Source organism: Variovorax sucrosi (genome assembly GCF_051216635.1).
In the GTDB taxonomy this organism is placed as follows: domain Bacteria; phylum Pseudomonadota; class Gammaproteobacteria; order Burkholderiales; family Burkholderiaceae_C; genus Variovorax.
Window position 1 is genome coordinate 110,510 of sequence record NZ_JBPJZU010000005.1, and the last position, 57,042, is coordinate 167,551.

At 69.0% G+C, this 57,042-nt stretch carries 44 protein-coding genes (1 of these 44 running past the window's edge); 15 read left to right on the top strand and 29 right to left on the bottom strand.

Going from position 1 to position 57,042, the window contains the following annotated elements:
* The first annotated feature begins 25 nt into the window (after positions 1-25).
* The 3 genes from ACSFBE_RS11340 to ACSFBE_RS11350 are packed head-to-tail and all read left to right on the top strand — an operon-like array spanning position 26 to position 4,161.
* Positions 26-1,696 (top strand): PglL family O-oligosaccharyltransferase, encoded by a 1,671-nt coding sequence (locus ACSFBE_RS11340; protein ID WP_435490494.1) that lies wholly within the window; start codon positions 26-28, stop codon positions 1,694-1,696.
* A 60-nt stretch (positions 1,697-1,756) separates the two neighbouring features.
* On the top strand, positions 1,757-2,959 hold the full coding sequence (locus tag ACSFBE_RS11345) for a glycosyltransferase (RefSeq protein WP_435490495.1): 1,203 nt from the start codon (positions 1,757-1,759) through the stop codon (positions 2,957-2,959).
* On the top strand, positions 2,956-4,161 hold the full coding sequence (locus ACSFBE_RS11350; protein ID WP_435490496.1) for a glycosyltransferase: 1,206 nt from the start codon (positions 2,956-2,958) through the stop codon (positions 4,159-4,161). The genes ACSFBE_RS11345 and ACSFBE_RS11350 overlap by 4 nt, the downstream gene beginning before the upstream one ends.
* Here the strand turns inward: ACSFBE_RS11350 and moaC are convergent.
* Positions 4,146-4,625, bottom strand: coding sequence for a cyclic pyranopterin monophosphate synthase MoaC (gene moaC, locus ACSFBE_RS11355; RefSeq protein ID WP_435490497.1), 480 nt, complete (start codon positions 4,623-4,625; stop codon positions 4,146-4,148). The genes ACSFBE_RS11350 and moaC overlap by 16 nt on opposite strands.
* 87 nt (positions 4,626-4,712) lie before the next feature.
* Here moaC and ACSFBE_RS11360 point away from each other — a divergent pair, with 87 nt between their 5' ends.
* Positions 4,713-6,353 carry a M48 family metalloprotease gene (locus ACSFBE_RS11360; protein ID WP_435490498.1) on the top strand — a complete coding sequence of 547 codons (1,641 nt, stop codon included), beginning with the start codon at positions 4,713-4,715 and terminating at the stop codon, positions 6,351-6,353.
* Positions 6,354-6,471: 118 nt separating this feature from the next.
* The gene (locus tag ACSFBE_RS11365; protein WP_435490499.1) at positions 6,472-11,757 is read left to right on the top strand and encodes an amino acid adenylation domain-containing protein; all 5,286 of its coding nucleotides are present in this window, start codon (positions 6,472-6,474) and stop codon (positions 11,755-11,757) included.
* Here ACSFBE_RS11365 and ACSFBE_RS11370 read toward each other — a convergent pair.
* The 3 genes from ACSFBE_RS11370 to ACSFBE_RS11380 form a co-directional block, all read right to left on the bottom strand.
* The gene (locus ACSFBE_RS11370) at positions 11,744-12,097 is read right to left on the bottom strand and encodes a phage holin family protein (protein WP_435490500.1); all 354 of its coding nucleotides are present in this window, start codon (positions 12,095-12,097) and stop codon (positions 11,744-11,746) included. The genes ACSFBE_RS11365 and ACSFBE_RS11370 overlap by 14 nt on opposite strands.
* A gap of 89 nt (positions 12,098-12,186) precedes the next feature.
* A complete protein-coding gene (locus tag ACSFBE_RS11375) occupies positions 12,187-12,651 on the bottom strand; it encodes a hypothetical protein (protein ID WP_435490501.1) in 465 nt (154 codons plus the stop codon).
* Positions 12,652-12,699: 48 nt separating this feature from the next.
* The gene (locus ACSFBE_RS11380; protein ID WP_435490502.1) at positions 12,700-13,437 is read right to left on the bottom strand and encodes a TerC family protein; all 738 of its coding nucleotides are present in this window, start codon (positions 13,435-13,437) and stop codon (positions 12,700-12,702) included.
* Positions 13,438-13,857: 420 nt separating this feature from the next.
* Between ACSFBE_RS11380 and ACSFBE_RS11385 the strand changes: the two genes are divergently transcribed.
* Both ACSFBE_RS11385 and ACSFBE_RS11390 read left to right on the top strand, forming a co-directional pair.
* Positions 13,858-14,304: a DUF3717 domain-containing protein gene (locus tag ACSFBE_RS11385; RefSeq protein WP_435490503.1), complete on the top strand. Its 447-nt coding sequence runs from the start codon at positions 13,858-13,860 to the stop codon at positions 14,302-14,304.
* Positions 14,305-14,311: 7 nt separating this feature from the next.
* On the top strand, positions 14,312-14,617 hold the full coding sequence (locus tag ACSFBE_RS11390; RefSeq protein ID WP_435490504.1) for a putative signal transducing protein: 306 nt from the start codon (positions 14,312-14,314) through the stop codon (positions 14,615-14,617).
* Between the two features lie 9 nt (positions 14,618-14,626).
* On the opposite strand, the gene ACSFBE_RS11395 is transcribed toward ACSFBE_RS11390, so the two are convergent.
* From ACSFBE_RS11395 to ACSFBE_RS11410, 4 genes are read right to left on the bottom strand one after another with little or no spacing between them, the layout of a single operon-like run.
* On the bottom strand, positions 14,627-15,187 hold the full coding sequence (locus ACSFBE_RS11395) for a YaeQ family protein (RefSeq protein WP_435490505.1): 561 nt from the start codon (positions 15,185-15,187) through the stop codon (positions 14,627-14,629).
* A complete protein-coding gene (purB, locus tag ACSFBE_RS11400) occupies positions 15,187-16,566 on the bottom strand; it encodes an adenylosuccinate lyase (protein WP_435490506.1) in 1,380 nt (459 codons plus the stop codon). The genes ACSFBE_RS11395 and purB overlap by 1 nt, the downstream gene beginning before the upstream one ends.
* 32 nt (positions 16,567-16,598) lie before the next feature.
* The gene (locus ACSFBE_RS11405; RefSeq protein ID WP_435490507.1) at positions 16,599-17,672 is read right to left on the bottom strand and encodes a M48 family metallopeptidase; all 1,074 of its coding nucleotides are present in this window, start codon (positions 17,670-17,672) and stop codon (positions 16,599-16,601) included.
* Positions 17,669-18,838, bottom strand: a complete 1,170-nt coding sequence (locus tag ACSFBE_RS11410; protein WP_435490508.1) for a YjgN family protein — start codon at positions 18,836-18,838, stop codon at positions 17,669-17,671. Before ACSFBE_RS11410 ends, ACSFBE_RS11405 begins: the two co-directional genes overlap by 4 nt.
* Before the next feature lie 142 nt (positions 18,839-18,980).
* On the opposite strand from ACSFBE_RS11410, the gene ACSFBE_RS11415 reads away from it, so the two are divergent.
* Complete coding sequence (locus ACSFBE_RS11415) at positions 18,981-19,592, top strand: glutathione S-transferase N-terminal domain-containing protein (protein ID WP_435490509.1); 612 nt, start codon at positions 18,981-18,983, stop codon at positions 19,590-19,592.
* Positions 19,593-19,661: 69 nt separating this feature from the next.
* On the opposite strand, the gene ACSFBE_RS11420 is transcribed toward ACSFBE_RS11415, so the two are convergent.
* The gene (locus tag ACSFBE_RS11420; RefSeq protein WP_435490510.1) at positions 19,662-23,267 is read right to left on the bottom strand and encodes an indolepyruvate ferredoxin oxidoreductase family protein; all 3,606 of its coding nucleotides are present in this window, start codon (positions 23,265-23,267) and stop codon (positions 19,662-19,664) included.
* A gap of 179 nt (positions 23,268-23,446) precedes the next feature.
* Here ACSFBE_RS11420 and ACSFBE_RS11425 point away from each other — a divergent pair, with 179 nt between their 5' ends.
* Positions 23,447-23,926, top strand: coding sequence for an Lrp/AsnC family transcriptional regulator (locus tag ACSFBE_RS11425; protein ID WP_435490511.1), 480 nt, complete (start codon positions 23,447-23,449; stop codon positions 23,924-23,926).
* A gap of 65 nt (positions 23,927-23,991) precedes the next feature.
* Here the strand turns inward: ACSFBE_RS11425 and ACSFBE_RS11430 are convergent, their stop codons facing one another.
* Both ACSFBE_RS11430 and ACSFBE_RS11435 read right to left on the bottom strand, forming a co-directional pair.
* Complete coding sequence (locus ACSFBE_RS11430) at positions 23,992-24,540, bottom strand: flavin reductase family protein (RefSeq protein ID WP_435490512.1); 549 nt, start codon at positions 24,538-24,540, stop codon at positions 23,992-23,994.
* Between the two features lie 15 nt (positions 24,541-24,555).
* On the bottom strand, positions 24,556-25,824 hold the full coding sequence (locus ACSFBE_RS11435) for an acyl-CoA dehydrogenase family protein (protein WP_435490513.1): 1,269 nt from the start codon (positions 25,822-25,824) through the stop codon (positions 24,556-24,558).
* A gap of 154 nt (positions 25,825-25,978) precedes the next feature.
* Between ACSFBE_RS11435 and ACSFBE_RS11440 the strand changes: the two genes are divergently transcribed.
* Positions 25,979-26,515, top strand: a complete 537-nt coding sequence (locus ACSFBE_RS11440; protein ID WP_435490514.1) for a MarR family winged helix-turn-helix transcriptional regulator — start codon at positions 25,979-25,981, stop codon at positions 26,513-26,515.
* Positions 26,516-26,592: 77 nt separating this feature from the next.
* Positions 26,593-27,564 (top strand): LysR family transcriptional regulator, encoded by a 972-nt coding sequence (locus tag ACSFBE_RS11445; protein WP_435490515.1) that lies wholly within the window; start codon positions 26,593-26,595, stop codon positions 27,562-27,564.
* Here the strand turns inward: ACSFBE_RS11445 and ACSFBE_RS11450 are convergent.
* Genes ACSFBE_RS11450 through ACSFBE_RS11460 form a run of 3 tightly spaced genes read right to left on the bottom strand, consistent with a single transcriptional unit; the run spans position 27,537 to position 30,528 of the window.
* A complete protein-coding gene (locus ACSFBE_RS11450) occupies positions 27,537-28,598 on the bottom strand; it encodes a maleylacetate reductase (protein ID WP_435490516.1) in 1,062 nt (353 codons plus the stop codon). The genes ACSFBE_RS11445 and ACSFBE_RS11450 overlap by 28 nt on opposite strands.
* Positions 28,598-29,512 (bottom strand): intradiol ring-cleavage dioxygenase, encoded by a 915-nt coding sequence (locus ACSFBE_RS11455; protein ID WP_435490517.1) that lies wholly within the window; start codon positions 29,510-29,512, stop codon positions 28,598-28,600. The genes ACSFBE_RS11450 and ACSFBE_RS11455 overlap by 1 nt, the downstream gene beginning before the upstream one ends.
* A 32-nt stretch (positions 29,513-29,544) precedes the next feature.
* Positions 29,545-30,528, bottom strand: a complete 984-nt coding sequence (locus ACSFBE_RS11460; RefSeq protein WP_435490518.1) for an amidohydrolase family protein — start codon at positions 30,526-30,528, stop codon at positions 29,545-29,547.
* Positions 30,529-30,890: 362 nt separating this feature from the next.
* Here ACSFBE_RS11460 and ACSFBE_RS11465 point away from each other — a divergent pair, with 362 nt between their 5' ends.
* On the top strand, positions 30,891-32,246 hold the full coding sequence (locus tag ACSFBE_RS11465) for an MFS transporter (protein WP_435490519.1): 1,356 nt from the start codon (positions 30,891-30,893) through the stop codon (positions 32,244-32,246).
* A 141-nt stretch (positions 32,247-32,387) separates the two neighbouring features.
* The gene (locus tag ACSFBE_RS11470; RefSeq protein WP_435490520.1) at positions 32,388-34,010 is read left to right on the top strand and encodes an MFS transporter; all 1,623 of its coding nucleotides are present in this window, start codon (positions 32,388-32,390) and stop codon (positions 34,008-34,010) included.
* On the opposite strand, the gene otnI is transcribed toward ACSFBE_RS11470, so the two are convergent.
* The 11 genes from otnI to mltA all read right to left on the bottom strand — a co-directional run bounded on the left by otnI (position 34,000) and on the right by mltA (position 48,654).
* On the bottom strand, positions 34,000-34,821 hold the full coding sequence (gene otnI, locus ACSFBE_RS11475; protein ID WP_435490521.1) for a 2-oxo-tetronate isomerase: 822 nt from the start codon (positions 34,819-34,821) through the stop codon (positions 34,000-34,002). The two genes, ACSFBE_RS11470 and otnI, sit on opposite strands and share 11 nt — an antisense overlap.
* A 23-nt stretch (positions 34,822-34,844) precedes the next feature.
* Positions 34,845-35,507, bottom strand: a complete 663-nt coding sequence (locus tag ACSFBE_RS11480) for a class II aldolase/adducin family protein (RefSeq protein WP_435490522.1) — start codon at positions 35,505-35,507, stop codon at positions 34,845-34,847.
* Positions 35,504-36,775 (bottom strand): 3-oxo-tetronate kinase, encoded by a 1,272-nt coding sequence (gene otnK, locus ACSFBE_RS11485; RefSeq protein WP_435490523.1) that lies wholly within the window; start codon positions 36,773-36,775, stop codon positions 35,504-35,506. Before otnK ends, ACSFBE_RS11480 begins: the two co-directional genes overlap by 4 nt.
* The gene (ltnD, locus tag ACSFBE_RS11490; protein WP_435490524.1) at positions 36,772-37,665 is read right to left on the bottom strand and encodes an L-threonate dehydrogenase; all 894 of its coding nucleotides are present in this window, start codon (positions 37,663-37,665) and stop codon (positions 36,772-36,774) included. Before ltnD ends, otnK begins: the two co-directional genes overlap by 4 nt.
* A 99-nt stretch (positions 37,666-37,764) precedes the next feature.
* On the bottom strand, positions 37,765-40,413 hold the full coding sequence (mdeB, locus tag ACSFBE_RS11495) for an alpha-ketoglutarate dehydrogenase (RefSeq protein ID WP_435490525.1): 2,649 nt from the start codon (positions 40,411-40,413) through the stop codon (positions 37,765-37,767).
* Positions 40,414-40,528: 115 nt separating this feature from the next.
* Positions 40,529-42,766 (bottom strand): PhoX family protein, encoded by a 2,238-nt coding sequence (locus tag ACSFBE_RS11500; RefSeq protein ID WP_435490526.1) that lies wholly within the window; start codon positions 42,764-42,766, stop codon positions 40,529-40,531.
* 80 nt (positions 42,767-42,846) lie between these two features.
* On the bottom strand, positions 42,847-44,316 hold the full coding sequence (locus ACSFBE_RS11505; protein ID WP_435490527.1) for a glycosyltransferase family 87 protein: 1,470 nt from the start codon (positions 44,314-44,316) through the stop codon (positions 42,847-42,849).
* Between the two features lie 23 nt (positions 44,317-44,339).
* The gene (locus tag ACSFBE_RS11510) at positions 44,340-45,569 is read right to left on the bottom strand and encodes a hypothetical protein (protein WP_435490528.1); all 1,230 of its coding nucleotides are present in this window, start codon (positions 45,567-45,569) and stop codon (positions 44,340-44,342) included.
* Complete coding sequence (locus ACSFBE_RS11515; RefSeq protein WP_435490529.1) at positions 45,566-46,987, bottom strand: UbiA family prenyltransferase; 1,422 nt, start codon at positions 46,985-46,987, stop codon at positions 45,566-45,568. The genes ACSFBE_RS11510 and ACSFBE_RS11515 overlap by 4 nt, the downstream gene beginning before the upstream one ends.
* 44 nt (positions 46,988-47,031) lie before the next feature.
* Complete coding sequence (locus tag ACSFBE_RS11520; RefSeq protein WP_435490530.1) at positions 47,032-47,475, bottom strand: DMT family transporter; 444 nt, start codon at positions 47,473-47,475, stop codon at positions 47,032-47,034.
* A gap of 33 nt (positions 47,476-47,508) precedes the next feature.
* Positions 47,509-48,654, bottom strand: a complete 1,146-nt coding sequence (mltA, locus tag ACSFBE_RS11525) for a murein transglycosylase A (RefSeq protein WP_435490531.1) — start codon at positions 48,652-48,654, stop codon at positions 47,509-47,511.
* On the opposite strand from mltA, the gene ACSFBE_RS11530 reads away from it, so the two are divergent.
* Both ACSFBE_RS11530 and ACSFBE_RS11535 read left to right on the top strand, forming a co-directional pair.
* Entirely contained in the window at positions 48,653-48,808 is a 156-nt protein-coding gene (locus ACSFBE_RS11530) for a hypothetical protein (RefSeq protein ID WP_435490532.1), read from the top strand. The two genes, mltA and ACSFBE_RS11530, sit on opposite strands and share 2 nt — an antisense overlap.
* 108 nt (positions 48,809-48,916) lie before the next feature.
* Positions 48,917-49,564, top strand: a complete 648-nt coding sequence (locus tag ACSFBE_RS11535; protein ID WP_435490533.1) for a YiaD family glycine zipper/OmpA-like lipoprotein — start codon at positions 48,917-48,919, stop codon at positions 49,562-49,564.
* On the opposite strand, the gene ACSFBE_RS11540 is transcribed toward ACSFBE_RS11535, so the two are convergent.
* The 4 genes in view from ACSFBE_RS11540 to ACSFBE_RS11555 are tightly spaced (at most 52 nt apart) and all read right to left on the bottom strand, a layout consistent with a single transcriptional unit that may run on beyond the window.
* Complete coding sequence (locus ACSFBE_RS11540; RefSeq protein WP_435490534.1) at positions 49,565-50,191, bottom strand: response regulator transcription factor; 627 nt, start codon at positions 50,189-50,191, stop codon at positions 49,565-49,567. It abuts the gene before it with no gap.
* A 7-nt stretch (positions 50,192-50,198) separates the two neighbouring features.
* Complete coding sequence (locus ACSFBE_RS11545) at positions 50,199-52,244, bottom strand: two-component system sensor histidine kinase NtrB (RefSeq protein WP_435490732.1); 2,046 nt, start codon at positions 52,242-52,244, stop codon at positions 50,199-50,201.
* A gap of 52 nt (positions 52,245-52,296) precedes the next feature.
* Positions 52,297-53,112 carry a carbon-nitrogen hydrolase family protein gene (locus ACSFBE_RS11550; protein WP_435490535.1) on the bottom strand — a complete coding sequence of 272 codons (816 nt, stop codon included), beginning with the start codon at positions 53,110-53,112 and terminating at the stop codon, positions 52,297-52,299.
* Positions 53,109-57,042, bottom strand: partial view of a YhdP family protein gene (locus tag ACSFBE_RS11555; RefSeq protein ID WP_435490536.1) — the 3' portion only. It continues 137 nt past the right edge of the window; the window shows 3,934 of its 4,071 coding nt (coding positions 138-4,071); its start codon lies off the right edge, out of view; the stop codon is at positions 53,109-53,111. Before ACSFBE_RS11555 ends, ACSFBE_RS11550 begins: the two co-directional genes overlap by 4 nt.

Sequence of the window (57,042 nt, forward strand, 5' to 3'; positions counted from 1 at the left end):
TTGATGAGTCGGCAACAATGTGCGCATGAGTTCTCCTGCCGCCTCGCCCGCCTTCACCTCGGCCGGCGCTCCAGGCTTCGCCCCCGCAGCCCTCATCGCACTCCCCTTCCTCTCCCCCTTCGTCGCCGGCCCCTCCGCCAACGTCTGGCAACTGCTCGTCACCTGGGCCTGCGCGACCGCACTGTGGGCGATCGGCCCGCGCGCGCGGCCGTCGCTCGGCGTGCTGGCCCTGCTGGCAGTGCTGGGGGCAGCCATCGCGCTTGGACATGGCGCGGATCTCTCCCAAAGCCTGGGCGCTTGCACCGCACTGGCGATGGCCGGCATCGCCGCGTCGGTCGGTGCCGCCTGGGCGCGTGCGCCGGGTGAGGCGGTGGCACCCCTGGCCCTCGGTCTGTTCGCCGCGGGCGTGGTCAGCGCGGTGCTCGGGCTGTTCCAGTACTACGGCGCCGCCGCCTGGCTCGCGCCCTTCACGACCGCGCCCGATGTCGGCCAGGCCTACGGCAACCTGCGCCAGCGCAATCAGTTCGCGACGCTCGTCTCGATGGCGCTGGTGGCCGGGCTGTGGCTGCATGCCGGCTGGGGGCGAGGGGCCCGGCTGGGTTTGTGGGGTGGGGTCGCGCTGCTGACGCTCGCCGCCGCCGCCTCGACCTCGCGCACCGGCCTGTTGCAGTGGCTGGCCGTCAGCGCGCTCGGCGGCGGCCTGGCGTGGGCCGAGCGCCGCGGCCGGCCCGGCGGGCCGCATCGCTTGCCGCATCCGCTGCTGCTGCTCGGCCTGATCCCGGCCTATTTCATCGCCGCCGGCCTGCTTCCCCTGCTGGCCGGCCCGGAGGTCGAAGACATGCTGCGCCGGCTGCGCGAAGGTGCGCCAGAAGGCCACAGCCGCCTGCTGCTGTGGCACAACGTGATGGACCTGATCCGCGAGCGCCCCTGGGGCGGCTGGGGCTGGGGCGAACTGAGCTATGCGCACTTCATGCACCTGTACGGCGGCCCGCGCTTCGTCGAGATCCTGGACAACGCGCACAACCTGCCGCTTCACCTGGCGGTCGAGCTGGGCCTTCCCGCGGCGCTGGCGGTCTGCGGCGGCTTCGCGGCGCTGGTGCTGGCCGCCCGGCCGTGGCGCGAGCGCGATCCCGCGCGGCTGATGGCCTGGGGCGTCCTCGGGGCGATGGTGCTGCACAGCCTGCTCGAATATCCGCTCTGGTACGGGCCGTTCCAACTGGTGTTCGGGCTCTGCCTCGGCCTGCTCTGGCCCGGCGCCGACGCGCGCGTGCGGCAGGGCCACCGCCGGGCCGTTTCGGCCGTCACCGCGTTGCTGGTCGCCGTCACCGCCTATGCCGGCTGGGACTACCTGCGCATCAGCCAGATCTACCTGCCCCGGGCCGAGCGGCTGCCGCCCTGGCGCGACGACACGATGGCGAAGCTGAAGGCCTCGTGGCTGTTCGCCGAGCAGGTGCGATTCGCCGAGTTGTCGCTGACGCCGGTCGTGCGCGCCACGGCGCCGGAGGTCCATGCGCTTGGCCAACGAGTGCTGCACTTTTCGCCGGAGCCGAAGGTGGTCGCCAAGCTGGTCGAAAGCGCCACGCTGCTGGGCCGGGACGACGAAGCCCTGGCCCTGGCCGCGCGCTTCAAGATCGCCTATCCCGTGGAATATGCCCGCTGGATCCGGGGCGAGGCGCCCGATGCGCCGGCCGATTGAGCCCTTTGGTCACAAAGTAAGCCAAAATGTAAACTTTTGACTGCCTGTCTGTTCGAGCGCATGAAGATCCTGAGCGTCATTTCCAGCATGGACCCGGTCAAGGGCGGGCTTTCGCAGGGCATCCGGAACCTGGTGCCGGCGCTGTCGGCGCTGGGCGTCCAGAGCGAGGTCCTGAGCTTCGACCCGCCCGATGCCGACTTTCTCGGGCAGGACGACTTCCCCGTCCATGCGATCGGCCCGGGCAAAGGCCCCTACGCCTACTGCGCCGCGTTGCGTCCGTGGCTGGACGAAAACGCCGGCCGCTTCGACGCGGTCATCGCCCAGGGGCTCTGGCTGCACAACAACGCGGGCACCTGGCGCGCGCTGCAGCGGCTGCGGCGCACCGGCGCTTGGGCCGGCCGGCCCGGGCCGCGCTTCTATGTGATGCCGCACGGCATGCTCGACCCGTATTTCCAGCGCGCGCCGGAGCGCCGCTGGAAGGCGCTGCGCAACACGCTGATCTGGAAGCTGTTCGAGGGCGATGCGGTCAACGGCGCCGACGGCGTGCTCTTCACCTGCGCCCAGGAACTGCTGCTGGCACGCGAACCCTTTTCGCCCTACCGGCCGCAGCGCGAGCTCGACGTCGGCTTCGGCATCCAGGCGCCGCCGCCGCTCCATGCCGCCATGGCGCCGGCCTTCGCCGCCCGCTGCCCGGGCCTGGGGGACAAGCCCTACCTGCTGTTCCTCGGCCGCGTGCACGAGAAGAAGGGCACCGACCTGCTGCTCCGCGCCTACCTGGCGCTGTGCCGCACGCAGCCCGACATGCCGGCGCTGGTCATCGCCGGCCCGGGGCTCGAGAGCGAGCACGGCCGCGGCCTGCTGGCCTTGGCCGGCGGCCATCCCGACGTGCACTTTCCCGGCATGCTGCGCGGCAACGAGAAGTGGGGCGCGCTCTACCATTGCGAGGCCTTCGTGCTGCCCAGCCACCAGGAGAACTTCGGCATCGCCGTGGTCGAGGCCATGGCCTGCGGCAAGCCGGTGCTGATCAGCCCGCAGGTCAACATCTGGCGCGAGTGCGCGCCCGGTGGGCTGGTCGATGAAGACAACGCGGCCGGCGTGGAGCGCCTGCTGACGCGTTGGCTCGCGCTCGCGCCGGCCGAGCGCAGCGCACGCGGCACCGCGGCCTTCGCGGCCTACCGACGCCACTTCGCCGCCGGCGAGGCGGCCCAGCGATTGCTCCGCGCCTTGCGCATGGTGCAGAACGAACCCTTGGCCACGGCATGAACATCGTCCTCTTCGCGCACCCGACCTTCCTCGGCTCGGCCAGCATGCCGCGCTACACGCAGTGGCTGGCCGACGGCATGGCCGCACGCGGCCACACGGTGCGCGTCTGGGCGCCGCAGCCCGGCTTCTACGGGCTGCCGGTGCCGCCGCGCCTGAAAAAGTGGATGGGCTACCTCGACCAGTTCGGCGTCTTCCCGCGCTGGGTGCGCCGGCAGATGGCGGCCCAGCCGGCCGACACGCTCTATGTCTTCAGCGACCATTCGCTCGGCCCCTGGGTGCCGCTGGCGGCCTCGCAACCGCACGTCATCCACTGCCACGACCTGCTGGCGCAGCATTCGGCGCTCGGCCGCGTGCCGCTCAACCGGCCGGGTCTCAGCGGGCGCCTCTACCAGCGCTACATCCGTCAGGGCTTCGCGCAGGGGCGCCGCTTCATCGCGATCTCGAAGAAGACCGAGCAGGACCTGCGCGGCTTCGTCGGCCCGGCACCGGTGGTCGAGGTGGTCTACAACGGCGTCAATCCGCAGTTCGGTCCGGCCCGGGACATTCCGGCCCAGCGCCTGGCGCTCAGCCGGCGGCTGGGTATCGACCTGTCGCGTGGCTTCCTGCTGCATGTCGGCGTCAACGTCTGGTACAAGAACCGCGCCGGCGTGCTCGCCATGGTCGACCGCTGGCGCCGCAGCACGCCCGAGGGCCTGCCGCTGCTGATGGTGGGTCCGCCGCCGCCGGACACGCTGGCCAGCCAGCGGCTGGCAATGCATGCACCCAGCGAGGTCCACTTTCTCTCGAAGGTCGACGACGACGTGCTGATCGGGCTCTACGGCACTGCCACCGCCTTCCTGTTCCCGTCGATCGCCGAGGGTTTCGGTTGGCCGATCGCCGAGGCGATGGCCTCGGGCTGCCCCGTCATCACCACCGATGCTGCGCCGATGAACGAAGTCGGCGGTGACGCGGCCTTCTATGTGCCGCCGGCCGATGTGGCCGCGCCCGCCGATGCGGCGTGGACCGCGGCGGGCTCCGCCGTCATCGCGCAGGTGCTGGCGCTCTCGCCGGAGGCGCGGCAGGCGGCCGTCGCGCGGGGTCTGGCGCAGGTGCGCCATTTCGATTCCGAAGCCGCGCTCGACCGCATCGAAGCCCTCTATCGCCAGGCCCTGGCCGCGCCGGCGGCCGTGCCACCGGGCGTCGCGCGTCAGTCGGCCACGTAGCTCCCCGACTTGCCGCCGTGCTTCTCCAGCACGCGGACATCGGTGATCGTCATGCTGCGGTCGACCGCCTTGCACATGTCGTAGATGGTGAGCAGGGCGACCTGCACGGCGGTCAGCGCTTCCATCTCGACGCCGGTCGGGCCGACGGTCTCGACGGTGGCGGTGCAGACCACCTCCGGCACGCCGCCCTCGGTCATCGCGAAGGCCACGGCCACCCGCGTGAGCGCCAGCGGGTGGCACAGCGGAATCAGGTCGCTGGTTTTCTTGGCCGCCTGGATGCCGGCGATGCGCGCGATGCCCAGCACGTCGCCCTTCTTGGCGGTGCCCGACTCGATCAGCGCCAGCGTGTGCGCCTGCATCTCGATGCGGCCGGTGGCGACGGCCACCCGGTGCGTGGCGGGCTTGGCGGCCACATCCACCATGTGGGCCTGGCCTTGTGCGTCGAAGTGGGTGAGTTGGCTCATGATGAACGTTCCCGAAGGGTGTGCATCATACGAGGCCATCGTTGATTCCAGATGCCCTGCCTCATTCCCCGTCTCCTTCCTTGTCTCATGCCGCGTTCGACCGCCGCCCGCCCTGCCCCCTCCCGTCTCCGCGCCCTTCCGCGTGCGCTGCGCGCGGCCGTCGTGGCCCTGCTCGCCGTTTCGCAGCTGCTGGTGCCGACGGCAGCGCGCGCGCAGCTGCTGCCGGGGCTGGGTGACGGCGGCGAGATGACGGCCGCCGCCGAGCGCCGGCTGGGCGACCAGATCGCGCGCGAGCTCTACCGCGACCCCGACTACATCGACGACCCGGTGCTGGTCGACTATGTGCAGGCCATCTGGCAGCCGCTGCTGGCGGCGGCGCGGCTGCGCGGCGACCTCACTCCCGAACTCGACGAGCGCTTTGCCTGGGCCGTGCTGCTCGGGCGCGACCGCAGCATCAACGCCTTCGCGCTGCCGGGCGGCTACCTGGGCGTGCACCTCGGGCTGATCGCCGTCACCGACAGCCGTGACGAGCTGGCGACGGTGCTGGGCCATGAGCTGTCGCACGTCACGCAGCGCCACATCGCCCGCCTCATGGCCAAACAGAGCCGCGACATGCCGCTGATGCTCGCCGCGCTGGTGCTGGGCGTGATCGCCGCGAGCAAGAGCCGGAGCGGCGACGCCGGGCAGGCCATGATCATGGGCAGCCAGGCCATGGCGATGCAGAAGCAGCTCGACTTCTCGCGCGACATGGAACGCGAGGCCGACCGCGTGGGCTTCGGCGTGATGACGCAGGCCGGCTTCGCTCCGCAGGGCGCGGCCTCGATGTTCGAGAAGCTGCAGTACGCCTCGCGCCTCAACGACAACGGTTCCTATCCCTACCTGCGCAGCCACCCGCTCAACAGCGAGCGCATCTCGGACATGCAGGCGCGCTTCCAGTTCCGCGCCGAAGGCGTCGCGCCGGAAGATGCCAGTGCTGGCCAGGCCCTGACCGGCGCCGCGCGGCCGAACGCCCCGCGCACGGCGGCCGCCGCGACGCTGCGCATGGACCACGCCATCGCCGCCGCCCGCGCCCGCGTGCTGTCGCGGCCGGGCGTCGACGTGCTGCGACTGTGGCTCGACGCCGCCGCCGGCCCGGACTTCGCACGTCGTTCGCCGGCCCAGCAGGCCGGCATGCTGACGGCGGCGGCCCTGGCGGCGAACGAACTGCGCGATCTGCGTGCGGCGCGGGCGCTGTCGGACCGGCTCACCGCCCTGACCGCCCCGGACCCCGCCGCGGCGCGCCTGGCGCGGCTGCTCAGTGCCGAGCTTTTCCTGGCCGCCGGCGCCGCCTCGCAGGCGGCGGCCCTGCTCGACGTGCGTGCCAAGACGCGCGCCGAACTGCTTCTCGCGGCCCAGGCGGCCGTCGCCACGCGCCAACCCGGGCCGGCGGCGGCAGCGCTGCGCGACTGGGTGGCCGGCCATCCGCGCGATGCGGGCGCCTGGCAGGCCTTGGCGGCGGTGTATGGAGCAGAAGGCGACACCTTGCGCGCGGTGCGCGCCTACGCGGAAGCGAATGTCGCTGTGCTCGACTATGCCGCGGCGCGCGATCGGTTCAAGGCGGCCCAGGAGCTGGCCCTGCGAGGCTCCGGAGGCGCCGTCGATCACTACGAGGCATCGATCATCGACACCCGGGCGCGCGCCGTCGAAGCCCTGCTGCGAGAGCAGCAGTCCGAACCGCCTTTGCGCTGAGACCTGTGGACGCTGATGCCGGATTTGGCTGGGCAAGACCCGGCCCACTCGATATTTCCCCGCGGATTCAGGCGGAAGTCACGCTGGCCGACTGCGCGTCGGTGGAGTGGCCCGTGCCATGAACCATGATGCAGGTCTCGTGTTCGCCAATTCGCTCTTCGCTGTTTTCGAGGCCGGGTGCGCTGCGCATCCCGAGCGCCCCGCCTATGTCTTCCTGAAGGACGACCTGTCGCCGGGCGAGTCCTTGAGCTACGGCGAGTTGTCGGTCGATTGCCACCGGTTGGCGGTGGGGCTGGCGGCGTTTGCGCGGCCGGGCGAACGTGTGTTGCTGGCGCTGCCCCCGGGCCTGGACTTCGTGCGCGCCTTCTGGGCCTGCATGCTCGCCGGCTGTGTGGCCGTCCCGGTGCCTGCGCCCGATCCGGTGCGCCTGCTGCGCGCCGCGCCGCGGTTGCGCGGCATCCTGGACGATACCGACGCTGCGCTGGTGTGGACCGCCGCCGACCTGCTCGACAGTGCGCGCCGCACGCTCGAGCCCTCCCTGTTCACCGGCGCGCGCTGGGTCTCGACCGCTGATCTCGAGCGGCCGGACGCGCCGTCCCCCTTCACCGGTCGGCTGCCTTTCGTCGCCGGGGACGCACCGGCATACCTGCAATACACCTCCGGCTCGACCTTGGCGCCCCGCGGCGTGCGCATCAGCCACGCCCAGGCCCTGGCCAACGTGCTTGCACTGAACGCCGCCGCGCGGGTCGACGCCCACAGCCGGGTGCTGACCTGGCTGCCCCATTTCCACGACTACGGACTGGTCTGCGGGCTGCTGGCGCCCTTCCATGCCGGTGCCACCAGCTGGCTGATGTCGCCGCTGACCTTCCTGCGCCGGCCGCTGCGCTGGCTGGAGGCCGTCGAGACCCTGGGCGTCACGCACACCGGCGCCCCGATGTCGGCCTATGTCGCTTGCCTGCGGGCGCTCGGCGATGCGCCGCTGATGAGCGACCTGTCGTCACTGGTGTCGCTCAGCTGCGGGGCCGAGCCACTGCGGGCCGAGGCCGTCGAGCGGGTGCTGTCGGTCTTCGGCGCCGCCGGGCTGCGGCCCGAGGCCTTCATGCCGGCCTATGGCCTGGCGGAGACGGTGCTCGGCGTCACGCTGTCCTCGGTCGGCCGGCCGCCGCGGCTGCTGGAACTCGATGCGCGCGCGCTGCAGCAGGACCGCGTTGTACCCGTGACACCCGTGACACCCGCGGCCTCCGCCGCGTCCACGCCTGGCGACGGCGCCGCCGTGACGCGGCTGGTCGGCTGCGGCGTGCCGCTGCCGCACACCACGGTGCGCATCGTCGATCCGTCGACCGGCACACCGTCGACCGGCACACCGTCGGCCGCCATGACCGTGGGCGAGATCTGGGTCCAGTCGCCCAGCGTCGGCCACGGCTATTGGCGCCAGCCCGAACTCTCCGAGGCCGGCTTCGGCGCCCGGCTGGCCGATGGCAGCGGCCCCTTCCTGCGCACCGGCGACCTCGGTTTCCTCGCGCCCGACGGCGAACTCTTCGTCACCGGTCGGCTGAAGGACCTGCTCATCGTCCACGGGGGCAACCACTATCCGCAGGATCTGGAGTGGACGGCCGAGCATGCCCACCCGGCGCTGCGGCGAGGCTACGGTGCGGCGTTCTCCATCGACACGCCCGACGGCGAGGCGTTGGTGCTGACACTCGAAACCGAGCGCCGCACCAGCGAGGACAGCGCCGCCGCGGCCGTGTCGGCCGTGCGCCGCGCCATCGGCGAGGTGCACGGCCTGCCGGTCGACGCGGTGGTGCTGGTGCGCTCCGGCTCGCTGCCCCGCAGCTCGAGCGGCAAGATCCAGCGCAGCGCCTGCCGCCAGCGCTACCTCGACGGCACGCTCGACGTGCAGTTCGCGGTACTGCGCGACGCCGGACTCTCGGGGCCCGACGCTGCCGACGACGATGTCGGCGCGCCGTCGATGCGTGTGATGCCGCGCGATGCGGCGGAGCAGCAGATATGGGCCATCTGGCGCGAGGTGCTCGACACCACCGCCTTCGGTGTGCATGAGAGCTTCTTCGAACTCGGCGGCACCTCGCTGCTGATGACGCAGGTGGCTTCTCGCGTGAGCCAGCAACTTGGGGTCGACCTGCCGCTGGCCGCGCTGTTCGACCACACCAGCGTCGCGGCACTGGCCGACCATGTCGCGCGTCGGATCGCGGACAACGGTGGCGTCGCCCCCGCCCAGGCGGTGGCCATCCCACGCGTGCCGCGGGGCGGGCCGTTGCCGGTCTCGCTGTCGCAGCGCCGCATGTGGGTCATCCAGCAGTTCGACCCGGCCTCCACCGCCTACAACGTCGCCATTTCCCTGCGCGTGCGCGGCGCGCTCGACGTGGGCCTGCTCCAGCGCGCCTTCGACCACATGGTCGAACGCCACGAAAGCCTGCGCACCCGCCTCGTGCTCGAAGGCGCCGAGCCGATGCAGCGCATCGAGCCGTCGGTGCCGGCCACCATCGAGCAGATCGACCTTTCCGGGGCGCTCGACCGCCTCGCCCAGGCGCGCACGCTGCTGGCCGAGCGGCTGGACATGCCCTTCGACCTGGCCCGTGCACCGCTGCACCGCGCGACGCTGCTGCGCTTCGATCCGCGTGACCATGTGCTGCTGTGGGTGATGCACCATGCGATCGCCGACAACTGGTCCTTCGCCGTCCTGATGCGCGAGGCGCTCGCCGTCTACGCCGCCTGGCAGGACGGCCGCGCGCCGGCGCTCGACCCGGTCCCCGTCGAGTACGCCGACTACGCCGCCTGGCAGCGCAGCCCCGCGTCCGTGGCGCATCGCCGGCCACAGATGGACTACTGGCATCAGCGACTGGCCGGCCTGGCGCCGCTCGATCTGCCGGCCGACTTCGCGCGGCCGCTGCGCCCGAGCTTCCGCGGCGGCCGCGCGTCGGCCACGCTGCCGGTCAGCCTGCGCGCGGCCCTGCGCCGCTACGGCACGCAGACCTCGGTCACGCCCTTCGTCGTGCTCCTTGCGGCCTTCAAGCTGATGCTGGCGCGCCAGGCGCGCGCCACCGACATCGCGGTGGGCACGCCGGTGGCCAACCGCCATCGCTTCGCGGCCGAACACCTGGTCGGCACGCTGGTCAACACCCTGGTCATGCGCACCGACCTCGCCGGCGACCCGACCTTCGACGCGCTGGTGCAGCGCGTTCGCGAGACCGCCGTCGAGGCCTATGCGCACCAGGAGGCGCCCTTCGACGAGTTGGTCGAATCGCTCGGCCACGACCGCTCGGTCCATCCGGAGGGCCTGGTGCGGGTTCTGTTCAACGTGCTGAACGCACCGCTCGGCCGCCTGGACCATGCCGGGCTCGAGGTGGAGGAATTCCCCTTCGAGCGGGCGACGGCGCAGTTCGACCTGTCGGTGCACATCGACACCGAATTCACGCACCGGGTGCACTTCGAGTATTCGACCGACCTGTATGCGCATGCGACGGTCGAGCGCATGCTGGAGAACTACCTCGCGCTGCTCGAGCGGTTGCTGGCCAAGCCTTCGGTGCCGCTGTCGCAGGTGCCGCTGGTGGCTCCGGCGCAGCTCGCTGCGCTGCGCGACGGCTGGAATGCCACCCGGCGCCCGCTGCCCGCCGAGCAGACGGTGCATCGTTACCTGGCCAGCGCCCGCACCGTCGACCCCGATGCCGTGGCATTGGTCGAGGCGCAGGGCGGCACGCTGGCCTACGCCGAGCTCGAAGCGCGCTCCAACGCGCTCGCCCGCACGCTGCGCCAGCGCGGCATCGGCCGCGGCCACCGGGTGGGGCTGGGTGTGGCGCGCGACGCCGGGCTGCTCGTGGCGCTGCTGGCGGTGCTGAAGTCCGGCGCCGCCTATGTGCCGCTGGACCCCGGTTTCCCGGAAGAGCGCCTGCGCTTCATGGTGGAAGACGCCGGCCTCTCGGCGCTCATCACGCGCGGTGTGCCGGCGGACTGGCTCGCCTCGGCCGACCTGCCGGTGCTCGCGATCGATGGCGACCTGGCCTGCGCGCCGGGGCAGGGCGAGCCGCTCGCGCCCGATGCGCAGCACGATGCCGGGCCGCTCGATCCCGCCTACGTCATCTACACCTCCGGTTCCACCGGCCGCCCCAAGGGCGTGGTGGTGCCACACCGGGCGGTGGTCAACTTTCTGGCCAGCATGGCGCGCGAACCGGGGCTGGACGCCGACGCCCGCCTGGTGGCCGTCACCACGCTGTCCTTCGACATCGCGGTGCTCGAACTCCTGCTGCCCCTGGCCGTCGGCGCGCGCGTGGTGCTGGCCGATGCGACGCAGGTGCACGACCCGCATGCGTTGCGCGCGCTCATCGCACGCGAGGGCGGCAACGTGATGCAGGCGACGCCGACGCTCTGGCGCATGCTGCTCGACGCGGGTTGGCGCCGGCCCGACGCGCTGCCGCATTTCAAGGCGCTGATCGGCGGCGAAGCGCTGCCGGCGGCGCTGGCCGAGCGGCTGCTCGACAGCGGCGTCGAGCTCTGGAACATGTACGGGCCGACCGAAACCACCGTCTGGTCGACGCTCTGGCGCGTCCACGCGCCGCGCGATGGCATCGCGATCGGCCGGCCCATCGACAACACCGACATCCAGGTGCGCGACGCCGACGGACAGCTGTGCCCGATGGGCGTGCCCGGCGAACTGTGCATCGGTGGTGCCGGCGTCACCCTGGGCTACCACCAGCGCGACGAACTCACTGCCGACCGCTTCCCGCCCGACCTCGACAGCGACACCCCGGGCGCGCGCTACTACCGCACCGGCGACCTCGGTCGCTGGCGTCACGATGGCTGGCTGGAACACCTGGGCCGGCTGGACCGCCAGGTCAAGCTGCGCGGGCTGCGCATCGAGTTGGGCGAGATCGAGGCCGCCCTGCGCGACCATCCGGCGGTCGCCGAGACGGTGGTCGCCACGCATGCGCAGCGCGAGGACGATGTGCGCTTGGTGGCCTACGTGGTGCCGCGCGGCGCGCCGGCGCCGGACCCTGGCGCGCTGCGCGATCACCTGCGCACCCGCCTGCCCGAGTACATGCTGCCGCAGCACGTGGTGCTGCTGGATGCCTTGCCGCTGCTGCCCAACGGCAAGATCGACCGCAATGCCCTGCCGGCGCCGCAGGTCGAGGTGCGTGCGGCGGCCCGCGCGAGCCGCGCCGCGCCGACCACGCCGGCCGAGCGCGCCATCGCGGCGGTCTGGTGCGAACTGCTGGGCGTCGACCAGGTCGACCTGCGCGACAACTTCTTCGACCTGGGCGGCCATTCCTTGCTCGCGATGCGGGCGGTGGTCGCCATCCGCGAGCAATGCGGCTGGGAGATCCAGCCGCCGCGCTTCGTCTACGAAACGCTCGGGCAACTCGCCCGCGAGGAAAACCTCAGCGCTTCGTGAAGCCGCCGAGCGCGGCCTCGATCAGCAGGCGCAGCAGCGAATAGATCAGCGAGCCGATCAGCGCTGCCACGAAGCCCTTCACCACGAAGCCATCGAGCAAGCCCGAGGCGGCCCAGAACATCAGCGCGTTGATGACGAACAGGAAGAGGCCGAAGGTGACGATGGTGACTGGCAGCGTCAGCACCACCAGCACCGGCCGCACGACCATGTTGAGCAGGCCGATCACCGCGGCGGCGATCAGCGCCGAGGTGAAGCTGCTCACCTGTACGCCGCTGCTGTAGAGATAGGTCACGGCAAGCAGTGCCACCGCGCTGAGGAGCCATCGGATGAGAAGTCGCATGGCGGGCAGGATACCGCAGCGCCGCGTGGCGACGCGTCCCAAAAAGAAAGGCCGCCCGGAGGCGGCCGTGTCGGCAGTGGCGCGGGCGCTTATTCGGCCAGCTCGTTCGCCAGCACCAGCAGCGCGCCGAGCCCCAGGGTCGCACCTGGCAGGGCCCAGCCGCTGTGGCCGGCCGGCTTCTGGTCGGGCGACACCGGCTCCATGTCGACGCCCAGCTTCGGGCGCCGTGCGTCGATCACGCGGGCCGCACCGTGCTCCAGCTTCAGGCGCTGCGTCAGATCGGTCAGCGCGCCTTGCGCCAGCACCGGCGTGACGGCATCGCCTGAGCGCTGCAGCAGTGGCAGCACCTGCTCCTGGGTCTTGGCGAACCACTTGCCGCGCCAGTTCTCGCGCGCGCTGTGGCTCACCCACTTGCTGATGCGGTGCGTCATGCGCGGTGCGCAGGCCACCAGCACCCAGTGCTTGGCGCCGTCGCCCAACGTCCCGGCCGGCGCCCTGGCGAGAAACTCGCGGGCGTAGGCCGCGTCGTCGACGTACAGAATGATCTTTTCCACGATGCGCTCCTTTAGGTAGTTAGAGTGGCAGAGACTTCGGTCGGGAGATCAGATGGTTGCCGTATCGTGCGCCTTCGGACGGCGCGAAGCAACCCACTTGCCGATGGCCAGCACCAGCAGCGCGCCGGCAATGCCCGCGGCGTACTTGATGACGTCGGTCTGCGGAATCTTCGGCACCCAGGTCCAGGCGTCGAGGCGCACCACGGCGGGGTCGGAAATCAGCATCGTGCCGGCGATCCAGCCCAGCAGCATGCCGCCCAGCGTGATGATGAACGGGAAGCGGTCCATCAGCTTGATGACCAGCTGGCTGCCCCAGACGATGATCGGAATGCTCACCAGCAGGCCGAAGATCACCAGCGGCATCTGATGGCCGTCGCCGGCGCCCTGTGCGGCACCCGCGATGGCAATCACGTTGTCCACGCTCATCACCAGGTCGGCGACGATCACGGTCTTCACGGCGGCCCACAGCTTGTCGCTGCCGGCGATGTTGCCGTGCGCGTCGTCATGGTCGGGCGCCAGCAGCTTCACGCCGATCCACAGCAGCAGAATTGCGCCGACGATCTTCAGGAACGGAATGGCCAGCAGCGTGAGCGCGAAGAAGATCAGGATCACGCGCAGGATGATGGCGCCGGCCGTTCCCCACAGAATGCCCTTGGTGCGCTGGGCCGGCGGCAGCTTGCGGCAGGCCAGCGCGATGACGACGGCGTTGTCGCCGCCCAAAAGAATGTCGATCATGATGATCTGACCGACCGCGACCCAGAATTCCGGGGTCATAAAAGCTTCCATGGCGTCCTCTGTGCGTTTTTCGATGTGGGCGCGCGGACCGGATCGAAGCAGCTGAATGGGGCCGGTGGAGGCCCCGGTCCGTGCAATCGCTTCGATCAAACCTGCGCAGGTTCAAATCGAAGGTCTTGCTCGGCAACGCGCATGGCGGTGCCCGACAGGCCGGAAGTGTTGTGCTTCGTATTGACGACCTGGCGATACCCGCGGCGTGGACCGCGAGCGGGAGCTACTCCCCTTCGTGCGCGGATTAGAGCATCCGGCGCGCAGGGCTGGCAACCGGTGGCTGACCTTCGTCGGAAGAAACGCTCCCGCGGGCCCCGCCACTGCTCGCGAGCTTGCTCTTGTATCCGTAGCGCTTCATATCCTTGAACCAGGGCGGGACTTTGCCGCACTATGATGCCGCTCCGCAATTTTTCCTGATCCATGGCCGCCATCCACATCACCGACATCGAGGCCGCCATCAACCACTGGCGCGAGAAGAAGCCGTCGCCCGACGGCATCACGCTGGCGCCCGAATTGCGCGCGCTGGCCGAGGTCTACGCGCTGATGGTCTTCCACCACGAAGACGAGGCCGACGAGGTCGGCTTTCCGGCCGAGGCGTGGGCGGCCTGGATGGCGTGGTACGAAACCACCATCGATACGCCCTGCATCGCCATCTGCTCGACCAGCCAGGGCGACGACGAATGCAAGGGCTGCGGCCGCAGCTTCGACGAGGTGCAGCATTGGCCGGCCTTGACCCCGGCCGAGAAACGCCAGACCTGGCGCCGCATCACGATGGAAGACCGTGCCTGGCGCTTCAACACCTATGCCGAGCGGGCGCGCGAGGCCCGGCCGCCGTCGCCGCCAACCGACGACAACGCGTCGAACTGAGACCGGGATGCGTCGACTCGCCCAGGCTCCCAACCTCGCGATCGCCACGCTCTGGGTGCATGCGCTGCTGGAGGAAGGCATCGCTGCGTCGGTGCAGCGCGAATTTCTCGGCGCCGCGGTCGGCCAGCTGCCACCGGACCAGTGCCTGCCCGAGATCTGGGTCGAGGACGATGCGCAGTTCTCGCAGGCCCAGGCCGCGCTGCGCGACCTGCAACACCGGCCGCAGCGGCGATGGCACTGCGGCTGCGGGGAACTGGTCGAAGGCGGCTTCGAGCAGTGCTGGCAATGCGGCGCGATGATGCCCGCTGCCTGAGCCGAAGACTTACTTGAGCCGCTGAAGCTCGATGTCGATGCTGTTCTTGCCGTCGCCCAGCATCAGCGCGTTTTCCTGGATCGTCGCCTGCAGCTGCATGCTGCGCTGCGCCAGGGCAGCGACCGCCTGCGAGGTCTCGCTCGGGATGCGCCACACCGACAGGTTCTGCAGCCGCACCAGCTTGTTCTCGATGCCCTTCCACCAGATGCCGGCGGCGTGGCTGAAGCAGTAGAGCAGCACCTCGTCGGCCTTGCCGCAGGCCTTCAGCAGCGGCTTGTCCTCGGGCTGGCCGACCTCGATCCAGACGCGCGTGCGGCCGGTGAAGTCGCGCAGCGACACGTCGGGGTCCTCCGGGTTCGACAGCCCGGCACCGAAGCCCAGCACGCCGTCGCCGTGGCACACGCTGTCGAGCTTGTGGGCATTGAGCGCCAGCGCGATCAGCCGCACCATCATGCGTTCGTCGTTCTCGCTCGGATGGCGGGCCAGCGTGAGCGCATGGTCGGCGTAGTAGTTGTGGTCGATGTCGGCGACCGCGAGGTTCGCCTTGAAGATGGTGGATTTGAGGGCCATCAGGCGCGTTTCGCGAGTTCGGCCGCCTTGCCGATGTAGCTGGCGGGCGTCATCGCGAGCAGGCGTTCCTTCTCGGCTTCCGGAATCTCCAGCGAGCGGATCAGGCCGTGCAGCGCCTCGGCCGTCACGGTCTTGCCGCGCGTCACGTCCTTCAATTGCTCGTAGGCGCCCTGCACGCCGAAACGGCGCATCACGGTCTGGATCGGTTCGGCCAGCACTTCCCACGAGGCGTCGAGGTCGGCCGCGATGGCTTCCTCGTTGATTTCCAGCTTGCCCAGGCCGGTCATGAGGCTCGCGTACGACAGCGTCGCGTAGCCGAAGGCCACGCCGATGTTGCGCAGCACGGTGCTGTCGGTCAGGTCGCGCTGCCAGCGGCTGATGGGCAGCTTCTCGCTCAGGTGGCGCAGCAATGCGTTGGCCAGGCCCAGGTTGCCTTCGGCGTTCTCGAAGTCGATCGGGTTGACCTTGTGCGGCATGGTCGACGAGCCGATCTCGCCCTTCTTCAGGCGCTGCTTGAAGTAGCCGAGGCTCACATAGCCCCAGATGTCGCGCGAGAAGTCGATGAGGATGGTGTCGGCGCGCGCGACGGCGTCGAACAGCTCGGCCATGTAGTCGTGCGGCTCGATCTGGATGCTGTAGGGCTGGAAGGCGAGGCCCAGGCCCAGCGGGGCCGGCGTTTCGACGACCTTGCGGCTGAAGCTTTCCCAGTCGAAGTCGGGCCAGGCGGCCAGGTGGGCGTTGTAGTTGCCCACGGCGCCGTTCATCTTGCCCAGCAGTTGCACGCCGGCGATCTGTTCGCGCGCCTTGGCCAGGCGCACCGCGACGTTGGCGATTTCCTTGCCGACGGTGGTCGGGCTGGCGGTCTGGCCGTGGGTGCGCGACAGCATCGACACGTCGGCGAACTGGTGCGCCATCTCGCGCAGCTTGGCAACGATGCCGTCGAGCGCGGGCAGCAGCACCTTGTCGCGCGCAGCCTGGATCTGCAGCGCGTGGCTGGTGTTGTTGATGTCTTCGCTGGTGCAGGCGAAGTGCACGAACTCGGCGGCGGCCAGCAGCTCGGGCCGGGCCTCGAACTTCGACTTGACCCAGTACTCGACGGCCTTCACGTCGTGGTTGGTGGTCTTCTCGATCTCCTTGATCGCGACCGCATCGGCCTCGGCGAAGTTGGCGACCAGGCCCATCAGGTACTTGCGGGCGCCGGGGGTCAGCGGCTTGAACTCGGCGAAGCCGCAGTCGGACAGCGCGATGAACCACGCCACCTCGACCTGCACGCGCCGGTGCATGTAGCCCTGCTCGCTCATCAGGGGGCGCAGCGCGGCCAGCTTGGCGGCGTAGCGGCCGTCGAGGGGGGAAAGGGCGGAAACGGTGGAGAAGCTCATGGGGCGAATTTTAGGCGTCGCCCCGCCCGCACCTATTCGGCCGCCGCCTTGAAGAAGGCGATGCGCTCCGCCGTCGCCGGGTGCGTCGCGAAGGCCAGGCCGATGGCGCTGTCGTTCTGGCCGCCGCGCGCCTGTTCGCCGCGCCAGCGTTCGATGGCTTCGAAGAAGCCCGCCATCACGCGCGGCGAGATGCCGGCGGCGCGCATCAGGCGCACCGATTCCTCGTCGGCCTCGCGCTCGGCGTCGCGCGAATAGCCCAGCGTGGCCAGCACCACCGGCGCCGTGCCGATCAGCGTGCCGAAGTCGCCGAAGGCGATCGACACTGCGAAGCCGACGGCCGAGGCCTGCACCAGCTGGCGCATCGTGTGGCGCAGCCGCACATGGCCGAACTCGTGGCCCAGTACGCCCAGGACCGCGTTCTCGTCGCCCGGCAGCAGCTGCACCAGCGCGTCGGTGAGGACGATGGTGCCGCCCGGCAGCGCCAGTGCGTTCGGCCCGAGCTTGTCGTCGCGGCCCTGGCGGAACTGCAGGTTCCACGGGGGTGCGCCCTCGGGGTGCGCACCGGCGACCATCCGCGTGAAGGCACGGCGGATGCGGTCCTGCGTGTCCGCCGGCAAGGCGCTGGGGCGCAGCATCGAATCGTCGAGCGACGCCAGCGCCTGCGCGCCGATGACCGCGTCGACCCGCTGCGGCACCAGCGCCGTCACGCCGCGCGCGATCCAGGGCAGCCCCCACTGGTACACGGCCGCGGTGGCGGCGAGCAACAGCAGCAGCGCGACGGCGACGCCCCGCCAGCTCTGCTGGGCGCGCACGACGTGGCTCTCGCGCCCGGGCAGGGCGTGGGCGCACCAGTCGTCCCAGCCGGGCACATCGAGCGCCTGCACGCTGGCGCCGCCGGGAAGCGACGCGAGCCGCCCGCCGTGCCGGGTGCGCTCCGGCCACCGGACCTGCGCGATCGGCACGGCGAGCGCCTCGAACGTCGCCGGCGCGGTGGCGGCGGGCGTGAGGTACAGCTGGCCGTCGGCCACGCGCAGGCGGGCGGCGCGCGGCCGGCTGCTGCGGCCGTCGAAATAGCGCACGTCGAGCGTGTCGGTCACCGGGCTCACATCCCGATGTCCAGGCCGAACAGGTCGGCCGCCATGTCGCCGGCGGCGCTCGGGTCTTCTTCGCCCGCCGCGCGGCTGAGTTCGTCGAGCGGGGTGCGCGTCTCCAGCGTCACCGCCTCGAGCTGGGCGCGCCGCGTGCCGATCACGGCGAAGGGCCAGTACAGGCCGAGCGTCAGGAAGATCAGCAGGTAGTTCTTCAGCTGCAGGCCGAGGAAGGGGCCGAGCTTCAGGCGGCTGTCGAAACGCAGCACCTCGTTGCCGGTGGTCGACCACAGGAGGTTCTGCAGCCGCACCTGCAGATAGGACTTGGGCAGGATGTTGAACAGCAGCACCCCGCCGATCGCGAAGATCGCCAGCATCGCGACGATGGCGGCCCCCATGCCGGGGCTTTTGCGGCCGATCACGCCCATGCCGGCCAGCACGCCAACCCCCACGCCCGCGAGCACCATGACCGCCAGCGTCAGTCCGATCAACTTGATGAACACGCCGTAGATCACGCCGACGTCGGCATCGAGCCGCGTCTGCAGGCCGCCATAGGCGTAGTGGCCGTGCTGGTAGCGCCGCAGCTTCCAGAGGAAGAAGGGCAGGCCGACAACGAAGGCCAGCATGCACAGGCCCATCAGCCCGGTGGCCGCGGGCGAGGGGGCGGCGGGCTTGCCGCCCTCGCCGCTGCCGACCGTGAGCCCGACCACGGCGAAGGGCAGCAGGGCCAGGGCCAGCGGCGGCAGCATCGCGCCGTAAGCCCCGGCCGTGTCGCCGGTGAAGCGGAAGCGCAGCCCGCGCCAGCTGGTGTTCGCCAGCCGGAAGCGCATCGACGCCCGGAACAGCACCGGCCAGAGGCCGACGAAGGCCAGCGCCGCCAGCAGCGCGGCCCAGCCGGAAAAATGGCTGCCGACCGAATAGACGATCAGGAAGGCGGCGGCGATCAGCGTGCCGCGCAGCATCTTCCCCGGCTCGCCGTGGAAGCCCAGCGCGTCGCCGTCGATCCAGGTGTTGGCGTGGAAGTACTGCAACTTCCGCACCTTGGCCCAGGGCAGGTAGAGCCCCAGGGTGACGACGATGAGCAGCAGGTTCACGATCCAGATACGGAAGTACTCGCTGCCGCTGGCGGTGAAGCCGATCGGATGGCGTTCGGGAGCCTGCCCCGCGGCGGTATCGATGTCCATGGTCGCGCCTCTTCCCTCGTTGGTGATGCACCACGATTCTGCATGCCGTCGCCACGCCGCATCCGGCGCCGCGGTGTTCCCCGGGGGCTGCACACTAGAATCAAAGCGCTAAAACGAGTCCCAGAGGGAAGAGAGAAGCCGAATGAAACTGATTGGATCCAACGCCAGCCCGTACGTGCGCAAGGTCCGCGTCGTCATGGCCGAAAAGCGGCTCGACTATCAGTTCGTCCAGGAAGACGTCTGGGCGGCCGACACCACCATCGCCAGTTCCAACCCGCTCGGCAAGGTGCCCTGTCTGGTCATGGAAGGCGGCGAGGCGATGTTCGACTCGCGCGTCATCGTCGAATACCTCGACACCCTGTCGCCGGTCGGCAAGCTGATTCCGCAACAGGGCCGCGAACGCGCCGAGGTCAAGACCTGGGAAGCGCTGGCCGATGGCGTGATGGACGCCGGCGTGCTGTGCCGCCTCGAAGCGACCTGGGCCGGCCGCGGCGACGCTGAACGCAGCCCCGCCTGGATGGACCGCCAGCGCGCCAAGATGACCAACGGCATTGCCGCCATGGCCAAAGGCCTGGCCGACAAGCCCTTCTGCAGCGGCATCCACCTGAGCCTGTCGGACATCGCGGTCGGCTGCGCGCTGGGCTGGGTCGAATTTCGCTTCCCGGACATCGATTGGCGCACCCCGTACAGCAACCTGGCCAAGCTGCAGGACAAGCTGATGCTGCGCCCGAGCTTCGCGGACACCAAGCCCTGAAGACGTCGTCGCGTTGGGCCTAAAACGAAAAAAGCGCCGTGAGGCGCTTTTTTCATGGGCGGGAGCAACTCAGGCGGCTGCGCGTTCCGTCGACGGGTTGCGCCACTTCGCCATCAATTCGGTCCAGCGCGTGCGCGCCGCCGCCAGGTTGCGATCCTTCACGTGGCCGTAGCCACGGATCTGCTCCGGCAACGTGGCGATCTCCAGCGCTGTCGCATGGTTCGCGGCGCTGAGGCCGGTGATCACTTCCTCGATGCTCGCGCGGTACTCGCCGATCAGTGCGCGCTCGGTCTTGCGCTCCTCGGTGCGGCCGAAAATATCGAGCGCAGTGCCGCGCAGGCCCTTCAGCTTCGCCAACACCTTGAAGCCCGTCAGCATGCCGGGGCCGAACTTCTGCTTCTGCAACTGGCCGCGGCTGTTCTTCTTGGCGATCAGCGGCGGCGCGAGGTGGTAGTTGAGCTTGAAGTCGCCTTCGAACATGCCCTCGACGCGGTCGAGGAACGCGCGGTCGGTGTGCAGGCGCGCGACCTCGTACTCGTCCTTGTACGCCATCAGCTTGAACAGGTAGCGGGCCACCGATTCAGTCAGCGTCGTCTTGCCGACCGCAGCCGTCTCGGCCTGCTGCACCTTGGCGACGAAGGCCTGGTACTGCGCGGCATAGGCGGCGTTCTGGTAGCCGGCGAGGAACTCGACGCGGCGTGCCACCAGCGCATCGACCGTCTCGCGCTTCTTGAAGGCGATCACCTGGCCGGGCGACACCAGCTTCTGCACCGACGCAAGATCGTGCGCCGCGCGCCGGCCCCATTCGAAGGCCGTCTTGTTGTTGTCGATTGCGACGTTGTTGAGCTCGATCGCGCGCATCAGCGACGCGTAGTCCAGCGGCACCCAGCCCTTCTGCCAGGCGTAGCCCAGCAGCATCGGGTTGGCGTAGAGGCTGTCGCCCATCAGTGACACGGCGGTCGCATCGGCGTCGAAACTGCCGAGGCCGTCGACGCCGACGATGCGCGCGATCTGGTTGGCGCAATCGTCCTGGGGGTTCACCCAGTTGGCGTTGCGCACGAAGGCCGCCGTCGGCGTGCTGTGGCTGTTGAGCGCTACGTGCGTGCGCCCTTCGCGCATGCGCGCCAGCGTCTCGGCGTTCACCGCCACCAGCGGGTCGGCCGCGAGGATCAGGTCGGCTGCAGCAGTGCCCACGCGCGTCGTGCGAATCGCCTCCTGCGTGTCGCCGATCAGCGCATGGCTCCAGGTGGCGCCGCCCTTTTGTGCAAGCCCGGCGGCATCCTGCGTGACGATGCCCTTGCCTTCGATGTGCGCCGCCATGCCGAGCAGCTGGCCGATGGTGATCACGCCCGTGCCGCCGACACCGGCGACCACGATGCCCCACACCTGATCGCGTGCGAGTTGCGGCACGGCCGGCTCGGGCATCGCGCCCATCTCGAACGGCGAGTTCGCCTTGGCCTTCGACTTCTTCTTGAGCGCACCGCCTTCGACCGTGACGAAGCTCGGGCAGAAGCCCTTGAGGCAGCTCATGTCCTTGTTGCAGGTGCTCTGGTTGATGGTGCGCTTGCGGCCGAACTCGGTCTCCAGCGGCTCCACCGAGAGGCAGTTGCTCTGCACGCTGCAGTCGCCGCAGCCTTCGCACACGAGCTCGTTGATGACGACGCGCTTGGCCGGGTCGACAGCCGTGCCGCGCTTGCGGCGGCGGCGCTTCTCGGTCGCGCAGGTCTGGTCGTAGATGATGGCCGTGGTGCCCTTGATCTCGCGGAATTCGCGCTGGATGTCGTCGAGCAGGTCGCGGTGCTTCACCTCCGGATCGCCGGCCACCTTCACGCCGTCGTACTTCTCGGGTTCGTCGGTGACGATCACGACCTTCATCGTTCCTTCGGCCAGCAGGCTCTGCGCGATCTGCAGCACCGAATGGCCTTCAGGCCGTTCGCCGACCTGCTGGCCGCCGGTCATGGCGACCGCGTCGTTGTAGAGGATCTTGTAGGTGATGTTCACGCCCGCCGCGATGCTCTGGCGGATGGCGAGCAGGCCGCTGTGGAAGTAGGTGCCGTCGCCCAGGTTGGCGAAGATGTGCTGGTCGGTCGTGAAGGGCTGCTGCCCCACCCACGGCACGCCCTCGCCGCCCATCTGCGTGAAGCCGATGGTGCTGCGGTCCATCCAGGTCGCCATGAAGTGGCAGCCGATGCCGCCCATCGCGCGCGAGCCCTCGGGCACCACGGTGCTGGTGTTGTGCGGGCAACCCGAGCAGAACCAGGGCTGGCGGTCGGCGCCCTGGACCCCATCGAGCTTGATGACCTCCATGGAGCGCTCTTTCGCTTCAAGGATGGCGAGCTGTGCGTCGATGCGCGCGCGCATGTCGGCGCCGACCTGGTCGAGCAGCCCGGTCTTCTTCAGGCGTTGCGCGATGGCCTTGGCGATCAGCGCGGGGTTCAGGTCGGCGTTGGCGCGCAGCAGCGTGTGCGCGGTCGGGTTGGGCATCGACCATTCGCCGCCGGAGTAGCCGTCGTCGCTGGCACCGGCGCCCTCGTCGAACTTGCCGACCACGTTGGGCCGCACGTCGGAACGCCAGTTGTAGAGCTCTTCCTTGAGCTGGTATTCGATGACCTGGCGCTTCTCCTCGACCACCAGGATTTCCTGCAGGCCGGTCGCGAAGTCACGCGTGAGCTGCGCCTCCAGCGGCCACACCACGCCGACCTTGTGCAGCCGGATGCCGATCTGCCGGCAGGCCGCGTCGTCCAGGCCCAGGTCGATCAGCGCCTGGCGCGTGTCGTTGAAGGCCTTGCCGCTGGCCATGATGCCGAAGCGATCGTTCGGCCCTTCGATCACGTTGTGGTTGAGCTTGTTGGCGCGGATGTACGCGAGCGCCGCGTACCACTTGTAGTGCATCAGCCGCGCTTCCTGCTCCAGTGCGTGGTCGGGCCAGCGGATGTGCAGGCCGCCGGGCGGCATCTCGAAGTCGGTGGGGATGACGATGTCGACGCGCTCGGGGTCGATCATCGCGGTGGCGCTGGATTCGACGATCTCCTGGATCGTCTTCATGCCCGACCACACGCCCGAGAAGCGACTCATCGCGAAGGCGTGGATGCCCAGGTCGAGAATTTCCTGCACGTTCGTCGGGAAGAACACCGGCGTGCCGCAGGCCTTGAAGATGTGGTCGCTCTGGTGCGCAGCGGTCGAGCTCTTGGAGATGTGGTCGTCGCCCGCCACCGCAATGACGCCGCCGAACTCGGTGGTGCCCGCCATGTTGGCGTGCTTGAACACGTCGGAACAGCGGTCCACGCCCGGGCCCTTGCCGTACCAGATGCCGAAGACGCCATCGAACTTGTTGGTGCCCTTGGGCGAGAAGCCCAGCTGCTGCGTGCCCCACAGCGCGGTGGCCGCGAGCTCTTCGTTCACGCCCGGCTGGAACACGATGTTCTGCGCCTTGAGGTACTTGCTGGCCTTCCACAGCGCCTGGTCGTAGCCGCCGAGCGGCGAGCCGCGGTAGCCGCTGATGAAGCCGGCGGTGTTCTTGCCGTTTTGCGCATCGCGCAGGCGCTGCAGCATCGGCAGCTTCACCAGGGCCTGAACGCCCGACATGAAGGCGCGACCGTAGTCGAGCGAGTACTTGTCGTCGAGCGTGACCGTCTCGAGGGCCTTGCGGATGTGCTCGGGCAGGGGGGCGTTCATCGTCTGTGTCTCCGGTTTGGCGTGGCCTTGTGGGCGTGGCTGGGCGGCATGGGCGCCCGACGGGGTGCGGTGCCTTCATGATGCTCCGGAAAGTGTATTTGCGGGTGCCGGACAGGTGCTTTCAGATATCGCCAGGGAAACCCTAGTTTTTGGAAGATTCTTTCTTAGAATGGATCTTCATGGAAAGCCTTGATAAGTTCGACCTCGCCATCCTGAAAGAACTCCAGACCGATGGCCGCCTGACCAACGCCGAACTGGCCCAGCGCGTGGGCCTGTCAGCCGCGCCCTGCTGGCGCCGTGTGCGCGCGCTGGAAGAGTCCGGCTTCATCAAGGGCTACTACGCCGAGATCGACCGCCGCAAGATCGGCCTGGGCGTGCTCGCCTTCGTGCGCCTCGACACCGAACGCGCCAACAGCGAGGTCACGAAGAAGATCGAGGAAGCGATCCGCAAGCTGCCCGAAGTCATCGCCTGCCACTACATCAGCGGCACCGGCATGTTCGAACTGCAGGTGGTGGCCGAAGACCTCGACGCCTTCTCGCGCTTCGCCCTCAATAGCCTGATGCACCTGCCCAACGTGAAGGACCTGCACACCAGCTTCTCGCTGGGGGAGGTGAAGGCGAGCCATGCGCTGCCGTTGGGGCATCTGACGGTGAAGTGACTTGATCGAGCGGGCGTTCTTGCGGCTTCGACGTTGCAATGAGCGCCAACGGCAGGTCGTTCGATTTAATTTCCAGGCTGCGCTAAGGTTTCCGCGAGTTCCCACAGTGATCCCATCTGCCCCGAGTGGAACAGCAAGGGAGGCACGTCCGTGCGCGAGAAGCGATCCACCCGACCCAAAATGATCGTGTGATCGCCTTCCCGGTGACGCGAATACGTGGCGCATTCGAATGTCGCCACGCTTTCGATCAAACGCGGGCATCCGTGGGTCCCGCGTTCGAAAGCCTGCTCGAACCGCTCGAACTTGTCTGCAGCGGGCTTGGCGAAATGCCACGCAAGATCGCGCTGGCCTGCGGTCAGCACGCTGAGGCTGAAAGGGCGTGCCGACAGGAAGGCGTCCGCGCTGCGGGCGTCGTCGCGGATGCTCCAGAGGATCAATGGCGGGTCCAGCGACACCGAGGCGAACGAGTTGATCGTCATGCCTTCGCGTTTTCCATCGGGCATCGTGGTAGTCACGAGGCACACCCCCGTGGGAAAGGCGCCGAGCGCCTGGCGCAGCTGGCGCGCGTCGACCGTGTCGGTGGCGTCGCCAGTGATGAGAGCCCAGGAGTACATGAAACCAGCCTCCGTTCAGTACTGGCCCTTGGGCTCGAGGCCCAGAAGGTACTGGCCCACCATCGATGACACGGCATCCCAGTTGAGGCTGATGTGCCGAGAAATGGCGTTCGTGTCGCGCCACATGCGCTGGATCGGCTGATCGAGCGCCAGGCCTGCACCCCCCACGCTGGCAAACACCGCCTCGACGGCTTCGCGGGAGAGGCGCGCGGCAAACGCATGGTCGCGGCGGTTGCGGATGCGCTGCTCGATGCTGATGACATGGCCGTCGACAGCCATTTGTTCGACCTGCGCGGTGTCGCGGTAGAGCAGGAGTCGTGCGGCATCGACGCTGGCCGATGCCTCTGCCAGACGGGATTGCACGGGAAAGAATTCGCTCAGCCTGCTGCCGCCCCCGGCCACCGCGCCGCGGGTGACGCGCGTACCGGCCATTGCAATCAGTTCATCGACCGCGCCCTGGGCGGTGCCGATGATCGGCGACACCAGGCACACCGGGACGGCCGACAGAAACGGGATGCGATAGATCGGGTTCGTGTTGACCTCGGCGCCGGGCGGGCAATTGGAAGAGGCTTGCGCAAAGGTCAGCTTGCGGTGCGCCGGAATGAAGGTCGGCTGGTCGATGACGATGCCCTTGGAACCGGTGCCCGACTGCCCCGCGACGTGCCAGTTGTCTTCGACCGACCAGTCCGCGCGCGGTGCGAGCAGAAAACCTGCGGAAGGCGCTGCGCCTTTCTCTTCTGGCGGGAACTGCACCCCGAGCAACGCCCACTGCGAGTTGTCGACGTTGGATGCAAATAGCCATTTGCCCTGGACCAGGTAACCGCCGTCGACCTTCTGCGCCATCGTCGCCGGCGCATACGAACCGCAAACGATGGCATTGGGGTCATTGCGCCACACGTCGTCCTGCGCTTCCTCGGGAAACGTGGCGACGAGCCACTGATGAATCGCACCGAGCGAGCAGCCCCAGGCCGACGAGGTGCAGCCTCGCGCCAATTCGCTCACCACATCGATGAAGGCGGTGAATCCGTATTCGTAGCCGCCGTAACGCGCCGGCTGCATCAGCTTGAAGAAGCCCGCCTGGTGAAACGCATGCGTCGTCGATTCGGACACCCGACGGTCCTGTTCGGTCTGCGCGCCCCGTGCTCGGAGCATGGGCACCAATTCGCTTGCAGATGCAACGATCGAATCGAGAGAGGGCGCGCCTTTGACGGGCGACAGGCGGCCTGGGGCGGGCAACTCAACCCGATGGAGTTGGGCGAAAGGATTGGTGGCGACTTCGGTCATGGGGTCTCCTGGGGGGTGTAGTGAACGCCGATCTAGAAGACCAATTGAACCTTTAAGTAGTTGCATTTGCAATCAATAATTTATTGGGGTTTACCTGAGCTACAACCATGCTTCGACCCGGGATCCGACCAAGCATCCGCTTGTAAGATGTGCCATGGCCACCAGAAAATCAGTCCCCACCGGCGATGCACCCGGACGCTCTTCGGGCCAGAAGGCGGTCTTCCGGTCGGTTGCATCTGCAGACAAAAGAAGCAGGCACGATCTCGAGCGCGCCATTCCATATCTGCTTGCGCGTGCAGGTACCCGGATGGGGCAATCCTTCAGTCGGGAACTCAAACAGTTCGATCTTTCGCTGACCGACTGGCGGGTCTGTGTCGCGCTGCTGCATCAGCCGCACCAACGCCTCTCCGAGTTGGCGTTGCACACCTCCACCGAGCCGTCGACGCTGTCGCGGGTGGTGGACGCCCTGCTGCAGCGCGGCATCCTGGTGCGCGACCGCTCGGACGAAGACGCCCGGGCGCTGGCGCTGAGCCTGACGCAGGCGGGCCACGATCTCGCCACGCGCATCGTTCCGCTGGCGCAGCTGTACGAGCGTGTCTCGTTGTCGGGACTCACGCATGCGCAGGCCGAGTCGCTGCGCGACATGCTGCGCCTGGTCTACGACAACCTTGCCGCCCTCGACAAGGAATGACGTCCTTGCGGCGTCAGGACGCCTGAAGCGGCTCGCACAGGGGGGTCGACCGAAGAACAACAGAAGGAGACAACGCGGTGAACATCAACTCGATCGATCTCAATCTCTTCCTGGTGTTTCAGGCGATCTACGCGACGCGCAGCGTCACGCTGGCGGGCGAGCGTCTGGGCATGACCCAGTCCGCCGTGAGCAATGCGCTCAAGCGCATGCGGGAGCGCTTCAACGATGTGCTGTTCGTGCGCTCCGTCGACGGCATGGTTCCGACACCGGTGGCCGAGCGTCTCATTGCGCCGATCGAGGAAGGCCTGGCCTGCCTGGCGCAGGCGATCGATCAAGGCCGCACCTTCGAAGCCGGGCAGTCCACCCGTGCTTTCCGCATCGCCGTCAACGACATCGGGCAACTGGTCATGATGCCCGAACTGCTGGCGGTGGCGCGCGGCCTCGCGCCCGGCGTTCGCTTCGAGACGGTGGATGCGTCCATGGCCGAGGCCCGACAGCGCATGCTCCATGGGCAGATCGATCTTGCGCTGGGCAGTTGGGATGCCATGGGCCCGTCGTTCTATCAGCAGCGCCTGTTCGACGAGACCTTTTCCGTGCTCGTGGCCAGATCGTCGTCCCTTGGCGCGAACGCGTCGATGACGCTGGACGACTACCTGGCGGCAGAGCACATCGCGTACCGGCCACAAGGAACGACCGATTCCCAGCTGCAGCAAGCGCTCGATCGGGCCGGTGCGCTGGACTGCAGGCGCGTCGTGCTCACCGCCGCCCATTCCCTGGGGCTGGCTTCGATCGTCGCGACCTCGAACCTGCTGCTCACCGCACCCGATCGCCTGGCCCGGGCCATGGCGGCGTCGCGCGCCGATCTTCACATTCTGAAGGCCCCCTTCGACGTGACGCCCTTCGAGATCCGTCAGCAATGGCATGAGCGATTTCACCAGGACAGCGGCAGTCGCTGGTTGCGCGAGCTGATGTTCGGTCTCTTCCATCAGAGGTCCTGCCGCGTGCCGGACGCGTCGGTCGGTCAGTCCTCAGGCGCCTCGCCCTGGTAGGCGCGCTCGAGCATGCGCCGCAGCGCATCGCGCTCGAGCGGGCGAGGATTGGGGTACGGGTTCGAGGCCGCTAGTTTTGCCGCCCGATCCAGTCCGGCGGCCGGCATGCCGATCGCGCGCAGCGACAGCGCGGCGCCGTGCGTGCGGGCCAGGTCATGGATGCCGAGCGCCGCATCCGGTACACCGAGCGCGTTGGCAATGCGTGCCATGGCCTGGGGTGCTGCGGCCGCGTTGTACCGTAGCGCGTGGGCGAGGATCACCGTATGCACTTCGGAATGCGGCAGGTCGAAGCTGCCGCCCAGGGTATGGCACAGCTTGTGGTGCAGGCCCATGGAAACCGCGCCGAGCACGGTGCCGCACAACCAGGCGCCATAGAGCGCTTGGCTGCGGGCCACGAGGTCGTGCGGGTTCTGTTGCAAGGGTGCGAGCGATGCGGCACACGCGTGCAAGCCTTCTTCGGCCATCAAGGCGATGACCGGATTGCCGTCGTGCGCGTACAGGCCTTCGGCCGCGTGCGCCATCGCATTGATCGTGCTCGTCACGGTCAGGCCCATCGGCAGCGAGCGCGACAGCTGTGGGTCGTAGATCACGACGCGCGGCAGCACGCGGGGGTCACGGCCGGTCTTCTTCACGCCGCCTTCCGTGATCCCGTAGATCGGCGTCGCCTCGCTGCCCGCGTAGGTGGTCGGTACCGCGATGACGGGCAATCCGCTTTCCAGAGCAATGGCCTTTCCCAGCCCGACGGTCGAGCCACCGCCCACGGCCAGCGCACAGTCGGCACCGAGCGCACGGGCCACCTCCTGCGCCTTGCGCGCGACCTCGATCGGCACGTGCATCTCGGCTTGGTCGAAGATGCCCGCCACGCGTCGGGGCAGCCGTTCCGACACCGCCAGGGCCTGATCGCGCTGGCCGGGCGTGCACAGAACGAGGGCGCGCTGCAGGCCCAGGCGGTCGAGTTCCTCGGGAAGCCGATCGATGCTGTTCGCGCCGAAGACGATGCGCGAGGTGCTTGCCGTGTAGCAGAAGGACTGCATCAGCGGTCTCGTGCCACGGAAGGGTCGACCTGGCCGCGTCCGGAAGCAGGGTTCAGCACGAAGTCATAGGCCAGCGAGTACCAGGGCGTCGCCATGGGGCTGCCACCCGGCGTGCCGTCCGGCGCGATGCCGGGTTCGTGGCGCTGCCAATCCGCGATCAGCGAGGACCGCACGCCGAACACGGCGTCGGATTGCAGATACTCGCCGCCCGAGCGAAAGACATGGGTGATGAGCGTGTCGTACCCGGGGGCCTGGATCATGAAGTGCAGGTGCGCAGGACGCCAGGGGTGGCGGCCCAGGCGCTGCAACAACTGGCCGACGGGGCCGTCGTGTGGAATGGGGTAGGGCACGGCGACGATCGATCGGAAGAAATAGCGCCCGTCCGAAAGGCTGTGCAGGCGGCCACGTCCCTGGGCATGGTCGAGACCGGGGCGCTGCACGTCGTAGGTGCCTTCGTCGTCCGACTGCCAGACGTCGATCGACGCATGGGCGATCGGTTCGCCGTCGATGCCCCGGACGGTGCCTGCGACGAAGCAGGGTTCCCCATGCGCACCGTGGGAGATGTCGCCACCATGGGCGCACGCTGGCGCGTCCGGCAAGAAAAAAGGCCCGAAGACGGTCGCCTCCGTGCAGCCCAGGGGATGCCGGTTGTTCTGCGCGGTGACCAGGGTCGAAAGACCCAGGGCATCGGACAACAGGATGAACTCCTGCCGCTTGTTGTCGGTGATCTTGCCCACCTGCGTGAGGAAGTCGATGCCTTGGGACCACTCCGACTCGGTCAGCTGCACCTCGCGCGCAAAGTCGTGCAGGTGCCGCACGAGGCTGTCCATCACGGTCTTCAGCCGCGTGTCGGCCATGCCGCTCTGTGCCTTGAGCACTGCGTTGGTGATGGTCCATTCGTCGATGTCGATCATGGGGGTTCCTGTTGACGCCGCCGCAAAGCGCTTCAGCCTTGATGGAGCTTGAACAGCGACAGCGCGTTGGTTCTGCCGATCTTCAGGCGATCGGCTTCGCTGATGCTGGTCTCGTTGAACCAGTTCGACGCGTGGTCGACATTCTCGAAGGGCCAGTCGGTCGAGAAAAGGATCTTGTCGGATCCGACCTCCAGCAACGCGTCGATGAGTGTCTGAGTGCGGAAGTTGCCCGACGTCGTGAGGTAGAAGTTCTCGTGGAAGTACTCGCAGAGCTTGCGTTGGGCCGGATAGCCCTTAGGCGCCTTCACCCAGGCGTTGCGGTGGTCCACCCGCCACATGTTGTACGGCAGTCCTTCGCCGAGGTGACCCAGGATGATCTTCAGTCCCGGATGGCGGTCGAACAGGCCGCTGGCCATCAGGCGCAGCGCGTGCACGGCCGTTTCCTGCGCAAACGCCCAGGTGGGGCCGAGCAGCCAGGGATGGCCTTCGTAGATCTGGGACCAGCTTGCGATCGGATTGCGGGGGTGCAGATAGAAAGGCGCGTCCAGGCGCTCGGCTGCGGCCCAGAACGACGCGTACCGTGGGTCGTCGTAGTAGACGACGTTGTCGGGCGTGTCGACCTGCGAGAAGCCATTGACCAGCGCGCCACGGAAGCCCAACTCGGTCATGCAGCGATCGAGTTCCCGCGTGGCCGCGTCCGGGTCCTGCAGCGGCAGCGCGGCGAAGGCCTGAAAGCGGTCGGGTCGCCGGGCGACCTGCTCGGCCAGGAAGTCATTGGCGCGCATGGCCAGCTCGCAGGCCTTGCCTGGATCGGGGATCGCCTGCACCGCGGGTGCGTTCAACGACAGGATCATCATCTCCATGCCGTGCTCGTCCATCTGGCGCAGTCGCTGGTCGTGGATGTCGAGCAGCCGGCTGCTGAGTTCACGCCAGTAGGCGCCGGGCACGAAGCCCGCCGAATCCTGCAACGTTTCAGGAAGCGCGAAATGTTCTTCCAGGCCGATCTTTCCTTGCATGCTGACTCCTTGGTGCGTGCGACGCGATGGCGCACGGTTCGATGCCTGTCCGCGCCACCACGGCGCCGACCTCTGCGCCCAATTTAGGAGGGTAGGCCGGCGGGGTCGAACGAATTTCGGTGATAGCGCGAATTCGGCATTTGCATGGGCGCCCGGGATCGTCCGATGCAGGAGGAGGCTCCATGGGTAGACCCGCCCCAACATTTCCAGACCGTATAGAGGACATCCGCAAAATTCGTTGGCCCGCCTGGGCCCACCTGCGGATGATCGGCGGGCGATGGCGCAGCCCTGCTGCTGCTGCGTTGCACCAGCCCTCGCAGCCGGTGGCGCGCCACCACAAGAAAAAACCGGAGACAAGAGTCATGCGTCAAATCGATCTTCATCAGCTGGCCGACGATGCCCGCTTCAACCGCTTTCATGGGCTCGTGCTCTTCTGGTGCGCGCTGATCATCGTCTTCGACGGCTATGACCTGGCCGTCGTGGGCATCGCGCTGCCTTCGATCATGGCGCAGATGGGCGTGGGTGCGACCCACGCGGGCATCATGGTCAGTTCCGCGCTGTTCGGGATGATGTTCGGTGCCATCCTGCTGGGCACGGTGGCCGACAAGATCGGCCGTCGCTGGGCCATCGCCATCTGCGTGGGGCTGTTCAGTGTCTTCACCGCAGCAGCCGGACTTGCCCAGGATCCAGTGACCTTCGGCGTGATGCGCTTTCTCGCCGGGCTGGGCATCGGCGGCGTGATGCCCAACGTGGTCGCGCACATGACCGAATATGCGCCGAAGAAGATCCGCGCGACGCTCGTCACCTTGATGTTCAGCGGTTACGCAGTCGGCGGCATCGTGGCGGCGCTGCTCGGCAAGGGCCTGCTGGAGAGCTACGGCTGGCAATCGGTGTTCTTTGCCGCCGGCCTGCCCGTGCTGCTCATTCCGTTCATCCTGAAGTCGCTGCCCGAGTCGATGCCCTTCCTGCTGGCCAAGGGACGAACCCACGAGCTCAAGGAAATCGCCGGCCGGCTCGACCCGACGTACGTGCCGGCCGCATCGGACCGCTTCGCGATTCCCGTCAAGGACCGGGCCGACAGCGCGCCCATCAAGCACCTCTTCTACGACGGCCGCGGCTTCAGCACGGTCATGTTCTGGATCGCGTTCTTCATGTGCCTGTTCATGGTGTTCGCGCTGAGCTCGTGGTTGACCAAGCTCATGGCGGGCGCAGGCTACAGCCTGGGCTCGGCGCTGACCTTCGTGCTCGTCCTCAACATCGGCGCGATGGTCGGGGCCATCACCGGCGGCTGGCTGGCGGACCGCTTCCACATCAAGTACGTGCTGGCGGGGATGTATGCGCTGGCGGCGGTGTCGCTCACTTTGCTGGGCTTTGCCGTGTCGACGCCGGTACTCTTCGTGCTGGTGGGCCTGGCCGGTGCGTCCACCATCGGAACGCAGATCGTTGCCAATGCCTACACCGGGCAGTTCTATCCGATGGCCGTACGCGCCACCGGACTGGGATGGGCATTGGGAATCGGTCGAAGCGGTGCCATCCTTGCGCCGATATTGATCGGCGTTCTGGTAAACATGAAGCTGCCACTGCACCAAAACTTTTTCGCCATCGCGATTCCAGCGGTGATCGGCATGATCGCGGTCCTTTGCATTGAGCACGATCGATCTGCTTGCGTGGCTCGCACGCCCTTCATCGCGGACGATGCGCAAAAGACGCCGGTGTGAAGGCAGTCGGCTAGCCATCGGTATCCATGAACACGCGGCCGGGGCCGTCGCCGTATTCGTCGATCGGATCGCGAGCTTTGCGGCCGGTGTCATGGTGGGCAGGGCGCCGGCGACCGATTGTCGGGCCACAATAGCCGGCCGATGCCACCCATCTCCCCCGACGAATCCCCCATCCCGCCACTGCGCGCCACGCCCGCGCGCATCGGCCCCTTCGCCCCGCTGAAGCTGCCCGTCTTCCGCATGCTGTGGAGCACCTGGCTGCTCGCCAACATCTGCATGTGGATGAACGACGTGGCGGCGGCGTGGATGATGACCACGCTGACCACCACGCCGCTGTGGGTGGCGCTCGTGCAGTCGGCGTCGACGCTGCCGGTGTTTCTGCTGGGGCTGCCGAGCGGTGCGCTGGCCGACATCCTGGATCGCCGCCGCTGGCTGATGGCCACGCAGTTCTGGCTGGCCGGCGTGGCGATCGTGCTGTGCGCGGCGGTGGCGATGGACATGATGACCGCGCCGCTGCTGCTGGCCCTGACCTTCGCCAATGGCATCGGCCTGGCGCTGCGCTGGCCGGTGTTCGCGGCCATCGTGCCGGAGCTGGTGCCACGGCCGCAGCTGCCGGCCGCGCTCGGGCTCAACGGCATCGCGATGAACGCGTCTCGCATCATCGGCCCGCTGGTCGCGGGCGCGCTGATCGCCAGCGCCGGCAGCCTGTGGGTTTTCGTGCTCAATGCCGTGATGTCGGTGGCCTCGGGCTTCATCGTGCTGCGCTGGCGGCGCGAGCACACGCCCAACCCGCTGGGCCGCGAGAAGTTGGTGAGCGCGATGCGCGTGGGCGTGCAGTTCGTGCGCCAGTCGCTGCGCATGCGCGCGGTGCTCACGCGCATCTCGATCTTCTTCCTGCACTCGACCGCGCTGCTCGCGCTGCTGCCGCTGCTGGCACGCGGGCTCGAAGGCGGCGGCGCCGGCACCTTCACGCTGCTGCTGGCGGCGATGGGCTCGGGCGCCATCGGCGCGGTGCTCGTGATGCCGCGTCTGCGCCAGGCCTATGTGCGCGACCAGCTGGTGCTGCGCGGCGCGCTGCTGCAGTCGGCAGCCACGGCGGTGATGGCCGTCGCACCCAACACGTGGGTGGCGGTGCCGGCCATGTTCTTCGGCGGCGCGGCCTGGATCACGGTGGCCAACTCGCTGTCGGTGTCGGCGCAGCTGGCCTTGCCCGACTGGGTGCGGGCACGCGGCATGTCGATGTTCCAGATGTCGATCATGGGCGCCAGTGCCTTCGGCGCAGCGCTGTGGGGGCACATCGCGACGGTCAGCTCGCTGCAGGCCAGCCTGCTGATCGCGTCGGTCACCGGCGTGCTGATGATGGGCGCGGCCCTGCGCTATGTGCTCGATGGTGGCGTGGACGATGACGTGAGCCCCGCCGCGCCCGGCTGGGCCGACGCGCCGCCGCATGCGCCGCCGGGCGATGGGCGACTGGTCATCAACGTCGAGTACCTGATCGACCCGGCCCGCGCTGCGGCCTTCCACGTCGTGATGCAGCAGACCCGCCGCACGCGGTTGAGCGAGGGCGCGATCGGCTGGGAGCTGCTGCACGACATCGCCGAGCCGGGCCGCTACGTGGAACAGATCATCGACGAGTCGTGGACCGGTCACCTGCGCCGCTTCCACCGCGCGACGGCGGCCGACTTGGCGCTGCGCGAGCGCCGGCTGGCCTTCCACCTGGGCGACGGGCCGCCGTTGGTGACGCGCTACGTCGTCAGGCGCTAGGCGCCTTCGCGGCGCGCAGCCAGCCCAGGCCGTCCGAGGTGCCGTTGGGCACCGCGCCCCGTGCCGGGCGGTACTCGCCGCCGACCCAGCCGTCCCAGCCGCATTGGGCCGACACCTCGTCGATCACCCTGAACAGGTACGGGTGGTTCAGCTCGCCGATGTCGGGCTCGTGCCGCTCGGGCACGCCGGCGATCTGGATGTGGCCGACGCGCCCGGTCGGCAGGTACTTTCGGATCTTCATCGCCACGTCGCCCTCGACGATCTGGCAGTGGTACAGGTCGAACTGCACCTTGAGGTTGGGCGCACCGACCGCTTCGACGATGGCGTGCGCCTCGTCTTGGCGGTTGAGGAAGAAGCCCGGGATGTCGCGGGTGTTGATGGGCTCGATCAGCAGGTCGCGCCCGGCCGTCGCGGCCTCGGACGCGGCCCAGCGCAAGTTCTCGACGTAGGTCGCCTTGGCCGTTTCACGCGCCAGGCTGGCGGGCAGCAGGCCGGCCATCACGTGGACGCGCGGGCAGTCGAGCGCGGCGGCGTAATCGAGTGCCTTGGCGATGCCGTCGCGGAACTCGCTCTCGCGATCCGGCAGGCAGGCCAGACCGCGCTCGCCGCCGTCCCAGTGGCCGGGCGGGGCATTGAAGAGCACCTGTTTCAGGCCGTTGGCCTTCAGCCGAACGGCGATCTCGGTTGCGGGGAAGGCGTAGGGAAAGAGGTATTCGACACCCGCGAAGCCGTCCTTGGCGGCGGCATCGAAGCGGTCGAGGAAGTCGAGCTCCGGGTAGAGCATCGAGAGGTTGGCGGCAAAGCGGGGCATGGTGGTCTTCGGGAGGGAGTGGGTTACCAACGTGCGCCGAACGTGCGGCGCAGGTCGTCGATCGCGTCCTTGCCCAGCGGCGTGGGTTCGGTGGCAGACAGCAGGCGCAGGCGCGCTGTTTCTTCGAGCTCTTCGAGCACCGCCATGGCCGCGGCCGGCGTGTCGTGCCAGACGTTCGGACCGAGCCGCGCGAGCATCACGGCACGGATCGGCTTGCCCGCATCGCCGTACTGCGCGATCGCGGCGGCCACCGCATCGGCCGCTTCCGCGGCGCCGGGCCGGTGGTACGGGATCACCGGCACATGGCCGACCTTCATCACGAAGTAGGGCGTCAGCGCGCCCAGCAGTTCTTCGCCGGTGGGCCGCAGCGTGAGACCGACGCAGTGCGTGCTGTGCGTGTGGATGACGCAGGCCGTGCCCGCGTCGAAGCGCCGCGCCGCGGCATAGATGCGCGCGTGCAGCGCGAGGGTCTTGCTCGCGCGGTCACCCGATCGCTGCGAGCCGCTCGCGTCGAGTCGCGCGAGTTTCATCGGGTCGAGGAAGCCCAGGCACGCATCGGTCGGCGTGATGAGAAAACCATCGTCCAGCCGCACGCTGATGTTGCCGGCGGTGGCATGCACATAGCCGCGCTCGAACAGGCTGCGGCCGACGCGGCAGATCTCGTCGCGGGCCTCGTTCTCGGTCATGCGAGCACCTTGAAGGCCTTGGTGAAGAAGTCGTCGGCCCCGAAGTTGCCGGACTTCAGCGTGAGGTGCACGCCCGCGCCATCGGCGGCTTCGGCCAGCGCATGGCACCACGGCACGCCGGGGTCGATCTGCGGGCCGATCTGCATCTGCGTGACACCCAGCGCCTGCACGCAGGCGCCCGATGTTTCGCCACCCGCCACCACCAATTGCCGAACGCCCAGCGCGACCAGGCCGCGCGCGATGGCGGCGATAGTGCGCTCGACCATCGCGCCGGCTTCTTCCACGCCAAGGCGACCCTGCACCGACTTCACGGCGCTGGTCTCTGCCGTGGAGTAGACGAGCACCGCGCCGTCCGCCAGCAGCGGCTTCGCCCAGGCCAGCGCCTCGGCGGCCACATCGACGCCGTCCGCGATGCGCAGCGGGTCGATGGCCATCGCCGGTCGGCCGGTCTCGATGAAGTCCGCCACCTGCCGGTTGGTCGCGATCGAGCAACTGCCGGAAACGACGGCGCGCAGGCCGCCCGCGGCCGGCAGCGCGCTCGCCTGCGACGACGGCGCGATGCCGAAGTTGGCCGGCAGCCCGATCGCCACGCCCGAGCCGGCCGTCACCAGCGGCATCGCCGCCAGCGCCGGGCCGAGGCGCAGCAGGTCGTCGTTCGACACCGCATCCACCACCGCCATGGCCACGCCTGCGGCGCGCAGTTCTGCGATGCGTTCGCGCACCGCGTCGGCGCCGCGCGCCACCACCGTGTGGTCGATGAGCCCGACCTTTCGCGTCGTTTGCGCCTGCAGCACGCGCACCAGGTTCGCATCGGTCATCGGCGTGAGCGGGTGGTTCTGCATGCCGCTTTCGTTGAGCAGCACGTCGCCGACGAACAGGTAGCCCTTGAACACGGTGCGCTTGTTGTCGGGGAAGGCGGGCGTGGCGATGGTGAAGTCGCTGCCCAGTGCGTCCATCAGCGCCTCGGTCACCGGGCCGATGTTGCCGGCGGCCGTGCTGTCGAAGGTCGAGCAGTACTTGAAGTAGATCTGCTGCGCGCCCTGTGTCTGCAACCACTTCAGCGCATCCAGCGACTGCGCGATGGCCTCGGCCGGCGCGACGGTGCGCGACTTCAGCGCCACCACCACGGCGTCGACATCGGCGGCCAGCGGCGAACTGGGCACGCCGATGGTCTGCACCACGCGCATGCCCGCGCGCACCAGGTTGTTGGCGAGGTCGGTCGCCCCGGTGAAGTCGTCGGCGATGCAGCCGAGCTGGATGAAGCTCATGCTTTCTTGCCTTTCGGCAGTTCGATGCCCGGGAAGATCTTGATCACCGCGCTGTCGTCTTCCTTGGCGAAGCCGGCGGTCGAGGCTTGCATGAACATCTGGTGCGCGGTCGAGGCGAGCGGCAGCGGGAATTTGCTGGCGCGCGCCGTGTCGAGCACCAGGCCCAGGTCTTTCACGAAGATGTCGACGGCCGACAGCGGCGTGTAGTCGGCGGCCAGCACGTGCGCCATGCGGTTCTCGAACATCCAGCTGTTGCCGGCGCTGTTCGTGATCACCTCGTACAGCGCCGCCGCGTCCACGCCTTCGCGCAGGCCCAGTGCCATGGCCTCGGCCGCCGCAGCGATGTGCACGCCGGCCAGCAGCTGGTTGATGATCTTCACCTTGCTGCCCGCGCCGGCGCTGTCGCCCAGGCGGTAGACCTTGCCGGCCATCGCGTCGAGCACCGCGCCGGCCCTTGCATACGCCTCCGGCTTGGCGGCCGACATCACCGTCATCTGGCCGCTGGCGGCCTTGGCGGCGCCGCCGGAGATGGGCGCGTCGATGTAGTGGATGCCCAAGTCGTTCAAGCGCTTCTCGAGCGCGACCGACCAGTTCGGGTCGACCGTCGAACACATCACGAAGGTGCTGCCCGACTTCATCACGGCGGCGGCGCCGTGCTCGCCGAAGAGCACCGCTTCGGTCTGCGCCGCGTTCACGACCACGCTCACCACCACGTCGCAGGCGGCGGCGACCTCGGCCGGGTTGGCATGCGCCACGCCGCCATCGGCTGCGAACGCGGCCGCCGCGCCGGGCCGCACGTCGCACACATGCACGTCGTAGTTCTTGCTGCGCAGCGTCTGCGCGATGCCGGCGCCCATGGCGCCCAGGCCGATCAATCCCACTGTGTTCATGGCGGTGCCCGCGGGCGTGCTGGTGAAGAGGGGTCGACGATAGCGCGAAGCGGCACCCCGGCCATCGGGGCAAGCCCCTGTCACTACCTGGGGGCAGGCTCAGCGCAGCGCGTGCCTCGCCGCGCGCGCGATGCTTGCGGCATCCACGCCGAAGAAATCGCGCAGGGCGGCGCGGGTGTCGCTGCGCCCGAAGCCGTCGGTGCCCAGCGTGAGGTAGCGCCTGCCTTCGGGCAGGAAGGCGCGCACGCTTTCGGGCACGGCGCGCACGTAGTCGGTGGCGGCGATGATGGGGCCGCGCGACGCCGCGAGCTGCTGCGCGATGAAGGCGGTGCCGGCGTCCTCGCCGCGCAGCGCGCGCGCTTCGCAGGCCTGGCCGTCACGCGCCAGCTCGCTCCAGCTGGTCACGCTGATCACCTCGGCGGCGATGCCGTCGGCGGCGAGCTGCTGCGCGGCCTTCACGACCTCGGTGAGGATCGCGCCCGAGCCCATCAGCGTCACTTGTGCCTGGCCCGCCTTCGACGATGCGTCGCGCCAGCCCTCGTAGCGCCAGCAGCCGCGCAGGATGTCCGCGGTGGCCTCGGCCGGCACGTCGGGCTGCGCGTAGTTCTCGTTCATCAACGTCACGTAATAGAAGACGTCCTGCTGCTCGACCATCATCTCGCGGATGCCGGCGTCGACGATCAGCGCCATCTCGCCTGCGAAGCCGGGGTCGTAGGCCTTGCAGTTCGGGATGGTCGCGGCCACCAGGTGGCTGCTGCCGTCCTGGTGCTGCAGGCCTTCGCCGCCGAGCGTGGTGCGCCCCGACGTGGCGCCCAGCAGGAAGCCCCGCGCCCGCTGGTCGGCCGCGGCCCAGATGGCGTCGCCCACGCGCTGGAAGCCGAACATCGAGTAGTAGATGTAGAAGGGCAGCATCGCCAGCCCGTGCACGCTGTAGCTGGTGGCCGCGGCCGTCCAGCTGGCGATGGCGCCGGCCTCGCTGATGCCTTCTTCCAGGATCTGCCCGTCGGTCGCCTCGCGGTAACTGAGGATCGAGTCGATGTCCTCCGGGGCGTAGCGCTGGCCCACGCTCGAATAGATGCCGACCTGCTTGAACAGGTTGGCCATGCCGAAGGTGCGCGCTTCGTCGGCCACGATGGGCACGACGCGCGGGCCGAGCGTGGGGTGCTTCATCAGGTTGCCGAGCATGCGCACGAAGGCCATGGTCGTGCTCATCTCCTTGCCGGCTGCGGCCACGGCGAACTGCGCGTAGGCCGCGAGCTCGGGCTTGGGCGCCACGTCGCAGGCGGTCTCGCGCCGCGGCATCGACCCGCCGAGCGCAGCACGGTGCGCCTGCAAATATTGCATCTCCGGGCTGTCGACCGCCGGCTTGTAGAACGAGAGCGACGTCGCTTGCTCGTCCGATAGCGGGAGGTTGAAGCGGTTGCGAAAGCCGATCAAATCGGCGCTCTCGAACTTCTTGTGCGAGTGCGTGGTCATCTTGCCCTGGCCCGCCGCACCCATGCCGTAGCCCTTCTTGGTGTGGGCGAGGATGACGGTCGGCTGCCCTTGGTGCGCGGCCGCAGCGGCGTAGGCGGCATGGATCTTCACCAGGTCGTGGCCGCCGCGCTTGAGGCGGTCGATCTGCTCGTCGGTCATGCCCTGCGCGAGGCGCGCGAGCTCCGGGTCCTGGCCGAAGAAGGTCTCGCGGTTGAAGCGGCCGTCCTTGGCGGCGAAGGTCTGCATCTGGCCATCGACCGTGTGCGCGAAGGCGCGGGCCAGTGCGCCGGTGGTGTCGCGGGCGAACAGGCCGTCCCAGTCGCTGCCCCACACCAGCTTGACGACGTTCCATCCGGCGCCGGCGAAGAGCTTCTCCAGCTCGTCGATGATGCGGCCGTTGCCGCGCACCGGGCCGTCGAGCCGCTGCAGGTTGCAGTTGACCACCCACACCAGGTTGTCGAGCTTCTCGCGCGCGGCCAGCGTCAACGCGCTCATCGATTCGGGCTCGTCCATCTCGCCGTCGCCGAACACGCCCCACACCTTGCGCGCGTTGCAGTCCTGCAGCTGCCGATCGGTGAGGTAGCGCATGAAGCGCGCGTGGTAGATCGAACTGATCGGGCCGATGCCCATCGAGCCGGTCGGGAACTGCCAGAAGTCCGGCATCAGGTACGGGTGGGGGTAGCTCGACAGGCCGCGGGCACCCGTGCCCTGCGTGAAGGCGGGCGCGGTCAGTTCCTGGCGGTAGTGCGCGAGATCGTCTTCGCTCAGGCGCCCCTCTAGAAACGCACGTGCGTAGACACCCGGCGAACTGTGCGGCTGGAAGAACACCAGGTCGCCGCCATGCTGTTCGTTGCGCGCATGAAAGAAGTGGTTGAAGCCGACCTCGAACAGGTCCGCCGCGCTCGCATAGCTGGCGATGTGCCCGCCCAGTTCGCCATACGCCTGGTTGGCACGCACCACCATCGCGAGCGCGTTCCAGCGCATCAGCGAGGCCAGCCGTTCCTCGATGGCGAGGTCGCCCGGGAACACCGGCTGCCGGTCGACGCCGATGGTGTTGATGTACGGCGTGGCCAGCTCGGGCTGCCAGCCGATGCGCTGCTCTCGCGCCACGCGAGCCAGTTCGTCGAGCATCTGCCGCGCGCGTTCGGCGCCGTGCGTCTGCACCAGTGCTTCGAAGGCTTCGCGCCATTCGGCGGTTTCCTGCGGGTCGAGGTCCGCCGCAGTGGAGTTCAGCAGCGCGTGCCTTTGGGAGGCAGAGATCGGGGCGTTCATGTCGGCACTTTAGGCCGCTTCGCACCGAACACAAAACGGCGCTGCCGCTGCCTCGGGGCTGAGGCAGCGGCAGCGTTGGTGCGGCCCGGCCTGCCGGCCGGGCGCAGTGCATCGATCAGAGGCCGATCAGGCCGCCATCGTCCCTGGTGATCACAACGGTGGCCGAGCGCGGGCGGGCGTTGCCGCCGTCCGGCCAGTGGCTGCCGAACGCGGCCGGTGTGGCGATGGCCGACGCCGGTGTCGATTCACCCGGATGCTGGATGTTCACGAACAGCGCGCGGCCGTCGCCGGATTCGGCTATGCCGGTGATCTCGCAGTCCTTCGGGCCGACCAGGAAGCGGCGCAGACCGTCGGTGCCGGGGGCCTTGCCGACGAAGGTCGCCTGCGTTGCGGTGGTGGCGCCGCTGACGTTGGTGATCGACTTCGCACCGCCATCGCCGACCTTGCCGGGCAGTGCGGCGAGCAGCATGCAGTTGGTGACGTCGGTGTAGGCGCCGTCGTCGGTCTCCAGCCACAGCAGGCCGGGTGCGGCTTCGCTGAACCACAGGCCGTCGGGGCTGGAGAAGTCGTTGCTGGCATCGAGCTGCGACACGTTGATGTTGGCCGATGCGGTCGAGCGCGCGCCGAAAAGGTACACGTCCCACTTGAAGCTCAGCGACGTCGGGTCGGCATTGTCGTCGGCGAAGCGCACGATGTGGCCGTTCGGGTTGCCGGTCTGCGCCGTGGCGCTCGCGCCCCGGGGGTCGTTGTAGAAGCGCGGGTTGGCAGCGTCGGTTGCGGTGATCGGGCGCGACGCGGCATTGGTGTTGGTCAGCGTGACGTACACCTCGCCCGTCTTCGGGTTGACGGCCGTCCATTCCGGGCGGTCCATCTTGGTGGCGCCTGCGGCGTCGGCGGCAAGGCGCGTGTTGACCAGCACGTCGGCCGCATCGGCGAAGGCGTAGGTCGTGTTGCCAGCGGTGATGTTGTTCACGCCGAGCTTGATCTCGAGCCATGCGCCGGTGCCGTCGGCATTGAACTTCGCCACGTAGAGGCGGCCGTCGTCCATGTACTTGTCGCCGGCAGCCATGCCGCCGCCGATGTCGGCTGCATCCCAGTTCTTCGTCGAGACGAACTTGTAGATGTACTCGTTGCGCGAGTCGTCGCCCATGTACCAGACCAGCGGCTTGCCGACCACGACCGGGCCGAGGCAGGCGCCTTCATGGCCGAAGCGGCCGAGGGCGGTGCGCTTCTTCGGGGTGGACAGTGCGTCGAACGGATCGATCTCGACGACCCATCCGTAGGTGTTGGCGCCGTTGCGGTAGTCGTCGGTCGCAGTGGCGCCGCGCACTTCGGTGTTCCAGCGGCTGTAGAGGTTGTCGGTGGTGTCGGGCGTGACGGTGGCCCACAGTTCGCGGCCGGTACCGGCGACGCCGTAGCGCGCGAAGGACGTCAATTCCTTCGCCGAACGGTTGGCATTGTCCGTGGCCGCGATGCGGCGGAAATAGCCCGCCCAGTTCTCTTCGCAGGTCAGGTACGTGCCCCAGGGCGTGGTGCCGTTGGCGCAGTTGTTCAGCGTGCCGCGCGTCCGGCTGCCGTCGACGGAATACTTGGTCTTCACGTAGTTCGTCTTGGCGACGGCGCCCGTGAAGGTCATTTCGGTCAAGGTGTGCACGCGGCGATTGAAGCCGGAGGCCTGCTTGTAGCTCCACTTGCCGGCGCTCTTGCTCACTTCGACCACGCTCACGCCGTGCAGGTAGAACTCGCGCAGCACCTCGTCGGCCGAAGTGCGCACTTGTGCGTTGCCGGTGCCGGTGGTGCTCTGGCCGGTGGGGTGCAGGAACAGCGGCGTGATCGCCTCGTGGTTCATCACCAGCAGGCCGCGGTCAGCGGCGGTGCGGCTCCACTTGCCGGCGGCATCCGCACCGAAGAAGGTCATGCCGTCGTGGTGGTCGCCCGCGCGGCGGTCGTAGCTGGCTGCAGAGTCGGTGCCGTCGTTGGCGTAGGCCGAGACACCCGTCGCGATCGGGTCGCCCAGGCGGTACAGCACGCTGGCGGTGTAGCCGGCCGGCACGGTGACCACGTCGTCGAGGCTCTTCGCCACGGCGCTGAAGTTGAGTTTCTGCACTGCGGGCGCCGGTGCCGGTGCCGGCGGGGCGGGCGGTGCGGGAGCCGGGGCCGGCGTGTCGTCGTTGCCGCCACCACCGCAGGCGGTCAGCAAGGCGGCACCGGCGGTGCCCACGCCCAGGCCGAAGAGTTTGCGGCGGCTCAGGCGGCCGGCGATCAGATCGTTGAACTCGGGGTTGGATGTTTTGTTGTAGCCGATGTCGTCGGGATCGATGGCGGGCGCGGTGCTCGAAGGCTTGGTCGTCATTTGCACTGTCTTTCGTGGGTTGAACGGGGTCAACCCACGAAGGTAGGCAAGGGGCATGACGCCCATGCGAAAAGCCTGTGTCAGTTCGGTGACAGCGCCGCGTAGCGGGACGCCCCGGAGACCGTGGCTGCGGCTGGGCGTTCCAGCCACGAAAGCCGGTACAGAAGCGCCAGCACGAGCAGTCCGCCGAAGAAGATGTACGACTGGAAAACGTTCAGGCGCGTGTCCGCCAGCAGGTTCACCGCTGTCATGAAGGTCTGACCGGTCAGCGCGAGCGCCAGCCACAGCGATGGCTCGGTCCAGCGGCCCCAGGGACGGACCTGCAGCGCCGCCGGGAACACCAGCGCGAAGATCGGGAACAGCACGCCATAGTGGTGTTCCCAGGCAATCGGCGAGGCGATGGTCAGGCTCAGCATGATCAGCGCCAGATCGACTGCACTCGGCGCCTTGCGGAGGCGCCAGAACATCGCCAGCGCCAGGATCAGTGCCGACGACGCGAGGGTCGCGACGTACACCGTCGGATGGTAGGGGGGGAAATCGGTGCCCGACCAGACCAGGCCGCGGCCGAACAGGTTGGCGCCGTTGAAGAGCAGCCGGTTCATCAGGCCGTTGACCGACTGGTTGATGAAGTAGCTCTCGCCGTGCTTGCCCAGGAACGAGACGACGGTGAGGTAATCGAGGTTGTTGCGCAGGCCGTAGACCGCCACCGACACGGCGAGGAAGGCCGCGCCGGTGAGCGTCGCCGCGATCGCGAACTTCCACTGCCGGCGAACCAGCGCCCACACCACCACCAGCGCCCACTGCGGCTTGATGATGCAGCACAGCGCCACCAGAAAGCCCGACAGCCGCGGCTGGTCGCGCTGCCAGGCCAGCAGGGCCAGTCCGGCGGCCAGCGTCATGGCGGTCTGGATCTGGCCGTGGTGCTCGCTGCGCGCGATCGGATAGAACAGCGCCGTGCTCACCAGGCACAGCACGAAAAGCATGGCCGTCGACTTCGGCATCAACGCCGGTGCCCGCTCGCCCGCGGGCGCATGCAGTTGCGAGGCGCCGATGAAGAGCTTCATGAAGACCAGCGCGATGGCCGGCACGCACAGCCGCGAGAGCACCTTGTAGATCACCACCAGCTGGTCGCCGCTGAGGGGGAACCACGCCAGCGGAAGGTCGATGAAGAGCAGCGCCGTCAGCGGGTACTGGAACTTCACGTGCTGCTCGAAGAAGATGGCCTGGTAGAACGGAACGTCCGGATGGGCCGCGAACTGCGCCGAGGCACGCAACATCGGCATCCACGAGTCGTCGCCCGCATACGGACGCAGCAGCGTGCGCAGGTAAGCGGTGGCGCTTTCGTAGGGGTCGCCGCACAGCAGGGCGACGACCGAGCTCAGCAGCACGCCACTGAGCAGGAAGCAGGCCCAGGTCCGCCATTGGCGAGACAGGCGGTCGGTCGGCGCGCTGCCGGGTTGCGCGGCAAGCGCCGGCCGGAAGCGCCAGAGGTAGAAGACGGCCGCGGCCGAGATGAGGGCGGTCAGCAGCACCCCGATGAACATTTTCATGGTTCGATTCCCTCGAGGCGCCTTCAGGGCGCGGGCGTGGCGTGCAGCAGCTCGGCCGCCGCGGCATGCAGGTCGAAATTGTGGAAGCCGACCAGCCCGGCGGTCAGCAGCGCCAGCAATGGTGCGGCGCGGCCGAGCGACGACCGATGCGCGAAGAGCACCACGGCCATCAGCAGCGGCAGAAAGTGCGCGGCATAGAGGAAAGTCTCTTCGCCATAGACCAGGTGGAGCGCGATGTGCGCGCCCAGCGTCAATCCCACGACCTTGCCGAAAGCATGCCAGCGCGGCGTGCGCAGCAGGCCCTGCACGCCCGCGGCCAGCAGCAGGCCCCACAGCGCGAGCGCGGCCCAGCCGGCGGCGCCGGTGATGCCCAAGCCGCCCATCTGCACCGAGATGTTGTTGAGCTGCCCGGGCACCTGCGCATGCACATGCGCCGGCGGCACATGGATCGGATACCAGAGCATGCCGATCAGGCGGTCGGCCCAGGAGCCGCCTGCGGCTTGGTTGATGTAATGCAGTTCCTCGCGGCTGCCGAAGAAGAAGAGCAGGGCCGAGTGGTAGATGCCGCGCTGGATCAGCGCCAGCACCGAGACGATCAGCAGCGCGATGGCGCCGATGCGCACGGCCCGCCGCCAGGGCCGTTGCGCGATCGCGAGCGCCAGCCCGGCTGCCCAGTTGGTGACCGTGATGCTCAAGCTGGCGACGTTGGCGGCAATGAGCCAGCGGTCGCCGAGCGGTCGATGCACCGCGACCGCCGCGACCAGCAACACCGCCAGCAGCGTGAGCGAGCCGGCGAAGAAAGTCTCGGCCAGCGAGAACCAGAACTGGAAGGCGGCGCTGCCGACGGCCAGGGCGGTGAAGCACAGGCTCGCGGCGCGGCCGAGACCGGTGAGGCGCCCGAGCGCATAGAAGCCGCTGGCCCAGAGCACGCCGACGAGCTTGACGATCCGCATCGCCGCTTCGAGGTCGGTGCCGGGCCAGACCGACCGCAGCGCCAGCACGGCCGGATGCAGCAGAAGCGACGAGATCGGGTGAACCTTGGTGCGGTAGTGGTTGCTGTGGGCATCGACCATGTTCGCCAGCGTGCGCGGCGTGTCGGCGCCGAACCAGGCATCGCCCCCGGTCGAGCCGTAGACGGTGTCCGGCAGATGGTGCGCGAGCGCCCGCAGCAGCCACACGACCGCGATGGTCACCAGAAGGGCGATCAGCAGGTCCGGTGCCCAGCGGCGCAACGTCGATGCCGGGGCGCTCACCCCGCCAACCACAGAAGCACGGCGCTGATGGCCACGGCCGTGAGGCTGACCCAGTCGCGCGCTGCAAAGACCACCGGGTCCTCGTGGAGCAGCCCGCGCACCGCCTTGAGCCAGATGCGCATGGCCCAGAACAGGAACACCGGCACCAGCATCCAGAGCCAGACCGGGTTGTCGTAGCGGCCCATCATGTCCTGGTCGTTGATGTACAGGCCGAGCAGCAGCGTGGACATCTGGCCCGCCGCGACGCCGCCGCAGAGCACGAAGGTCAGGTCGTTCGGCAGGTAGCCGCGGTCGGTGTTGAGCTTGGTCGGATCGTCGATGGTGGCCGCCAGTTCGACGTAGCGTTTGGCCAGCGCCAGGCTCAGGAAGATGAAGAGCGAGAAGGACAGCACCCAGAAGGACAGCGGCAGGCCGGTGGCAGCGGTGCCGGCGGCGATGCGAATGGTGTAGAGCGCGGCCAGCGAGAAGACGTCGACGACCGCCCGGCGCTTCAGATGCACCGAATAGGCGGTGGTCAGCGCCATGTAGATCAGCAGCACATAGAGGAATTCGATGGGCAGCGTCGTGATCGTCAACAGCAGCGAAAGCGCGCTGAGGCCGACGGCCATCAGCAGCCCTCGGCTGACCGGAATCTCGCCGGCGGCGAAGGGGCGCCGGCGCTTGCGGTGGTGGCGCCGGTCGGAGCCGAGGTCGAGCAGGTCGTTCACCACGTAGATGCCCGAGGCCATCAGCCCGAAGGCCAGGAAGGCGAGCAGCGCATTCGTCACCACGTCGAGCGTGAGATCGTGCAGCGAAGGCATCAGCGGCAGGAAGATCAGCAGGTTCTTCAGCCACTGGTGCAGGCGCATGCCGTAGATGTAGCGCTGCAGCTTGGCGGCGTGCGGCCGGATGACGGCCTCGATGCTGGTGGCCTGCGCGGCGCGCTGGTTCAGGCGGTCGGAACGGCTCACCACCACGGCCGCATGCGCCCGCTCCCAGATGGACAGGTCGACCGGGTGGTCGCCGGCGTAGGCGAAGGCCCGGCCGCCGGCATCGCGCTCGATCGCGGCGAGCTTTCCTTCGCCCTTCATGTTGCGCACGCCGTTGGAGGCGATGACCTCGTCGAACAGGCCCAGGTGCTCGGCGATCTGCTGGGCGAACTTGGTGTCGCTGGCAGTGGCGAGCACGACGCGCCGGCCGGCCTGGCGCGCGTCGCGCGCCAGGCGCAGCACCTCTTCGCGGTAGGGGAGCGTCGTCACGTCGATGTCGACCCGCCGTGCCACCTCGTGCTTGAGGGCCGCGCGTCCGCGTGTCAGCCAGGCCGGAAGCATGAGGAGCGACAGCGGGGAGGCGCGCACCAGCTGCAGCAGCGACTCGTGCAGCAGGTCGGTGGCGACCAGCGTGCCGTCGAGGTCGATGTAGAGGGCAGGAGCGGTCATGCGCCGATCTCCATGAGTGGTATTCGCGGTGTGTGGTCCATGTCTCAGGCCCGGCTCAGGACGACGACGCCGACCAGGATGATCCCGATGCCCGCGACGCGGCCGGCCGTCAGCGCCTCGCCGAAGATCTGCCAGGCGAGCACCGCCGCGATGACGTAGCCCATGGACAGCAGCGGATAGGCAACCGTGACATCGACGCGGGTAAGTGCGATCACCCAGAGGCCGGCACTGACGAAATAGCAGAACAGCCCGGCCAGGATCCACGGCTGGGTCGTGGCGTTCAGCGCGGCGTTCATGACCGAGCTCCCGCTCGTGAGCGAGATGCCTTGGAGCGTTCGGGCCCCGGCCTTCAACATCAGTTGGGCACCGGAGTTCAGCAGGACCCCGGCAAAAATGACCAGGAAGGTGGAGAAGTTCATGGAGGGCAGGGTTTTTACGGACAACGCCATCATGCGTGACCCCCGGCCATATTCTGCAACACTCGTCAAAAGAGTTAGTGCAAAAGTTATCTTCTCTGGTAACTATTTAGGCCAAAAGGCCCAAAGTCTTAAGGTCTGGTTCACAGTTGCGGCCAGCTTTCCGGCTTCGGGGCCCGTGCCAGCGAAGTAGTCGGCCCGCACCGCGCCGACGATGGCGCTGCCGGTGTCCTGCGCCACCACCAGTTTCTGCAACGGCACCGTCGGGCCCGGCGAAGCGAGCCAGACTGGCGTGCCGTAGGGAATGCTCTCGCGGTCGACCGCGATCGACCGTCCGGCCGTCAGTGGCACCCCCTGCGCGCCGCGCGGGCCGAAGGCGGCATCGACCTCGTTGAGCGCCTCTTCGCGGAAAAACACATAGCGCGGGTTGCTCCACATCAGTTGCGGCACCCGCTGCGGGTTCTGCGCCACCCAGGCCTTGGTGTCGTCGGGCCAGCGGCTCACCCGCGTGGCGCCCTGGCCGACGAGCCATTGCTGGATGCTGCGGTACGGATGCTCGTTGGTGGCGGCGAAGGCCACGCGCACCGTGCGCTGGCTGCCGTCGGCTTCGGTGATGCGCAGGCGGCCCGAGCCCTGGATGTGCAGCATCATCGCGTCGACCGGGTCGGCCATCCAGGCGATCTCGCGGCCGCGCAAGGCGGCCTGCGCCTCGGGCAGGGTCTCGATCTGCTGGCGGGTGTACCAGGGGCGGCGCGGCACCAGCCCGGCGGGTGGGGCATACAGCGGCACATTGAACTGCGCCGTCGGCCGGCGCGTGGCGTCGTAGATCGGTTCGTAGTAACTGGTGAGCTGGCCCTCGCTCTGGCCGGTGAGCGATTCCACGCGGTAGGGCTGCAGCCGGTCGGTCATCCACTGGCGCTGCGCGTCGGGCTCCGCGATGGCCAGGCGCCGCACCTCCGGGCAGAGCGGCGCGAAGGCGGCGTTGGGCCGGGCGCAGTTGCTCACCATGGCATCCCAACCCTCGTGCAGCGCGTCGTCGGCGAAGCCGGGCAGTTCGGACCAGGCCACCGGCACCCAGCGGCTCTTGGGGTGCGTGAGCGGCCCGGTGAGAGGGCCGGTGAACGGGCCCGGCGCCCCCGGCTGAACCGTGGGCGGCGTGGAAGGCGTAGGGGGAATGCGCGTGCCGGTCGAACAGGCTGCCAGCATTGCTACGATCGCCAGCCCCAACAGCCTCCGGAGTCCTTGTGTCATGGGTTTGATTCTGCTTGAAGCGCTGGGGGCCCTCGTGTTGCTGGTCGTGATCGTGTGGTGGACCATGTTCTCCGGACGTAAAGGCGGCGAGATCGACGAGCCAAACGTGCAAGAAGCCCCAGACGGCTCGGAGGACCACGGGCCGCGCGGGTGAAACCTGACGTGATGCAGGGTGACTGGTGGCCATAATCCGCCGACATTCCGCAGCCATGACGTCACGGCGTTGATGCGGCCCCTTTCTGATCCATCGAAGGAAATCCCCATGAAAAAATTCGTCCTCACCACCGCCGCGCTGGCCGTCCTGCTCACCGGCTGCGCCGGCGGGATGACCGATACGCAACGCAACACCGGCATCGGCGCCGGCGCGGGTGCGTTGGGTGGCGCGGCCATCGGCGCCATGACCGGCGGCCGGGCTGGCACCGGGGCCGTGATCGGCGCCGGCGTGGGCGCGCTCGGCGGCTACCTGTGGTCGCAGCGCATGGAGAACCAGAAGCGCGAGATGGAGGCCGCCACCCGCGGCACCGGCATCGGCGTGACGCAGACGGCCAACAACGAGCTGAAGCTCGCGATCCCGAGCGACGTCTCCTTCGACACCGGCAAGTCGGCCATCAAGGGCAACTTCGCCCCGGTGCTCAACCAGTTCGCCAACGGCCTGCGCAACAACCCGAACGCCGAGGTGCGCATCATCGGCCACACCGACAGCACTGGCACCGATGCCATCAACAACCCGCTGTCGGTCGACCGCGCAGCCGCCACCCGCGACTACCTGATCGCCCGCGGCGTGCCGTCGACGGCCTTCCGCATCGAAGGCCGCGGTTCGCGCGAGCCGGTGGCCGACAACAACGCCGATGCCGGCCGGGCCCAGAACCGCCGCGTCGAAATCTACGTCGGCGAACGCCCGCAGGGCTGATCAGAGCCCGCGCAGCAGGTTGGCGAGTTCGACCGCCGACTTGACTTCCATCTTCTCGAACACGCGCGCGCGGTGGACTTCCACCGTGCGCACGCTGATCTGCAACTGATCGGCGATCAGCTTGTTCGGCAATCCCTCGACGACCAGCCGCATCACGTCGCGTTCGCGCTCGGTGAGTTCGTCGATGTGCGCGCGCAGGGCATTGCGCGCACTTTGCGCCTCGACCGCGCGCAGCGAAGCCCCCAGCGCCTTCTCGATGCGGTCGACCAGCGCGTTGTCCGAGAACGGTTTTTCACAGAAGTCGAACGCGCCGCGCTTGACCGCATCCACCGCGGTCGGCACGTCGGCATGCCCGGTCAGGAAGATGACCGGCATGGCGTCGAGCAACCCGCGCTCGGCCAGCCGGTCGAACAGCACCAGACCGCTGGTGCCAGGCATGCGCACGTCGAGCAGCAGCACGTGCGGCTGGGGTGGCAGGGTGCTGCTGTCGAGGTAGGCCTCGAAGGCATCGGCGCTGGCGAAGTGTTCGCTGGCCAGGCGTCGCGAGCGCAGCAGCCAGGCCAACGCCTCGCGCACGCTGGCGTCGTCGTCGACGATGAAGATGAGGCCGTCGATCAGGGGTTGCATGGGGAGTTCACGCGATCGGTAATGTGAAGCGGAAGATGGTGCCGCGGGGGTGGTGGGGTTCGTGCATCAGCACGCCGCCGTGCTGCTCGACCACCGTGCGGCACAGGCTCAGGCCGAGGCCCATGCCGTCCGCACGGGTGGTGAAGAAGGGCGTGAACAGGCGCTCGGCGACGTCGGGGCTGATGCCGCTGCCGATGTCGGCCACCGAGAATTCGAGCCACTGACGCATGTCGGCCGGTGCATCGGGCGCCCCGATGCGGCCGGCACGGGCCACGCGCAGGGTCAGCACACGGTCGCGCAACTCGGGCATGTCCATCGCCTGCATCGCGTTGCGAGCCAGGTTGAGCAGCACCTGCTCGACCAGCGTGCGGTCGCACAGCACGGTGGGCAACGCGTCGGCCAACACCAGGTCGATGCGCACCCCGAGCTTGCGCGCCTGCAGCCGCACCAGCGGCAGCACGGCGTCGATCAGCGCCTGCGGCGCCACCGGCTCGCGCGTGCGGTCGCGCCGCCGCACGAAGTCGTGCACGCTGCGGATCACCTGGCCGGCGCGGTCGGCCTGCTCTGCGATGCGGCGCACCGCCATCGCCACCTCGGCACCGTCGCCCTGCGCGCCCTGCAACAAATTGAGCGAGCCGCTCGCGTAGCTGGCGATGGCGGCCAGCGGCTGGGTCAGCTCGTGGCTCAGCAGCGAGGCCATCTCGCCGACGGTGGCCAGGCGCGCGCTGGCCTGGAGCCTTTCCTGCGTGGCGCGCGAGAGCTCCTCGACGCGGCGCTGCTCGCTGACGTCGATGAAGGCGCTCATCCAGCCGGTCTGCACGCCATGGGCGTTGATCAGCGGCGCTTCGAAGATCAGCACCGGGAAGCGCGAGCCGTCCTTGCGCATGAAGACCGACTCGAAGCCTTCGCGCGGCGGCATGCCGCCGGCCAGCCGCAGGGTCTGCCGCTTCTGGTATTCGTGCGCCAGTTCGGTGGGCCAGTAGGGCGCCTCGCCGGCACCGGCCTCGGTCAGTTCCTCGGCGCTGAAGCCGACCATCTCGCAGAAGGCCGGGTTCACATAGGTGATGCGGCCCTGCAGGTCGCGCGCGCGCAGGCCGGTGATGACCGAGTCCTCCATCGCCTTGCGAAAGGCCAGCGTGTCGGCCAGCTCGCTTTCGGCGCGCAGCCGACGCCGCGTGTCGCGCGCCAGCAGCACCAGCACCGACACCAGCGCGATGGAGATGGCGGTGACCAGGCCGGTCAGCAGGTTGGGGAACACGTCGGGCGCGGCGCGCCAGCCATCGACGCGCAGCACCAGCGCCGCGCCGGGCAGGTCGATCAGCTGCTGCGTGCTGAACACGCGGCTGCCGATGCGCCGCGCGGTGCCCACCGAGGCGAGCCGGGTGCCGTCGGGCTCGGTCAGCGACACCTCCTGGCCGCGGCGCAACGTCGGCGCGACCAGCTCGGTGAGCAGGTCGCGCAGCGTGTAGGTGGCGATCAGGTAGTCGCCGCCGTTCAGCGGCAGGCACAGTTCCATGACTTCGATGCCGCCGCTGTCGGGCAGCGCGACATAGTGGCTGGGCGAATAGGCCGCGCCGTCGACCTTGCGGGCCGCGGCGCAGGCGAGCGCCACGTCGGATTGCGCACTGCGGCGACTGTCGTCGTCGATCTGGCGCACGCGGTAGGGCGTGTCGGCCACCGCCAGTGTGCGCAGCCCGGCATCGCGCCATTCGAGCCGCAACCACTCGCGGTGGCCCCGCATCGACGCTGCCGATTCGCCGGCCCAGCGGTCGGCGTCGAGCCCGGCGGATTGCAGCGCATGCAGGCTCTGCACGTTGCGCTGCAGGCCGACGCGCAGGTCGGACGCGGCATCGGCCACGTCGCGGTCGAGCGCCGCCTGCACCTGCTCGGCTTCGTGCCGCCCGGCCAGCCACACGACCGTGACCAGCAGCGCCGAGACCAGCACCGCCAGCAGCACCCACAGGAACCAGCGCTGCCACACCGAGCGCAGGCGGAGGAAGGCCTGGCCGCCGACGCGGATCGCCAGCCGCGTGGCGAGGTTCTCGCGCGGCATGGCGGGCACGGGGTTCTGGAACAGGGGGGAAGACACGTCGCTGGGCGGCCCGCTAGAGCACCCCGTGCGTCAACGCGGGCAACTGGGCGCGGGTGGCGGCGGTGCGTTGCGCATCCAGGTCGAACAGCACCACGCCTTCGCCGGTCGCCTGCTGCGCGACCACCGTGCCCCAGGGCTCGACGATCATGGACTGGCCCCAGGTCCGGCGCCCGTTCTCGTGCGTGCCGCCCTGCGCCGGCGCCACCACCCAGGCGAGGTTCTCGACCGCGCGGGCGCGCAGCAGCAGTTCCCAGTGCGCCGCGCCGGTGGTGTGGGTGAAGGCGCTCGGCACCAGCAGCAGCTCGGCGCCCTGGCGCGACAGCGTGCGGTACAGCTCGGGAAAGCGCAGGTCGTAGCAGACCGACAGGCCGATGCGCCAGCGGTGGCCGTCGCGCGAGGGCAGGTCGAACAGCACCGGCGTGCGGCCGGGCGTGATCACGCGGCGCTCGTCGAAGCGCTCGCGGCCGTTGTCGAAGAAGAACAGGTGGATCTTGTCGTAGCGCGCGACGCACGCGCCCGTCGGCGCATAGGCCAGCGAGCTGTTGAAGACATGCTGGTCGTCGCCGGCCTCGATCGGCAGCGTGCCGCCGACGATCCACAGGCCGAACTCGCGCGCCGCGTCGGCCAGGAAGCGCTGCACCGGGCCGTCGCCCGGCTTCTCGCGCAGCGCGAGCTTGTCGGTGTCCTTCGCGCCCATGACGCAGAAGTACTCGGGCAGCACCGCCAGCTCGGCCCCGGCCCGGGCCGCCTCGGCCAGCAGCGCATGCGCGCGCGCCAGGTTGGCATCGCGGGCGATGGCCGAAACCATCTGCAGGGCGGCGACTTTCATGGCGTGATCTCCTTGGTCAGCGCGTCGCGCGCCGCCGGCAGCGCGCGGCGCGGCACCTTGGTGATTTTGGGGTCGGTCCAGGTGCCTTCGATCTGGAATTCCTGCGTGGCCGCGGCGGCCAGCGGCTTGCTCAGCAGCGCCTGCGCGAGGAAGGTGCTCAGGCCGATCAAGGGGTTGATGGCGGTGGCGACCAGGGCGGCGGTGCCGGCGCTGATCTCGGGCACCACCACCACGCGCAGGTTCTGCGTCTCGTGCGCGATGTCGGCGGCGCCGTCCATCAGCACGGCGGCGTTCACGCCCTTCATCTGCAGGTTGTTGGTGCTGGCCACGCCATTCGCGATGGTTGCGTCGCCGCGGATGAAGTCGAAGGCGAAGCCCTCGCTGAAGATGTCGCGGAAATCGAGCGTGAGTCGGCGCGGCAGGGCCTGCAGGCTCAGCACACCGAGCAGCTTGGCCAGGCCCGGGTCGGCCTTCAGGAACTGGCCGGTCGCCACGTCCAGGTGCACCTGGCCATTGAGGCTCGGGTAGTCGAGCGACAGCGGCGAGCCGCGCCAGTCGACCTCGCCTTCCAGGCGGCCGCGGCCGCGCCGGACCACGTCCTTCATGTTGAAGCGCGCCAGCAGCGTGCCCGCATCGGCGATGTCGAGCTTGAAGTTCATCGCGGTGCGGCGTTGGGCCGCATCGTTGCCGGCCCAGGTGCCCTGGGCGGTGAAGCTGGCCTCGGGCATGGTGAAGGCCAGCTTGTTGAGCCGCCATTCGCGCCGTGCGCCACCGCGGTTGACGGCGTCGATCTCGGCCCGCCCGAGGTGCCGGCCGAGCAGTTCGAAGTCGTCGATCACCACGTCGAGTGCCGGCAGCGTGCCGGGTTGCTCATCGAGCAGCGACTCGACGTTCTTGGCTTCGCTGGCCGCGATCTTCAGCCGCGACAGCCGCGCGTAGATGCGACCGTCCTGCGACTGGCGGTATTCGACATAGCCGCTCAGCTCCGCCGCGTCGATGTTGGCGCGCCACAGCGCGCCTTCGCGCGAGCCGCCCAGCACCACGTCGTGCAGCGTCCGGCCGCCGCCGATGTCCAGCGCCCGCGCGCGCACCGCGACGGCTGTGGGCAGGTAGCTCGACGGTTCGGCGCCGCTGCCGCCGCTCTCCGCGGCCGGGCCGGCCGCCTGGCCGAAAAGCGCCTGCCAGGCGGGCAGGTCGAAGTCGGCCAGGTGCAGCGTGGCCTGCACGCCGCGCGCCGGCGCGACCGGCGCTTCGCCGGCCGGCAAACCGACGCCGATGGCGCCCTGCAGCACGCGCGCTTCGGCACCGCCCAGGTCGCGCACATAGTGGGCCGATGCCACGCTGCCGAGCGCCAGCGAGATGCGGTCGTGCAGCAGTGGCGCCGCGCCGGCGCGCGCTTCGCGCAGCACCACCTTCTTCTCGACCTGCAGCGGCATCGTCTCGTCGGCGCGCTTGGCCAGCGGCGCGGGCAGGTCCAGGCTCAGCCCCTGCAGGGTGCTCGAGACGGAGAACTCGGGCGTGCCGTCGCGCACCGACAGCGTCGCGGCGTAGGCCGTGCCGCCGCCGGCCTTGGCCGCCAGCCGCGGCAGCCAGTCGACCTCCGGCGTGGCGCGCAGGCCATCGGCGGTGACGCTTCCTTGTGCGCGGAAGCTCATCTCGGCAGCCGTGCTGCTGCCGTAGCGACCACGGCCCTCGATGCGGGTCTCGCCACCGGCGATGCGGCCCTGCACGCCGGCCAGCTGGAAGCCGCTTTCGGTGAAGCTCAGCGTGCCATGGGCCTGGCCGAAAACAGGCGCCTCCGGCGCCAGTTGCAGGTCGTTGCCGCCGAGCACGACGCTGGCCTGCACCTTGGCCTTGTCCATGCCTTCGAGCGGCAGGTCGAGCTTGAGCCGGTAGTCGGCATTGCCGGTGGCGCGCACCGCGGCCACCGTGCCGGCCGACTCGCCCGCCAGCGGCGCACCGGCCTTGAGCAGTTCGCCGAGCGGGCCGCGCGCCTGCGCGTCGACCACCAGCAGCGGCGCACGGTGCGACAGGTCCTGGATCTGCACGTCGGCCTTGCTGACCTCGATGCCCGGGGCACCGGCGATGCGGCCGCGGGCGTTGCGCACCTGCATGCCGGCGCGTTCGAAGATCAGATCGCCCGACACGCCGGTCAGCGCCGGCCAGGCCAGCGATTTGCCGGCCGCGACTTCCGAGGGCGGCACGTAGGCATAGGTCACGTCGCTGACCTTCGCGGCGATGCGGAAATCACCGTCCCGCGGGTCCGTGAAGGGCATGTCGTGCAGATCGCCGCGGACCCGGAATTCGACCGCGCTGGCGCTGCCGCGGGTCACGCTTTCCTGCACGTAGGCACGCGTGTGCTTCGGGATGTCCAGCGGCAGGTAGCGGTACACCCGCGTGCCGTTGGCGCGCTCGAGCTGGCCCTGCAGGTCGAGCACGCCGGGGTAGCGCGACTTGCCGTGCGAGACGGCCGGGTCGCTGGTGCGCCAGGTGGCGCGTGCCTCGCCCGCGGCGTCGGCATTCTCGAAGCGCAGCTCGCTCACCTGCAGTTGGGCCTTGTCGCCGTCGAGCTTCCACTGCAACTGCCCCGAGAGCCGGTCGATGGGGATGCGCGGCTCTTCGAAGACGCCCGGGAAATCCAGCACGCCCTGCGCGATGGCCAGCGTCGCCTTGCCGCCGTCCTGCGTGGCATCGAAGCGGATCGCCGCGCCGCTCAGGCCCGGCGTGCCGGCATGCGGCGATGCATCGACGGCCGCTTTGCCGGTGGTGCTGGCGGCCACCGGCTGCGCGGCCACGCTGAAGGCGCTCAGGCTGCCGCGCGCCTGGTAGCGGTGCGGTGCGGCCAGCGACCCTTGCCAGCTGGCGTCGATGTGCTCGACCACGCCGCGCGGCGCATAGGCGGCCAGCAGTCGGTGTGTGGTGTCGCCCAGGGGCAGCCGCGTGGCGATCAGGTTCAGTGCGGCCAGGTCGAGCCGGTCGGCGCGCAGCGCGCCGCGCTCGGGCGAGCGGCCCTGCACCGGCGTGTGCTGAAACCACAGGTTGCCACCCGGCCAGCGCAGGCCGTCGGCGGCGTCGAACTGCAGCGCGGTAGTCGACACCTCGAGCGTGCGGTCGCTCATCCGGCCGGCGATGCGGCCGGTGACTGCGCGCAGTACCAGTGGCTCGAGGCCGGCGTCGAGCGATGCGTCGATGCGGTCGAGCGACAGGTCCACCGCGCCGCCGACGACCTGGCCGTTGCGCACGTCGGCCCAGGCCCGCACGCCGCCGCGGCCGTCGCGGATGCGGGCGTCGAGCGACACGTAACGGCCGAGCCGGCGCACGTCGATGTGCGGCAGCTCGGTGTAGAGCTGGCCATCCCAGCGTTGCCAATTGCCGCGGCGCACCGACAGCAGCGGCTGGCGGAATTCGCCGCGCAGCGTGAAGCGTTCGCCCCAGCCCTCCGGCGGCGTGGCATCCAGCCGCATCGCATGGCGGCGGCTGCCGTTGCGGGCCGCGAAGCGCACGTCGGTCAGCAGCAGCGGCTCGGCGCCGCGGCGCTCGTCGGTCCAGCGCACGGTGCCGCCTTCGATGACGAATTCACGCTGGCTGAAAAACCAGTCGGCACCGCGGGCTTCTCCGCTGGTTTCGGTCGACATGTCCAGCCCGGCGACATGCAGCTTGCCTTGCGCGTCGAGACGCACGTCGAGCTGCGGGTTCTGGACGTAGAGCTGCACGAAGCTCAGACGCCAGAGCGAGCGGGGCGACACGCTCGCGACGACGCGTGGCAGCCGGAGCGCCTCGCGCTGATGGGCATCGTGCAACACCACGTCGCGCAGCTCGAAAGTCGGGAACAGGGTGCCGGATTTGGCGGTGATCGCGCCAATTCGAACCGGTACCCCGATGATGCGGCTGGCCTGTGCCTCCACAAGGCCACGGTATTCGCCGATTCGC

What these genes read in the sequence shown, in the direction of transcription:
- ACSFBE_RS11450 (WP_435490516.1), bottom strand. Translation starts at nt 28,598, where the DNA reads ATGCAGTCCTTCTGCTACACGGCAAGCACCTCGCGCATCGTCTTCGGC.
- ACSFBE_RS11430 (WP_435490512.1), bottom strand. Translation starts at nt 24,540, where the DNA reads ATGTACTCCTGGGCTCTCATCACTGGCGACGCCACCGACACGGTCGAC.
- ACSFBE_RS11545 (WP_435490732.1), bottom strand. Translation starts at nt 52,244, where the DNA reads ATGCCGCGCGAGAACCTCGCCACGCGGCTGGCGATCCGCGTCGGCGGC.
- ACSFBE_RS11460 (WP_435490518.1), bottom strand. Translation starts at nt 30,528, where the DNA reads ATGCAAGGAAAGATCGGCCTGGAAGAACATTTCGCGCTTCCTGAAACG.
- ACSFBE_RS11435 (WP_435490513.1), bottom strand. Translation starts at nt 25,824, where the DNA reads ATGACCGAAGTCGCCACCAATCCTTTCGCCCAACTCCATCGGGTTGAG.
- ACSFBE_RS11380 (WP_435490502.1), bottom strand. Translation starts at nt 13,437, where the DNA reads ATGGAAGCTTTTATGACCCCGGAATTCTGGGTCGCGGTCGGTCAGATC.
- ltnD (WP_435490524.1), bottom strand. Translation starts at nt 37,665, where the DNA reads ATGAACACAGTGGGATTGATCGGCCTGGGCGCCATGGGCGCCGGCATC.
- ACSFBE_RS11540 (WP_435490534.1), bottom strand. Translation starts at nt 50,191, where the DNA reads ATGCAACCCCTGATCGACGGCCTCATCTTCATCGTCGACGACGACGCC.
- ACSFBE_RS11505 (WP_435490527.1), bottom strand. Translation starts at nt 44,316, where the DNA reads ATGAAAATGTTCATCGGGGTGCTGCTGACCGCCCTCATCTCGGCCGCG.
- ACSFBE_RS11470 (WP_435490520.1), top strand. Translation starts at nt 32,388, where the DNA reads ATGCCACCCATCTCCCCCGACGAATCCCCCATCCCGCCACTGCGCGCC.
- ACSFBE_RS11385 (WP_435490503.1), top strand. Translation starts at nt 13,858, where the DNA reads ATGGCCGCCATCCACATCACCGACATCGAGGCCGCCATCAACCACTGG.
- otnI (WP_435490521.1), bottom strand. Translation starts at nt 34,821, where the DNA reads ATGCCCCGCTTTGCCGCCAACCTCTCGATGCTCTACCCGGAGCTCGAC.
- ACSFBE_RS11390 (WP_435490504.1), top strand. Translation starts at nt 14,312, where the DNA reads ATGCGTCGACTCGCCCAGGCTCCCAACCTCGCGATCGCCACGCTCTGG.
- purB (WP_435490506.1), bottom strand. Translation starts at nt 16,566, where the DNA reads ATGAGCTTCTCCACCGTTTCCGCCCTTTCCCCCCTCGACGGCCGCTAC.
- ACSFBE_RS11395 (WP_435490505.1), bottom strand. Translation starts at nt 15,187, where the DNA reads ATGGCCCTCAAATCCACCATCTTCAAGGCGAACCTCGCGGTCGCCGAC.
- ACSFBE_RS11370 (WP_435490500.1), bottom strand. Translation starts at nt 12,097, where the DNA reads ATGCGACTTCTCATCCGATGGCTCCTCAGCGCGGTGGCACTGCTTGCC.
- ACSFBE_RS11350 (WP_435490496.1), top strand. Translation starts at nt 2,956, where the DNA reads ATGAACATCGTCCTCTTCGCGCACCCGACCTTCCTCGGCTCGGCCAGC.
- mltA (WP_435490531.1), bottom strand. Translation starts at nt 48,654, where the DNA reads ATGACACAAGGACTCCGGAGGCTGTTGGGGCTGGCGATCGTAGCAATG.
- ACSFBE_RS11410 (WP_435490508.1), bottom strand. Translation starts at nt 18,838, where the DNA reads ATGGACATCGATACCGCCGCGGGGCAGGCTCCCGAACGCCATCCGATC.
- ACSFBE_RS11440 (WP_435490514.1), top strand. Translation starts at nt 25,979, where the DNA reads ATGGCCACCAGAAAATCAGTCCCCACCGGCGATGCACCCGGACGCTCT.
- ACSFBE_RS11530 (WP_435490532.1), top strand. Translation starts at nt 48,653, where the DNA reads ATGGGTTTGATTCTGCTTGAAGCGCTGGGGGCCCTCGTGTTGCTGGTC.
- ACSFBE_RS11345 (WP_435490495.1), top strand. Translation starts at nt 1,757, where the DNA reads ATGAAGATCCTGAGCGTCATTTCCAGCATGGACCCGGTCAAGGGCGGG.
- ACSFBE_RS11420 (WP_435490510.1), bottom strand. Translation starts at nt 23,267, where the DNA reads ATGAACGCCCCCCTGCCCGAGCACATCCGCAAGGCCCTCGAGACGGTC.
- ACSFBE_RS11340 (WP_435490494.1), top strand. Translation starts at nt 26, where the DNA reads ATGAGTTCTCCTGCCGCCTCGCCCGCCTTCACCTCGGCCGGCGCTCCA.
- ACSFBE_RS11465 (WP_435490519.1), top strand. Translation starts at nt 30,891, where the DNA reads ATGCGTCAAATCGATCTTCATCAGCTGGCCGACGATGCCCGCTTCAAC.
- ACSFBE_RS11515 (WP_435490529.1), bottom strand. Translation starts at nt 46,987, where the DNA reads ATGACCGCTCCTGCCCTCTACATCGACCTCGACGGCACGCTGGTCGCC.
- ACSFBE_RS11455 (WP_435490517.1), bottom strand. Translation starts at nt 29,512, where the DNA reads ATGATCGACATCGACGAATGGACCATCACCAACGCAGTGCTCAAGGCA.
- moaC (WP_435490497.1), bottom strand. Translation starts at nt 4,625, where the DNA reads ATGAGCCAACTCACCCACTTCGACGCACAAGGCCAGGCCCACATGGTG.
- ACSFBE_RS11365 (WP_435490499.1), top strand. Translation starts at nt 6,472, where the DNA reads ATGAACCATGATGCAGGTCTCGTGTTCGCCAATTCGCTCTTCGCTGTT.
- mdeB (WP_435490525.1), bottom strand. Translation starts at nt 40,413, where the DNA reads ATGAACGCCCCGATCTCTGCCTCCCAAAGGCACGCGCTGCTGAACTCC.
- ACSFBE_RS11480 (WP_435490522.1), bottom strand. Translation starts at nt 35,507, where the DNA reads ATGACCGAGAACGAGGCCCGCGACGAGATCTGCCGCGTCGGCCGCAGC.
- ACSFBE_RS11550 (WP_435490535.1), bottom strand. Translation starts at nt 53,112, where the DNA reads ATGAAAGTCGCCGCCCTGCAGATGGTTTCGGCCATCGCCCGCGATGCC.
- ACSFBE_RS11360 (WP_435490498.1), top strand. Translation starts at nt 4,713, where the DNA reads ATGCCGCGTTCGACCGCCGCCCGCCCTGCCCCCTCCCGTCTCCGCGCC.
- ACSFBE_RS11415 (WP_435490509.1), top strand. Translation starts at nt 18,981, where the DNA reads ATGAAACTGATTGGATCCAACGCCAGCCCGTACGTGCGCAAGGTCCGC.
- ACSFBE_RS11535 (WP_435490533.1), top strand. Translation starts at nt 48,917, where the DNA reads ATGAAAAAATTCGTCCTCACCACCGCCGCGCTGGCCGTCCTGCTCACC.
- ACSFBE_RS11425 (WP_435490511.1), top strand. Translation starts at nt 23,447, where the DNA reads ATGGAAAGCCTTGATAAGTTCGACCTCGCCATCCTGAAAGAACTCCAG.
- otnK (WP_435490523.1), bottom strand. Translation starts at nt 36,775, where the DNA reads ATGAGCTTCATCCAGCTCGGCTGCATCGCCGACGACTTCACCGGGGCG.
- ACSFBE_RS11500 (WP_435490526.1), bottom strand. Translation starts at nt 42,766, where the DNA reads ATGACGACCAAGCCTTCGAGCACCGCGCCCGCCATCGATCCCGACGAC.